The sequence below is a fragment of the Alterinioella nitratireducens genome (assembly GCF_013155465.1).
Classification (GTDB): domain Bacteria; phylum Pseudomonadota; class Alphaproteobacteria; order Rhodobacterales; family Rhodobacteraceae; genus Alterinioella; species Alterinioella nitratireducens.
In genome coordinates this window covers 55742-96484 of the sequence record NZ_JABJVX010000012.1, presented here as the reverse complement: position 1 = coordinate 96484, position 40743 = coordinate 55742, and the positions used below count along the sequence as shown (strand labels likewise).

Sequence of the window (40743 nt, the reverse complement as noted above, 5' to 3'; positions counted from 1 at the left end):
CAAAAGTACGCACTCGATCACAAGTCCAGAAGATCAGAATTTCCTTGCAAACCGAGCGGCATCCACAAAAGAAGGTTCGTGAAGGCCGGCGCGAGGCCGAGGCCGCCTTTGGCAATGGCGAGGGCTATCTCGAAAAGATGATCCAGCGCGCGCGCCATGTCGAGGTGCAGATCCTCGGCGATACGCAGGGCCATATCTATCACCTCTATGAACGCGACTGCTCGGTCCAGCGGCGCAACCAGAAGGTCGTGGAACGCGCGCCCGCGCCCTACCTGTCAGAGGCGCAGCGCGAGGAAATCTGCCTGCTTGGCAAGAAGATCTGCGAGCATGTGAATTACGAATGCGCGGGCACGGTCGAGTTCCTGATGGATATGGAGACCGGCAAGTTCTACTTCATCGAGGTCAACCCGCGCGTGCAGGTCGAACATACCGTGACCGAGGAGGTCACCGGCATCGACATCGTGCGCGCGCAGATCCTGATCGCGGAGGGCAAATCCCTGGTCGAGGCGACGGGCGTGGCCAGCCAGTATGACGTCAAGCTGGACGGGCACGCGGTGCAATGCCGGATCACGACCGAAGACCCGATGAACAATTTCATCCCCGATTATGGCCGCATCACCGCCTATCGCGTCGCGACCGGCCATGGCATCCGCCTGGATGGCGGCACCGCCTATTCGGGCGCGGTGATCACGCGGTATTACGACTCGCTCCTGGAAAAGGTCACGGCATGGGCGCCCACGCCCGAGGCCGCGATTGCGCGCATCGACCGGGCATTGCGCGAGTTCCGCATTCGCGGCGTCTCCACCAATATCGCCTTTGTCGAGAACCTTCTGAAGCACCCGACCTTCCTCAACTACCAGTATCATACCAAGTTCATCGACGAGACGCCGGAGCTGTTCGAGTTCAAGGCGCGGCGCGACCGGGCAACCCGCATCCTGACCTATATCGCCGATATCACCGTCAACGGGCATCCCGAGACGCAGGGCCGCGCGCAACCCAAGGCGGATCTGAAACCGCCCCGCGCGCCCGCGCCCCGGGCCGATCCCGCCCCCGGCACACGGCAACTCCTGGAGGAGAAGGGCCCGCAGGCGGTGGCCGACTGGCTGGCGGCGCAAAAGCCGGTGCTCATCACCGACACGACCATGCGCGACGGGCATCAGTCGCTCCTGGCGACCCGGATGCGGTCCATCGACATGATCCGTGCGACGCCCGCCTATGCTGCCAACCTGCCCCAGCTTTTCAGCGTCGAATGCTGGGGGGGCGCGACCTTCGACGTGGCCTATCGGTTCTTGCAGGAATGTCCCTGGCAGCGCCTGCGCGACATTCGCGCGGCACTGCCCAATGTGATGACGCAGATGCTGCTGAGGGGCTCGAACGGGGTTGGCTATACGAACTACCCCGACAACGTGGTGCAGAGCTTCGTCGCACAGGCCGCGGAAACCGGCGTCGATGTCTTCCGCGTCTTCGACAGCTTGAACTGGGTCGAGAATATGCGCGTCGCCATGGATGCCGTTTGCGAGTCGGGCAAGATCTGCGAAGGCACGATCTGCTACACCGGCGATATCCTCAATGCCGAGCGGGCCAAATATGACCTGAAATACTACATCGCCATGGGACAGGAGTTGAAGGCGGCCGGCGCGCATATCCTCGGGCTGAAAGACATGGCGGGCCTGCTGAAACCCGCCGCCGCCCGCGTGCTGATCAAGGCGCTCAAGGAGGAGGTCGGGCTTCCAGTCCATTTCCACACCCATGACACGGCGGGCATTGCCTGCGCCACGATCCTTGCGGCCTCGGATGCCGGGGTAGATGCGGTCGATTGCGCGATGGACAGTTTCAGCGGCAATACCAGCCAGGCCACGCTAGGCACCGTGGTCGAGGCACTGAAACATACCGACCGCGATACCGGCCTCGATATCGGTGCGATCCGCGAGATCAGTGATTATTTCGAGGCCGTGCGCGCGCAATATACGGCATTCGAATCCGGCCTTCAGGCCCCCGCTTCCGAGGTCTACCTGCACGAGATGCCGGGCGGCCAGTTCACCAATCTCAAGGCGCAGGCGCGCAGCCTGGGGCTGGAGGAGCGCTGGCACGAGGTGGCGCAGATGTATTCGGACGTGAACCGGATGTTCGGCGATATCGTCAAGGTGACGCCGTCTTCCAAGGTGGTGGGCGACATGGCCCTGATGATGGTCAGCCAGGGGTTGACCCGCACCGATGTGGAGGACCCGAAGACCGAGGTCGCCTTCCCCGACTCCGTCATCGACATGATGCGCGGCAATCTCGGCCAGCCCCCCGGCGGCTTCCCCGACACCATCGTCAGGAAGGTGCTCAAGGACGAGACACCCAACCTTGAGCGTCCCGGCAAGCACCTGGAGCCGGTCGATCTTGAGGCCACGCGGAAAGAAGTCGAGGAGAAACTCGGTCATTCCATAGATAACGAGGATCTGAACGGATACCTGATGTATCCCAAGGTCTTCACCGATTACGCCGCCCGCCACGAGGATTACGGCCCCGTGCGCACCCTGCCCACGCTGACCTTCTTCTACGGGATGGAACCGGGCGACGAGATCGAGGCCGAGATCGACCCCGGCGTCAGCCTGGTGATCCAGTTGCAGGCCGTGGGCGAAACCAACGAGGATGGCGAGGCCAAGGTGTTCTTTGAACTCAACGGCCAGCCCCGCGTGATCCGGGTGCCCGACCGCAAGGTGCAGGCAAGTGCCGCCAAACGCGCCAAGGCCGAGCTTGGCAACCCCAACCATATCGGCGCGCCGATGCCGGGGGTTGTTGCGACTGTCGCAGTCAAACCGGGGCAAAGCCTCAAGGCGGGCGATCTGCTTCTGACTATCGAGGCCATGAAGATGGAGACAGGCATCCACGCCGACCGCGATGCGGTGGTGGCGGCGGTCCATGTCAGCCCCGGCGGTCAGATCGACGCAAAGGACTTGCTGGTGGAGCTGGAATAGGATGTTCTCGTATAACCTTGGAGTCGTGGGGCGGATTGCCAGTTTACGTTGGCGTTTTCTTGCGAGCATTTGTTGCAGCAGCATCACATTTGAGAACGAATTGGGGCGAATCTGTTAAGAACAATTGCTGAAAAGTTAAGATCAGCAACAGTCTCTTACAATGTGGTTTTTGGAGGTAAAAATGAAACTCAAGCTATTCTTGGCTGCCAACGCGGCAATTCTCGCCTTTGTGACTGTCGCATCCGCCGATGGGTACACTGCCCCGCAACCGACTCCGGAACCGGTGGTTGTGGAGACGCAAGCTGACCACGACTGGTCAGGCGCCTATGTCGGAGGCACTCTGTCTTATTTCAGCGGTTCAACAGCGTTCTGCGACAATAGTTTCCTAGGTACAGAGTGTAACAATTTGCAAGTTGATACTCCGGAGCCTGAAGCAGAGGGTGGGATGATCGGGGTTACAGCAGGTTACGACTGGCAGTCTGGATCGCTTGTTTACGGCGTTGTGGGCGATCTGATGTTTGGCGACCTGTCTGGAATGGCGCCGTCGAACATCAACTACGGCTGCGGCGCGGGCTGCGAATATGATGTGCAAAGTGTTGCCATGCTTCGCGGACGTCTTGGCTATGCAATGAACGACTTTCTGGTTTACGGGTCAGCGGGCGTCGCCATATCGCGCGTGTCGATCGGCGAAACAGGCGTGTCTTCTTCGGATGATACTGTAACAAATTTCGTCGTGGGCCTCGGCGGGGAATATATGCTGTCCGACAACCTCTCCGCAGGACTGGAGGTGCTGCACTTCATTGAGAGTGACGACTCGGTCATCGATGATGCGTTCTGCGGTGTTGGCAACTGCGGCGGCACGGATTTTTCTGCGACGGCAGTGCGGGCGGCGCTCGTGTACAGATTTTGACCTAATCTGATAGAATCTAGGATAATTGTCGCCGCAAGTACGGAACTGTACTTGCGGCGAATTTCATTCAGAAATGTGATAAGCAATGTAACTATTTTGCATCCGTATCACCATGACGACGGTTGGTTTTATGGACCCCACCCCCGCCTGCGCCATGTCTTTGCCGGTCACCTCCACCGCACGATCAGCGCCAGCATGGGCCGCGTGCCGGTCGCGATATTCAAGAGCCCCTGCCACCAGATGCCGATGTGCCTGGGCGATCCCGATCACGCGCTCTCGGTGGATGAACCCGGCGCCTATGGTATCGTCCTCGTCACCCCCCGCGACGTGATCGTGCATTCCGAGGATTTCACCCTGCCCGCGCAAACCGCGCAGAGCCACTGACCGAAAGGACGTCCCATGGTGACCGCGCTTTATGCCGGGCTCATCGCCCTTCTCTACCTCTTCCTCAGCTACAACGTGGTGCTGGCCCGGCGCAGCCAGCGCGTCTCGGTCGGGGATGGCGGTGACAAGCTGGTGCGCAAGCGGATGCGCACCCATGCCAATTGCGCCGAATACGCGCCCATCGGCCTTATCCTGCTGATGCTGGTCGAGATGCAGGGGATGCCGCTTTGGCTGGTGCATGTCTTCGGGCAGATCTTGCTGGCGGGCCGCCTGTCCCATGCCTATGGCTTCGGCTCCACCCCGCAGATCGTGCCGCTGCGCAAGCTGGGGATGTATCTGACCCTTCTGATGATTATCTCCACCGCCGTGGCCAATATCGGCTACGCGATCCTCTGATCCACCTGCCCGGAGCGCCTTCATGCTTGAGCTTCTCGCCGATCCCGCCGTTTGGGCGTCTTTCCTGACCCTCGTGGTGCTGGAGATCGTCCTGGGCGTCGATAACGTCATCTTCATCTCCATCGCCGCCGCCCGCCTGCCCGAGGATCAACGTGCCCGCGCCCGGATGCTCGGGCTGACCGGGGCGCTGGTCATGCGTATCCTGCTGCTGCTCTCCATCGCCTGGATCATGGGGTTGAGCGCGCCGATCATGACCGTCCTGGGCCAGGAGGTCAGCTGGCGCGACATCATCCTGATCGCGGGTGGCCTCTTCCTGCTCTACAAGGCCGCCACCGAGATCTTCGAAGAGGTGGAGGGCCCGCATGAGGGCGCCGTCGCCTCCGCCGCCAGGGCCGGGTTCTTTATCGTGGTCAGCCAGATCATGCTGCTGGACCTGGTGTTTTCCCTCGACAGCGTGATCACCGCCGTCGGCATTGCCGACCATATCGAGGTGATGATCGCCGCTGTCTCCATCGCCATCCTGGTGATGATGGTCGCCGCCAAGCCCATTGCCGCCTTCGTCGAGGCGCACCCATCGACCAAGATGCTGGCGCTGGCCTTCCTTGTCATGGTCGGCATGGCGCTGGTCGCCGACGGCTTCCAGGTCCATATCGAGCGCGGTTTCATCTATGCCGCGATGGTCTTTGCGGGGGCGGTCGAGGCGCTGAACCTGTGGCGGGCGAAACGGCGCGCTCAGGCGGGCGGGCCGGCCGCGTAAGGGGCCAGCAGACGGGCAAATGTGGCGTGGATCGGGGTGGCAACGCCGTGTTTGGCCCCAAGCCGCACCACATCGCCCGAGAGATACGCGGTCTCGATGGGTTTACCCCGGTTGAGGTCATCCAGCATCGAGGCATGGGTGGTCGGGGGCAGTTTTTCCGACAGCAACCCCCAAGCGGTATCGGCCAGACCCTGCGGCAGGTCGGGCAGCACCGCGCGGCCCACGGCCTCGGTCTCGGCCATCGACTCGCGGATCAACGCGGCACTTTCCGCGCTTTCCCTGAGCGGCCCGATATCCAGCCGCGTCAGCGCGGTGACCGAGGCGAAACTGGCCTGCATCACGAATTTCGCCCAGAGGTCGTGGCGGATGTTCCAGGGCTGCTGCACCATGCAGCCGGCCTCTTCCAAGGCCGCCGCGAACGCATCGCAACGCGGCGATTGCCCGCCATCCGCCTCGCCGAAGCTCAGCATGTCGAAGGGCGCGGAATGGCGGATCACGCCGGGGGCTTCGATATCGCCCGGCAGGCGCGCGACGCCGGGCACGACATGGGGCTTGCCGATGATCCCCGCCAAGCGGTCCGGCGCGCTGACGCCGTTCTGGCAGGTCACCACCATCGTCTCCTCGCGCAGCGTCGGTTTGAGCGAGGCCGCCGCCGCCTCCAGATCACCGTTCTTGACGGTGAAGAGGATCACATCGGCCTGCCCCGCGGCACCCACATCCGCAACCGCGCGCACCCCCGGCAGATGCAGGTCGCCCTTGGGGCTGTGCAGGCGCAACCCGTGCTCCTGCAGCGCCGCCAGATGCGCGCCGCGCGCCACAAGCGTCACCTCATGCCCCGCCGCCGCAAGCCGCGCCCCGAAATAGCCGCCCATGGCCCCGGCCCCCATCACTGTGATCTGCATGTCCCTGCTCCCTTGCGCTGTGTCCTGCCTCGAAAAAACCCCGAGGAGCCGCATATTTCCCCTTGCAGCCCCGCGCGCCCCTGACTAAATACCGGCCTCAAGGACGCGGGCGTAGCTCAGGGGTAGAGCATAACCTTGCCAAGGTTAGGGTCGTGAGTTCGAATCTCATCGCCCGCTCCAATTCGACCGGCACCCACGGTTGACCGCCAAGAGGCCGCCCCGAACCGGGCGGCCTTTGTCGTTTGCGGGGCCTCACTCGGCGCGCAGTTCCGCAAGCCGTTCGGCGGCCTGGGAGTGGCCAAGCTCCTCGGCGCGTTCGAACCACAGGATCGCCAGGTCGGTATCTTGCAGCACGCCATCGCCATCACGCACGATGATCCCCATGTTATAGGCCGAGGTCGCATCGCCCAGGTTGGCCGCCTCGGCCCAGATCTGGGCGGCGCGGGCCTTGTCCTGTTCATGGCCGCGACCGTGGAAATAGCCAAGCCCGACCAGGCGCATTCCGATGGCATTGCCCTGGTCGGCGGCCAGTTGTGCCAGCCGCATCGCCTCGGCGTCATCGACCTCCACCCCCTCGCCGTTCCAATAGGCCCATGCGAGGTTTGACTGCGCCTCGGCCAAGCCTTGCGCGGCGGCCTGGCGGTAAAGCTCATTCGCGCGGGCGTAATCCTGCTCGACCCCGTTGCCGAAATAGTAGCGATTCCCGAGGTTGTTCTGCGCCACCGCATCGCCCGCCTCGGCATCGGCCATCAACTGGTCAAGCTCGCTGAAGCCGCCGATCTCCCGCCCGTCAACGGTGACGGAAAACCCGGCGGTGCCGTCCACCACAACGGTCGATTCCGCGGTCACGGCATAGGTCTCGCCGTCGATGATGACGCTGTTCGACGTGATGATGACGGTATGCTCGTTCAGCACCGCCTCGATCCCCCGCGCGGTCTGGCGCGAACTGATCGAGCCGCTGCCGGTGATGGTCACGGCCAGATCGCCATAGGTCGAGGTTATGACGGATTGCGCCACGGCGGGCGGGGCTGACAGCGTCAGCGCAGCGGCGAAGGCCAGGGCAAGGGGTAAAGAGGGTCTGGTCATTGTAAATCTCCTGTTGAGGCACCGCGCCGCGCGCGCAAGGGGTCCAATCGACCGTGGCGGCACCGGTTCTGGCGATGGAATCACCTAATGGTCCTCAAGGATAGGCCGGGTTCGGGGTTTCACCAAATCGCATCGACGCGAGAGGGGCATTGATGGCTTTTCCCCCGCCCGCCCGCGCCCTATAAGGCGGGCAAACAACCAGCGGAGCCGCCATGCGCAGTGCCACCATCAGCCGCAAGACCGCCGAGACCGAGATCAGCGTTGAAATCGCGCTGGACGGGACCGGGGCCTATGACAACCAGACCGGGGTGGGGTTCTTCGACCACATGCTGGACCAGCTCTCGCGCCATTCCCTCATCGACATGACGGTGCGCTGCACGGGCGACACCCATATCGACGACCACCACAGCGTCGAGGATGTCGGCATCGCGCTTGGCCAGGCGCTGGCAGAGGCGCTCGGCGACAAGCGCGGCATCCGGCGCTATGGCGAATGCCACCTTGCGATGGACGATGCGCAGATCCGCACCGCGCTGGACCTTTCGGGGCGGCCCTACCTGGTCTGGAATGTCGATATGCCGACCGCGAAGATCGGCACATTCGACACCGAATTGGTGCGCGAGTTCTTCCAGGCGCTCTCGACCCATGGCGGCATCACCCTGCATGTCGATCGCTTGCACGGCATCAACAGCCACCATATCGCCGAAGCCGCCTTCAAATCCGTGGCCCGCGCGCTGCGCATGGCGGTGGAGCCCGACCCGCGCAAATCCGACGCGATCCCGTCGACCAAGGGCAGCCTCTAGCCCATGACCACGGTTCTCGTCGATTACGACAGCGGCAATCTGCATTCCGCTGAAAAGGCGTTCCAGCGCATGGCGGCCGAGGGCGGGCATGGTCCCGTTCAGGTGACCTCTGACCCCGACACGGTGGCGCGCGCCTCGCGCATCGTGCTGCCCGGTGACGGCGCGTTTCCCGCCTGCCGCCGGGGCCTTGCCGCGATGGACGGGCTGGAGGAAGCGATCCGTGAAGGGGTGGAGACGCGCGGCGTACCCTTCCTGGGCATCTGCGTCGGCATGCAGATGCTGACCACATGGGGCCGCGAATACGAGGATGTGGCGGGCTTCGACTGGATCCCCGGCGAGGTCACGCGCATCATGCCGGATGACCCCGCGCTGAAGGTGCCGCATATGGGCTGGAACGACCTGGTTCTGGACGGCGCGCACCCGGTTCTGGAGGGCGTCACAACCGGCGATCACGCCTATTTCGTGCATTCCTACGCGATGCAGGTCGCAGACCCGGCGCATTTGCTGGCGCATGTCGCCTATGGCGGGCCGGTCACCGCCATCGTGGCGCAGGGCAATGTGGTGGGCATGCAGTTCCACCCGGAAAAGAGCCAGGGCGCGGGCCTGCGCATGATCGGCAATTTCCTCGGCTGGCGTCCCTGACGTTTCGAATGGCCTGCGGCCATCCGACCGGGTGCGAGGGGGCTGTCTGCCCCCTCGCGCTCCCCCGAGGATATTTTCGGAACAAAGAAGAAGAACAGGAAAGGCCCGCCGTGGTGGCGGGCCTTTGGAGAAGGGGTGAGGCGGTGGGGATTACCAGCACTCGTAGACGGTGACCCAGTTGCCCCAGTAATCGTAGACGGTGACCCATTCGCAGTAATAGGCGGTCTCGATCGTGGTCTGGGCGGCGACGGCCAGGTCCGGCAGGGCGATCCGGGCGTCATCCAGGGCACCCCCGGTGAAGGCATGGGCGGCAGCGGCGGTCAGGGCGAAGGCGGCGGCGGTGAGAACGGTCTTGAACATGGGTTTGGTCCTTATTGCAGTGATGAAAATGGTTGGGTTGGAATTGTCAGGGGTCGGGGCGCGGTTCAGAAGCACTCGTAAACGGTGACCCAGTTGCCCCAGCCGTCCCAGACGGTGACCCACTCGCAGTAGTAGGCAGTTTCGGTCGCGGTCATGATGGCGAGGTCCGGCAGGGCACCCCCGGTGGAGGCATGGGCGGCAGCGGCGATCAGGGCGAAGGCGGCGGCGGTGAGAACGGTCTTGAACATGGGTTTGGTCCTTTTGCAGTGTTTGTTATCGGATAATCTGTGTTTGTTATCTGATAACAACGGTTCTACACAGCATACTTAGTGTCGTCAACACACTTTTATTTCCTCCCGATCAGAATTCTCGCAAGCCCTTGTTCTGAAATGATTCATTTTTCAGGTAACGCGGGCGCCGCTGGCACAAAGCCACGAAAAAGGGCCCATGCGCATGGCACGGGCCCTCGATCAGGCTGTTATCGGCGTGGCGGGCGGCTTATTGCCGGGTCCAGGTGCCGGCGTTGCGGCAAACAAAAAAGGCGCAGCCGGACACTGAGAGCGTGTCGCCATTGAGCTGCAGGCGCGAGTTGTATGTAGTGCCGTTAGCAGGATCGTAAATTCTACCACGATATTCACCCCCACCCTGCGGCTCGGTCTCCCAGATAATCTGGCGGCCCACGTCGGGCGACGACATCTCGTTGCCGCTGGCATCATAGGCCGTGGTCAGCGTGCCGCAAAGCTGTCCGCCGCATGGGGCCACAACGATGAGACCGCTATTGCCGTTCTCGTTAGGCGCGGTGCGCCACGTCCCCTCAAGCGGATCCGCCGCGGCCATGCCCGCCAGTCCGATCAACAGGGCAGCGCCCAGAAGTGCCTTCTTCATGTGAAATCCTCCCATTTCATTGCTTCGAATGTGCAAGGGCGCAGGCGCTCTGGCAAGGCTGACGTGAGGTTCCCTTGGCAAGCGGCGAATGTTTCGGCAAAAGGGCGCCAGTTTTCCCCACCCCGAAAGGCCGCGCCGATGATCCTCTACCCCGCCATCGACCTCAAGGACGGCCAGGCCGTGCGCCTGCTGCGCGGGGACATGGAGAACTCGACCGTATTCTCCGACAGCCCCGCCACCCAGGCGCGCGCATTCCAGGAGGCTGGCTGCCAGTGGCTGCATCTCGTGGACCTCAACGGGGCCTTCGCAGGGGAACCCGTCAACGGTGCGGCGGTCGAGGCGATCCTGGCAGAAACCTCCGTGCCTGCGCAACTTGGCGGCGGCATCCGCGACATGGCGACCATCGAGATGTGGATCGGGAAAGGCATCGCCCGCGTGATCCTGGGCACGGTCGCGGTGGAGAACCCTGACCTGGTGCGGGACGCCGCCCGCGCCTTCCCCGGCAAGGTCGCCGTGGGGCTCGATGCGCGCGAGGGCCGCGTCGCCACGCGCGGATGGGCGGAAGAGACCGACATCATGGTCACCGACCTTGCGCGCAGCTTCGAGGATGCAGGCGTCGCGGCGGTCATCTACACCGACATCAATCGCGACGGGGCCATGCAGGGGCCGAATATCGAGGCCACCGCCGACCTCGCCCGCGCCGTGCATATCCCGGTGATCGCCTCGGGCGGCGTCTCCTCGCTGGCCGATCTGGAGGCTTTGCGCGACACCGGCGTCATCGCGGGCGCGATCTCGGGCCGGGCGCTCTATGACGGGGCGCTGGATCTTGCGGCGGCGCTGAAGGCGCTGGTTTAACCGGCAGCGGCTTCGGCGAAATTTTCCAGCGCCTCTTCCATCCGCTCCAGATACTCCGCGTCGTCGTCGATATCGAGATCGTCGAGCATCTCCTCCGGCTCCTGCCAGAAGATCACGGTCTCGTCGCCGTCACGGTAGACCAGGATCCGCAAGGGCAGGAACAGCCCGGCGCGGATATCCTCCTGCATCGCTTGCGTGCCAAGCTGCGGGTTGCCGAAGATCAGCAGTTCGGCATCGTCCAGTTCCATCCCCACGCCCTCGGCGGCGCCGGAATGATCGACACGGGCGACGACCATCGCGCCCGCCGCGCGCACTGCCTGTTCCAGGCGGTCCATCACGGTGGCGACGTCGTCATTGCTGCTGCGGTGTTCGAAATCTGCATAAGCCGGAAGCGCCAGCACGGCGGTCAGGGCGGCGGCTGTCAGGGTGCGGATCATGGCGAAACCTTCCTTTCATGGTCAGTCCCCGACCAACCCCGCACGCGACCCATCTGTTCCCTCCGCGCCATTTGCATTCCCCCGGCACTCTGCCTAAGAGGTGGGCAAGGCCCCCAGATACGAAGCCCCCGCCATGCTGAAAACCCGCATCATCCCCTGCCTCGACGTGGCCGACGGGCGCGTCGTCAAGGGCGTCAATTTCGTCGATCTGATCGACGCGGGCGACCCGGTGGATGCGGCGCGCGCCTATGACGCGGCGGGCGCGGATGAGCTGTGCTTTCTCGACATCCACGCCACGCATGAAAACCGGGGCACCATGTATGACCTTGCCACGCGCACGGCGGAGCAATGCTTCATGCCGCTGACCATCGGCGGAGGGGTTCGCACGGTGGACGACGTGCGCAACCTGCTTCTGGCCGGGGCCGACAAGGTCAGCTTCAACTCCGCTGCCGTGGCCGACCCCGACGTGATCGCGCGCGCCGCCGACCGCTTTGGCAGCCAGTGCATCGTGGTGGCCATCGACGCCAAGACCGTCGCCCCCGGCAAATGGGAGATCTTCACCCATGGCGGGCGCAAACCGACGGGGCTCGACGCGGTCGAATTTGCCCGCACGGTCACCGAAAAGGGCGCGGGCGAGATCTTGTTGACCTCGATGGATCGCGACGGCACGCGGGCGGGCTTCAACCTTCCCCTGACCCGCGCCATTTCCGACGCGGTGCCGGTGCCGGTGATCGCAAGCGGAGGGGTGGGCAATCTCGACCACCTGCTCGAAGGCGTCACCATCGGCGGGGCCAGCGCCGTCCTGGCCGCCTCGATCTTCCATTTCGGCGATTACACCATCGCCGAGGCCAAGGCCCATATGGCCGCGGCCGGTATCCCGATGAGGATGACATGAGCACACTCGACCGCCTCGCCGCCACGATTGACGCCCGCAAGGGGGCCGATCCCGAGACCTCCTGGACCGCGAAGCTGCTGGCGAAAGGCCCTGAGAAATGCGCCGAGAAATTCGGCGAGGAGGCGGTGGAGGCGATCATCGAGGCGGTCAAGGGCAACCGCGACGCGCTGGTGTCCGAGGCGGCGGATGTGCTCTATCACCTGGCCGTCATGCTGGCCGCGCGCGATGTGTCGCTGACGGAGGTGCTGGCGGAACTCGACCGGCGCGAAGGGCAGTCGGGCATCGAGGAAAAGGCAGGCCGTTAAGGCCTCTCCACCGGCCAGGCCCGCACGCCGCCGACGGCAAACCCCTTGAGCCGGTGCGGCGGATCCCCTGCGAACTGATCCGGCGGCAAGTGAAAGCCAAGGATCGAGGGCCGGTCCGGTCGCACACGCCCCGTGACCGTCAACCGCCCGACCACGAAGCGCGCGAGGTGAAAGCGCGCGGTCAGGTCATGCGGCACGGGGCTGTCGTTGAAACTCACGCTGAGGGGCGGAAAGCCGGTCTCCCTGATCGCGACGGTTTCGATCTCGAACCGCACGGCCCCTTCCCCTGCAACCGGCAGCAAAAGATGCGGCTCGGGACTGGGGCCGCACCAGCGCAAGCCATCCGGGGGGGCGGATGCGGGAAACCAGTCCATCGCGCGGTCGCCGCTGTCCTGGGACCACTCGACGCCCTGCCCCAGGGGCATCAGGTCCGGCAGATCCAGGCCGCGGCGGTTGTCCGATCGTTGCAGGAACGCCGCATCCGCGAGGCGCTCGGCGGCACGCTCCTGGCTTGGCATGAAATGCCCGTTGCGCCTGGCGATCCCGATCAGCCTCTCGGTTTCCGCATCGGCGCTGCCCGCGAGAAGCGCGTCCAATGTGGCCTGCTGCAGGTCGGATCGCGGGCGCAGGTAATCAAGATAGCGCCGTCCGGCGGCCCATTTATGCACCGTCACGGCCCGCGTCGAGCCGAAGACATATCCGCGCTCGGCCAGTTGCAAGACGAAATCGCGATCTACAGGATGAAGCGCTTCGTGCCGCCCACGCCACCGTATCCGCCCGCCCTTGTCGATCCGATGCGAGAAGGCCGATGGCGGGGTGTAGTGGCGGTGCGCGAACGGAATCGCATCCTCGAACAGACCGAAGACGCTGGCCGGGAACTCGGCCCAATCGCCGCGCATGATCAGCCCCGAGGCGACGGCATCCAGCTCGGGCCGGTCTCGATAGGCGGCCAGCAGCCGGGACAGGTGATCCGGCGCCCAGATGTCATCATGCCCGCAATAGGCCGCAATCGGGGCCCGCGCCGCATCCAACCCCGCATTGTTGGGGCCGAACTGGCTGCCATACCGGGTATCGAGGTTGAAAAAGCGCAGCCGGTCGTCGGCGATCCGATCAAGATGCGCGGCGGTGTCGTCGGTCAGCGCGTCACCGATCACCAGCAGCTCGAAATTGCCATGGGTCTGCGCCAGGACCGAGCGGACCGAAGGAAGGATATGCCGCCCCCGGTTCCAGGTCGCCATGATGACCGTGATATCGGGCGGGGGTGTCATGGGCAGACCGAATTGCGCGGGCCGCAAGACCGCCGGACCAGGGTCGCGGCAATGCGGCGGGGGGCGATCAGGATCGGGGTCGGGGTCGGCAAGGGCAGTCCTGACTCATCACAAAGGCAGCCGCGACAATCGCGGCGACGGCCACCGTAAGAGATAGGCGCCGAAGTTGGCAATCCCGCCGCGACGAGGGGGGCCAAGGCCGCGCGCGCGCGCGCGCCCCGCGTCTGTACGGGGGGTGCATCGGGGGGTGTACGGGGGGCACCCCCCCCCGTTTTCACAGTTTCGACGAGATGATCCCGGTCGCGAAGCCGCCCATGCGCAGCTCTCCGAAGAGGCGCTGATACTCGATCTTGGGGCAGCGGTTCTGGATCACCTGCACCCCCGCCGCCTCGGCTTTTTCGGCGGCCTCCGCGTGCGTGACGCCGACCTGCATCCAGATCGTCTTGAGCCCCGGAAGATGCGCCAGCGCCTCTTCGACGATCCCCGGCACTGCCTCGGCGCTGCGGAAGATGTCGACCACATCGACCGGCTCATCCAGATTGGACAGCGACGCCACCGCGGGCGCGCCGAACATCTCGCGCCCGACCTGGCCCGGATTGACCGGCAGGATGCGATAGCCCCTGAGCGACAGGTATCGCGCCACGTAATGCGACGGGCGCACCGGATTCGGCGACACGCCGACACAGGCAAAGCTGCGGCTTTCCGCGAAGATCTTCCTCAACAGCTCATCGGATGGATTTTGCGTCATGCCCCTGATCAACATGCATAAAAAAGCGCCCGCTGATGTCTAGCATAGCGGGCGCAAGTACGGAACGAGGGACAGTGATGGGCGTAACCAGTGTTCCGAACTGGCCGCCATACGTGATAATTAGGCAACGTGCGGCAGGTTTCAACGGGGCGACACGATTTTGTGATTGCCAGGCCCGTCAGGCCAGGATTCCGGGCCAGTGCTGATTGGCCTGCGCGATGTTGCCGGGAATATCCCGCTGCCACATCTCGCGCACCTGCAACGAGTAGTTCAGGTAGAGGCGCCCATCCACGATCGTCCAGGCCTCGGGCACACTCGAAGCGATATAGCCGCGCGACATGGCGAAAGCGCAGTAGCCGCCATATTGCGGGGCGTAGACCTCGGGATCGGCCAGGAACGTGGCACGGGTCTCGGCGGAGGTGAAGTGCCAGGTCGCCCCGTTCCAGGTGGCGGCGTGATCGGCGGATCCGATGCGATGCGTGGCCTCGGTGAAATAGACCACCGGATCCCCCCCGCGAATCGCAATCCCGGCCTCGGAAAAGACCGGCGCGGTCGAGGCCAGGGCGGGCAATGCCAGAGCCGTGGCAGGGGCGGCGGCCAACAGGCCAAGGGTGTGACGGCGGGTCAGCATGGGCGGAGCTCCTTTCGCGGCTGCTCTGCCACCATCTTGTCATCACGCCCGCATAATGAAAGCCCGCCTGACGCGGCTGTGATGCGCCGTCAGCCCCGGATCAGTCGAAAATATCCTCGACGAAATCGAACGCCTCTTCCAGCGCGCGGGACCAGAGCGGCTTGCGCCGTTTGCGGCGGCGGCGCGGGCGGTCGTCCCAATCGTCGTCATCGTCATCGTCATGGCGATACCGCGCAACCGGCTGCGGGCTGCGCTTGACGGGCTTGGCTGTCGCCTTGCGCTCCTGCACCGGCATCGCCTTCATCTCGTGCAGCGGCGCGCCGCAGCGCCCGCAGGCCAGCTCATGGCCGTGGCGCGCGGTCGGTTTCAGAAGTGTCCGGCTGCCGCAATAGCAGCAGGTGGCGATCTTGGTGGTCATGGGTGTCCCTTACTGTCTCGTCACAGCATATAGGGAGACGGCGGCGGCATTCGAGACGTTGAGCGAGCCAAATTCGCCCGCATAGGGAATACGCACAAGGTGATGGCAGAGCTCGCGGCTGCGCTGGCGCAGGCCGGGGCCTTCAGCGCCGAGGACCAGCGCGACCGGCTGGCCGGTGAGGTCGGCGGCCAGCGCGTCGATGGTCTCCTCGCCCTCGCCATCGAGCCCCAGGATCGTATACCCCATGTCGCGCAGCGCCAGCATGGCATCGCCCAGGTTCTTGACGCGCAGGTAGGGCTGACGCTCCAACGCGCCCGAGGCGGTCTTGGCCAGCGCGCCGGTCTCGGGCGCGGAATGTCGGTGCGGGGCGATGACGGCGCACGCGCCGAAGACCTCGGCCGAACGCAGGATCGCACCCACGTTATGCGGGTCGGTGACGCGGTCGAGCAGCAAGAGGCGCGGCGCACCCTGCCCCGGCTCGCAGAGATCCTTGAGCGCGCCCCAATCCAGCGGCTTGACCTCCAGCGCGGCCCCCTGATGCACCGATCCCGGGTCCAGTGGCACCGGGAACTTGCGCGCATCGGCGATCTCGGGCTCCAGCCCCGCCCCGGCGATGGCACCCGACAGCCGGTCGGCGGCGTTCCGTGTCACCACCAGCCGCAGCTTGACGCGGGCCGGGTTCAGCAGCGCATCGCGCACCGCGTGCAACCCGAACAGCCAGATCGTCTCGGCCGCCGACGCCTTCTTGGCGCGCTCCTTCTCGATCACCCATGTCGGTTTCTTCTGCGCCATCGCCCGGGCCCTTTCACATCTATCGCGCTGGCCTAGCGCGGCGGTGCCCGTCAGGTAAAGCCGAAATCGGCGGTGCATTTCCTGCGATTTTCATATTGACCCTGCCCGCGCTCGATTATATCCCCGCGTCTCGTGGGCGACAGGCCGCAAGGTGTGGCAGGGGACTGTAACTCCCTCGCGGAGACGCACGCCTGGTTCGATTCCAGGGTCGCCCACCACTACACCCCCCTCTGCGATGATCCAGAAACAATCGTGTCCCGTGATTCTTCGCGCGGACCGGCAGCGGGGTCGCGGGGCCTTCCCCCGGGTCAAGGCGAGCGCCGGAAACACCCCCTGCCGGGACAGTCCGGCCTACCGAAGATCATCCCGAAAAACGCCGCGTTATTAGATACTCGCCATGCGGAGTGCAGTTTCTTCACCTCGCGGCGTGCTGACTTTTTGCATACGTCTGCAAAAATCTCTTGCCAGAGGGCCACCCTCCCGCCTACCCTTGTTGCAGACGTATGCAAAACGCCTCACGGGGGACATTCATGGCCGAAATCCAACTGCGCAACATTTCCAAGCGGTGGGGATCCTTCGTTGGCGTCGACAATTTCGACCTGACCATCGCGGATCAGGAGTTCCTGGTGCTGCTCGGCCCCTCGGGCTGCGGCAAGACCACGACGATGCGCATGATCGCGGGGCTGGAGGAGGCCACCGAGGGCGACATCCTGATCGGCGGCAACCGGGTCAACGATCTCGACCCCAAGGATCGCGACGTCGCCATGGTGTTCCAGAGCTACGGCCTCTACCCGAACATGAATGTCTACGACAACATCAAGTTCCCGCTGAAGGTGCGCAAGGCCGACCCCGCCACCCATGACGACCGTGTCATGAAGGCCGCCGAGATGGTGGAGCTCACCGATTTCCTGCACCGCAAGCCCGCCGAATTGTCGGGCGGCCAGCGTCAGCGCGTGGCGCTTGCGCGCGCCATCGTGCGCAAACCCTCCGTCTTCCTGATGGACGAGCCGCTGTCGAATCTCGACGCCAAGCTGCGCGTCTCGACGCGGGCGCAGATCAAGAACCTCAGCCATGAATTGAAGGTCACCACTGTCTACGTGACCCATGACCAGATCGAGGCGATGACGCTGGCCGACCGGGTCGTGGTGATGAAGGCGGGCGTGGTGCAGCAGGTCGGCACGCCCACCGAGATCTACGACAATCCCGCCAACACCTTTGTCGCCAGCTTCATCGGCAGCCCCGCCATGAACCTGATGGACGGCGATATGCAGGACGGCGTGTTCACCGGCAAGAATGTGCGCATCGAAGGGTTGACCGGACCCGATGGCCCCATCACGCTCGGCTTCCGGGCCGAGGATGCCAGCGTCGCGTCGGGCCGCGAGGGCGAGGTTTCCGCGCCGCTCTACACCATCGAGCTTCTGGGCGATGCGACCATGCTGGCGGCGCGCGCGGGCGGGCAGATGGTCTCGGTCAAGGCGCATAAGGAATATCGCGCCGAGATCGGCGATCCTGTCTCGTTCTCGATCCCGGCCAGCATCTGCCATCTGTTCGACCGCGAGACCGGGGCCAGGCTACAAGCAGGCTGACCCCTTGACCCAAGTTTCACGAAAGGGCGTGGCAGACAGACAAAGCCGCGTCCGACCATCCAACGGGAGAAGACCGATATGAAACTGAAGACCTTTCTCATGGCCGGTGCCATGTCCGCCGTGGCCAGCGTTGCCATGGCCGAATGCGCCTTTGAAAACGAGGTCGAGCTGCGCTCGCTCTCGGCCGGGTTCGAAGCCTGGAATGCCGTCACGGATGCCTGGGCCGAATGCGGCAACGTGCAGGCCGAGCTGAACCAGGAATTCCGCACGCTTCAGCCGCAGGCCTTCGCCGCCGACCCCTCGCTCTACCAGATCGGCGGCGTCTCGAACGGCACCATCACGCCGCTTCTGAACGAAGGCACCATCCGTCCGCTGGATGACCTTGTCGAGATGTATGGCCAGAACCTGCGCCCGAACCAGCTGATCCGCATCAACGGCGAGATCATGGCCATCGCGATGATGGTGAACACGCAGCACCTGATGTATCGCTCGGACATCTTCGAGGAACTTGGCATCGAGGTGCCGACCACCTGGGACGAAGTGCTTGAGGCGGCCGCGGTGATCCAGGAGGCGGGCGTTGTCGACTACCCGCTTGGCGCCACGATGAAGACCGGCTGGAACCTGGGCGAGGACTTCATCAACATGTTCCTCGGCTATGGCGGTGAGTTCTGGAATGCCGACGGCACCCCGAACGTCAATTCCGAGGCCGGCATGAACGCGCTGGAAACCATGATGGCGATGACCGAATTCATGGATCCCGAATACCTCGTCTCCGATTCCACCTATGTGCAGCAGCAGTTCCAGCAGGGCCGCATCGCGATGGCGAACCTCTGGGCCTCGCGCGGCTCGGCGATGGACCTCGAGGGCGAAAGCCAGGTCGTGGGCCTGGTCGATGCCGCCGCAGCGCCGATGGCGGTCGAAGGCGCCGCGCCCGCGACCACCCTGTGGTGGGACGGAGTCGTGATCGCGTCGAACATCTCGGACGAGGAAGCCGAAGCCGCCTTCCGCGTGGTGATGGAAGGGCTGGACCGCGAGATGGTCGAGGCAAACAACGACGCCGCGATCTGGCTGATCGAAGGCTATGAGCCGGGCCGCCTGGCCCTGGGGGCGATTGCCACCGCAAGCGCAACCCCGCCGCCCCCGGCCTACCCCTCCACCAGCCAGATGGGCCTGATGCACACCGCGCTTGGCAACGAACTGGCCGCCTTCTTCACCGGCGACGCCAGTGCCGAGGAAGCGCTGGAAGCGGTCGAGGCGGCCTACACCACCGCCGCACAGGAAGCGGGCGTGCTGGAGTAATCCAGGGCCTTCTTGAACAGAAAGGGACAGGGCGTCCGCGCCCTGCCCCACCCATCCCCCACACCACGACCTGCCCGGGAGAGTCCCCATGAAATTCAAGACATTCGCCGCCTTCGTCGGCCCCTCTGTCTTCCTCATGCTGCTCTTCATCGCGGCCCCCCTCGTCACCGTTTTCGTGGGCGCGTTCCAACTGACGCAGCCTGTGGTCGAAATGGTCGAGGAGGAGACCTGCACACCGGGCTTCGTCACCCAGACCTGCACCACCACCACCGTCACCCGCCCCGTGCTGGACGAGTTCGGAGAGGTCGTGACCACGACCGAATGGGTCGGCTGGACCAACTTCACCCGCGTGCTGGACCCCGAAGCCGCGGGCGCCGCGATCCGGGCGATGGATTGGGGCCAGTTGATGCAGGTGGATTTCTACGCCGCGCTGCGCTTTACGCTGATGTTCACGCTGGTGACGCTGCCGCTTGTGCTTGGCACCGGGCTGGCGATCGCGCTGGCGGTCAACAATGCCGCGCGGTCGATCCGCGGCCCCGTCATCTTCATCTCGCTGCTGCCCTTCATCGTGACACCCGTGATCGGCGCGCTGTCGATCCGCTGGCTCTTCATCGGCGACGGTATCCTGACCTCGGCGCTGGAGGTCTGGCTTGACCGCGACATCGCCATGTTCGCGCAGGCCTGGACGATCGAATTGATGATGCTGTTCTACCGCGTCTGGCACGTCGCGCCCTTCGCCTTCGTGATCTTCTACGCGGGCCTTCAGACCGTGAACCAGGACACGCTGGAAAGCGCTATCATCGACGGCGCCTCGCGGTGGGAGCGGCTGCGCTATGTGATTATCCCGCATCTGATGCCGCTGATCATCTTCATCGCGCTGATCCATCTGATGGACACCTATCGCGTCTTCGAGGAGATCGTCGGCTTCACCAGCCAGGCACATGTGATCAGCCTGCAATGGCTTACCTATGATTTCCTGCAACCCGACGATGCCGGCAACCGCGCCTTCGGACGCGCCTCTGCCTCGGCCATGCTGACCATGGTGGGCATCGTCTTCCTTCTCATCCCGCTGCTGCGCCGCACCTGGCGCGACCACAAGGGAGGCTCCCACTGATGAGCGATACACCCCGCGCCATGCGCCAATCGCTGTCCCTGCGCCTGGGATCTGCCGGTTTCCTCGCCCTTTGGTGCCTTCTGGCCGCCTTCCCGATCTTCTGGATCGGCGTGATGAGCTTCAAGTCACCGGTCGATGCCTTTGACGCCAATCCGCTCAACGTCATCTTTGGCCCGGTCACCCGCGATGGCGGCGATGGCCTGTCGATCATCGACATCGTCTTGGGGCTGGTCTACCTGTTCTTCGCCGTCAAGCTGGCGCTTGGCTGGCTGCCGAAGATGGTCGCGCAACATTCGCCGGGGGGGCAGGTCTGGGCCGGGTGGATCATTGGCGCGCTGGCCTATGCCATCAGTTTCGTGGTCGGCCTTTTCGTGATCCTGCCGCTGATCCTGAACGGGCTGAACGCCATCCTGGGGCCGCTTGGCAACCCGCTTATTGGCCTGACCACGATCCATTACTGGTCGGTCTGGGTCGACAACGCCTTCTACGAGAACTTCATCAACTCGCTGATCGTGACCGTCGGTGTCGTCACCGTCTCGCTGACCGTGGGCACGCTGGCGGGCTATGGCCTCGCGCGCTCGGGCTCGAACCTCGCCTTCTGGATCCTGATCATCGCGCTGATCTTCCGTGCCCTGCCGCATTCGGTGCTGGTCGCGGGCTACCTGCCGGTCTTCGTGAACTCGGCCGAGATCCTGCGCCCCATCCTCGGGGAAAACGCGCCCACGCTCTACGGTCAGCCGCTGGCCGTGATCGCGGTGCTGGTCTCGATCAACCAGCCCTTCACGATCTGGATGCTGCGGTCCTTCTTCCAGAACATCCCGAATGAGCTGGACGAGGCCGCGCGCGTCGATGGCTGCACCCATTTCCAGGCCTTCCGCTGGGTCATCATGCCGGTCATGTGGCCAGGCGTGATCACCACGGGCCTGTTCAGCTTCCTGCTGGCCTATAACGACTTCCTTGTGACCTCGCTGCTCCTGGACCAGTCCAACCAGACCATGGTTCCGGCCATCGCGGGCTATTTCAACCGCGAGACCACCACCACCGACCAGGTCGAGGCCGTCGCCGCCGCCGTGTCGATCACCGCGCCGCTGTTCCTGCTGGTCATGATCTTCCAGCGCCAGATCGTCAGCGGGCTGACCGCGGGGGCGGTGAAGGGATGAGCGCACATGCAAGGCGCGGGGGCCTGGCACGCCACCCCGCGCTGAACAGGATGCCAAGGGATGACCTCTGAGCGGCCCGACCGCTCGAACACCCCCTAAGGACATTCTGAAAGGAAAGACAGATGAAAGGCTCACGCCCCGAACAGGCCGTGCTCAGCCGGGACACGGATATGAGCAAGACCAATGAAACCCGCGCCGTCATCGAAGGCATGGTGGACGGCCTCAACGATCACCGGATCGCCGATATCGGCGAGTTCTTTTCCGAAAGCTTCCGCTGGATGGGCAACCGGGGCTGCGGCACCAAGACCGGGTTGAGGGAGTTTCAGGACAATTGGCAAAAGCCCTTCCAGGCCGCGTTCTCGGACAAGGTCTGCGTCGATGAGGCGCGGCTCTACATGGGCGAATGGGCGGCGGCCTTCGGACGGCAGGAGGCGACGCATTCCGGACCCTTCATGGGCCTGGCGGCCACGGGCCAGCGCGTCGAGATCCGCTACATGGATTTCTGGAAGGTCGAGAACGGCAAGATCACCGACAACTGGGTTATGGTCGATTTCCCGCATGTCCTGGCGCAATTGGGCGTCGATGTCTTTGACGGCGAGGGTTGGGAAGCCTTCGACCGGGGCGAGAAAACACCGCCGCAGCCGACTGCGGCAGAATGAAGGAAGTGATCAATGACGATTGAATATCTCAAACGCGGCAAGTCTGACGCCGACCGGGCCGAGGATGATGCGAAGACGGCGGCGATTGTCTCGGGCACGCTCAAGGATATCGAGGCGCGCGGCGACGCGGCGGTGCGCGAGTTGGCCAATAAGTTCGACAAGTATGACCGCGAGACCTACCGGTTGAGCGACGACGAGATCGCCGCGATCATCGCCAAGGTCAGCGACCGCGAGATGGCCGATATCCGCTTCGCGCAGGAGCAGGTGCGCAATTTCGCGCAGGCGCAGCGCGACTCGATGCTGGATATCGAGGTCGAGACCCTGCCCGGCGTCATCCTCGGCCACAAGAACATCCCCGTGCAATCGGTGGGCTGCTACGTGCCGGGCGGCAAGTTCCCGATGGTGGCCTCCGCGCATATGTCGGTGGCCACGGCGTCCGTCGCGGGCGTGCCGCGCATTGTTGCCTGCACGCCGCCTTTCAACGGCGAGCCCAACCCGGCGGTGATCGCCGCCATGCATCTGGGCGGCGCGCATGAGATCTACGTGCTCGGCGGCATCCAGGCCGTGGGTGCCATGGCGATCGGCACCGAGAGCATCGACCCGGTGCATCTCCTGGTCGGCCCCGGCAATGCCTTCGTGGCCGAGGCCAAGCGCCAGCTGTTCGGCCGCGTCGGCATCGACCTCTTCGCGGGCCCGACCGAAACCATGGTTATCGCGGATGACACTGCCGCCGATGCCGAGCTGTGCGCCACCGACCTCCTGGGTCAGGCCGAGCATGGTTATAACAGCCCTTGTGTCCTTCTCACCAATTCGCGCAGCCTCGCCGAAGGCACGCTGAAAGAAATCGACCGCATCCTGGAGATCCTGCCGACCGCCGGCACCGCCCGTGTCAGCTGGGAGGAGTATGGCGAAGTGATCGTCTGCGATACTTATGAAGAAATGCTGAAGGTGGCCGACGATATCGCGTCGGAACATGTGCAGGTGATGACCGACCGCGACGACTGGTTCCTGGAGCACATGACCTGCTACGGCGCGCTGTTCCTGGGCGCGCGCACCAACGTCGCCAATGGCGACAAGGTGATCGGCACCAACCACACCCTGCCGACCAAGAAGGCGGGCCGCTACACCGGCGGGCTCTGGGTCGGCAAGTTCCTGAAAACGCACAGCTACCAGAAGATCACCACGGACGAGGCCGCGACCATGATCGGCGAATACGGGAGCCGCCTGTGCATGCTGGAGGGCTTCGTCGGCCATGCCGAGCAATGCAATATCCGCGTGCGCCGCTATGGCGGGGTGAACGTCCCCTACGGCGAGGGCGCGCCGCATCGCGAAGCGGCGGAGTAAGGCCCCGCCCATTTGCCTGATGCGCGACGGGCTGACTTTCTTAGAAGAAAGTCGGGTGATCCTTCGAAGGATCGCCCCTCCGCCGGACCGGCCCCGCGACGGGGTCGCGCCCGCAAGGGTCAGAGCCGCTTGGCCACTTCCTCCAGCATCACCTCGGTCGCGCCGCCACCGATGGATTGCACCCGCGCGTCGCGGGCCATGCGTTCGATGGTCGTGCCGCGCATGTAGCCGGTGCCGCCATGGAACTGCACGCAATCATACATGACCTCGTTGACCAGTTCCCCGCAGAGCGCCTTGAGCATCGAGACCTCCTTGACCACCTCCTCGCCCGCCGCATCGCGGGCCGCCGTGGCATAGACGAAGGCCCGCGCAGCGGCGACGCGGGCCGAGAGCATCGCCAGCCGCTGCCGGATCGCCTGTTTCGACCACAGGGGCGCGCCGAAAGCCGCCCGCGTCTTCACGTAATCCAGCGTCAGGTCCAGTGCCGCCTGTGCCTCGCCCATCGTCATCGCCGCCAGCACGATGCGTTCATTCTGGAAATTCCGCATGATCGCGTAGAACCCCTGCCCCTCCGCGCCCAGAAGGTTTTCGGCAGGCACCCGGCAGTCCTGGAACGACAGCTCGGCCGTGTCCGAGGATCGCCAGCCGGTCTTGTCCAGCACACGGGCGACGGACAGGCCAGGCGTGTCCTTCTCGACCAGGATCATGCTGACCGAGCGGCTGGCCGGGCCGCCGGTCTCGGTCTTGACCGCGACGCAATAAAGATCGGCGTGAACCCCGTTGGTGATGAACATCTTGGACCCGTTCAGCACGAAATCCCCGCCCTCGCGCCGCGCCGTGGTGCGGATGCCCTTCACGTCCGAGCCCGCATCCGGTTCCGTCACCGCGACCGCGACGATCTTGCGGCCCGCGACAACATCGGCCATATGCGCCGCGCGCTGCTCCGGGCTGCCCGCGTTGAACAGGTGCACCGAGGCCATGTCGGTATGCACCAGCGCCGTGATCGCGAAACCCGCATAGGTCGATCGGCCCAGTTCCTCGGCCAGGACCACCGTCGCGCGGGTGTCCATCGCGCTGCCGCCATATTCCTCCGGATAGCGGATGCCCAGAAAGCCAAGCTCTCCCATCTCGCGCAGGATCTCACGGGGGACGCAGCCGTCCTTCTCCCATTGATCGGCGGCAGGGTGGACTTTCTCGGCGACGAAGCGGCGGATCTGGTCGCGCAGCATCTCGTGCTCGTCGTCCAGGAACAGGGGATAGACCATGGCGCGAGCCTCCTTCTCATCTGTCGGCCAGTGTTCTTCGCCATCGCGCGGATGTCGAGCGGTCAAATGCCCCCCTTGACCTTGTCCGGCTGGCATTGCTCACTCGCCCGCGAACGGAGGGGCGATGGCGACAGAGATGGACAGGGTGATCCGCTGCGGGCGGGTCGTGACACCGGACGGGATCATCGACGGCGATGTCGGGATCAGGGACGGCAAGATCGCCGCCATCGGGGGTCGGATCGAGGGCGCTGAGGTGATCGACGCGGGCGGGCACTGGGTGATGCCCGGCGGCGTCGATGTTCATGCCCATATCGAACAGATGTCGGGCATGGGCGTGATGAACGCCGATACGTTCGAGACCGCCACAAGATCCGCGGCCATGGGCGGCACGACCTCCGTGATCTCCTTCGCCGCGCAGGCCAGGGGCGAGCCACTGGCGCAGACCGTGGCGGCCTACCAGGCACGCGCCCGCAGGGGCGCGATGATCGACTACGCCTTTCATATCACGGTGACCGATCCCGCCGTCGCGGGATTTCGCGACGATCTGGCGGCACTGATCAACGCGGGGCATCGCTCGCTCAAACTGTTCACGACCTACAACATCAAGCTGGAGGATGATCAGATCCTCGCCGTCATGTCCGAGGCCCGCGCGCATGGGGCGCTGGTCTGCGTCCATGCCGAAACCGATGCCATCCTGTCCCACGCCAGGGAAAGCCTGATCGCGGCGGGACGGACCCGGCCACGCGATCACGCCGCCTCGCATCCCCGCCTGGCCGAGATCGACGCGGTCGAACGCATGTGCCGCTTCGCCGCCTACCTGGATCAGCCGGTGATGCTGTTCCATATCTCGACCACTGAGGGGGCCGCCGCCATGCGCAAGGCGCGCGCCGAGGGGGCCCCGGTCTGGGCCGAGACCTGCCCGCATTACCTGCTGATGACCGAGGATGTGCTGGACCGTCCGGGGCTGGAAGGGGCGAAATGGATGTGTTCGCCGCCGCAACGCCAGGAGGCCGATCAGCGTGCCTTGTGGCAGGCGCTGGCGCAAGGCGATCTGCAACTCGTCTCCTCCGATCACGCGCCCTACCGCTATGATCAAACCGGCAAGCTCTCGGCAGGGCCGGACGCAAGGTTTCACCAGATCGCCAACGGGTTGCCGGGGCTGGAAACGCGCCTGCCGCTGATGTTCGACGCGATGATGCGCGAGGGCGGCCTGGGGCCGGAGATGTTCGCGCGGCTGATCGCCACGGCCCCGGCGCAGACCTATGGGCTGACCGGCAAGGGCGCGATTTCGGCGGGGATGGATGCCGATATCGTGATCTGGGACGCGGGGAAGAGCGTGACCTACGGCGCGGACGACCTGCATGACAATGTCGGCTATAACCCGTGGGAGGGCCGGACCGTCACAGGCTGGCCAGTTCAGGTGATGCTGCGCGGCAAGACCCTTTGCAAGGGCGGCGCGTTCCACGGCACCCCCGGCGCGGGCCGCTGGATCGACCGGCCCCACCTGGCCACCCGGCCCACGCAATACGAGGAGGAGACATGACCCGACCCGACGCGCCCAATGAACTGGCGATCACCTTCCTCTACTACCGCGACCTGCCCGCCGCGATGGCATTCTACGAGGACGTGCTCGGCCTGCGCCTGACCATCGACCAGGGGTTTTGCAAGATCTACCGCATCTGCCCCGGCGCCCATGTCGGGTTGGTGGATGAGACCAGGGGCATGAACAAATGGACCGCTGAGAAGCCGGTGCAACTCTGCATCCGGGTGGCGGATGTCGATGCCTGGTATGGCTATGCCAAGGCGCAGGCGCTCGACGGGCTGTCGGACCTGTTCGAGAACGACCAGATCGGCATCCGGGCCTTCGTCTTCAACGACCCCGAGGGCTACCAGATCGAGATACAATCGACGACACGGGCGGGCGCATGACCGGATCGCTGATCGTCATCAACCCGAATTCCTCGGAAACCGTGACCCAAGGCATCGACGCGGCGGTCGAGCCCCTGCGCCGCTTCGGGGTGCCGATCCGCTGCCTGACCCTGGCCGAAGGGCCACCCGGCATCGAAAGCCAGCGCCAGGCCGACCTGACCATCGCACCGATGCTGGCCCTTGCCGCCGCCCAGACCGACGCGGCGGGCTTTGTCATCGCCTGTTTCGGCGATCCCGGCCTCCATGCGCTGCGCGACCAGACCGCCCTGCCCGTCCTCGGCATCCAGGAGGCGGCGGTGATGACCGCGCTTACTCTCGGCCAGCGTTTCGGCGTGATCGCGATCCTGCCCGGCTCGATCCCGCGCCACCTGCGCGCCTTCGGATCGATGGGGGTTCTGGACCGGCTGGCGGGTGACCGCGCGCTCGGCCTCGGGGTGGGCGACCTCGCCGATCCGGGCAAGAGCCTCGCCGCGATGATCGCCACCGGCAAGCGCCTGCGCGACGAGGATGGCGCGGATGTCCTGATCATGGGCTGCGCCGGAATGGCCCAGTACCGCGCCACGCTGGAGGCGGAGACCGGCCTGGCGGTGGTCGAACCTTGCCAGGCGGCAGCGGCAACGGCCCTTGGCCGGATCGCGTTGCGGCAGAGCCACCGGCGGGTTGAGACCTGAGCAGCGGCTGGTCGGGACTGTGTGACGCGAAACGGCGGCCAGCACGCTGCAACCGGCCAACACGGGCTGAACCCGAGGTCATTTCTCTCAGGATTTTCCATCCAATCTCCACCGTCCACTGATTTAGATACTCAAGATTTGAACTTGAGTATGGCAACGACCCATCGCTCTTATTGAACGAATGCCTGACCTGCAGGCCTAGGTCTCACCTGGGCAAAGTCGATGACAGCAATCGGCCCAAACCTGCCTTACACCGACCGGTCAAGATGCTGCGGCCGCAGCCCACATTGCGGACATTCGTGCGTGCCGCAGCATTCTCGGAGTATCGACGACCGCTATGCGGGACAAAGCTGCCCTACGCTGTGCCCTCATCAATGACCGCTTTCTTGCGGAACCTTCCAGCCGCGGCCGCGACTACTCGTTGTTTCTGAGCGCCTCGGCGGTCGTTTTCAGTCCGTCATCCATCGCGCGGTAGAAAGCCGCGTAGCTGGCGACGCGCTCTCGCGCACCGGTCTCGGACAAGGGTATTTCGTTTAGGGAGTCTTCGATATCAGCAGCGGCGAGGCGCGCGCGTGCGGCTGACGCCTCCACCATGTTTACAAACGCATTATCGACAACCTGAAAGTAGTCTTGCCGGTCGCCCGGTTTGGCGACACGTTTGATCAGTTGCTGGCTTTCGAGCATGCGAACGCTGGAACTGATACTGCCTCGACTGACTTGCAGGGCCGTCGCAAGCTGCCCGAACGACACCCGCTCGCCATCGTAAAGCAGCATTGCCAGAACGCGGCCCGCAATACGTGGCAGCCCTTCGGATCTCGCGATCATCCCGATTTTCTCGATAAAGTCTGCGCGGGCAGTTTCCACGGATTTCACAGGTTTGGCCTTCGTCACGTCGCGTCTCCAGGGATGGCGAGTTTATAAAAGGCTAGCGTCCCACCACTTAGCTGTCTAGTATGTTCAGAAATAACTGAACGGCTTGCTGATAATGGCGCAGAATGCTTTTTCGACCAGGGGCATCACCAAAGTTTACGGCGAGGGACGCTCCGCCGTGCATGCATTGCGCGGCGTCGATCTGGATATTCCGGAGGGAGAGATCGTTGTGCTGCTTGGGCCATCGGGCAGCGGCAAATCCACCTTGCTCAATATCATTGGCGGGTTGGACCGTGCGACGGCAGGCGATGCCTTCTTTCAGGACCAGAACCTGTCAGAGATGACGGACAGGCAATTGACCCTCTACCGCCGCGATCACGTGGGGTTCGTCTTTCAGTTCTACAACTTGATGCCCAGCCTCACAGCCCGCGAAAACGTGGAGCTTGTGACCGAAATTGCGCGCGACCCGATGGAGCCCGACGCGGCACTGGCCATGGTCGGCCTGCGCGAACGGGTCGATCACTTTCCCGCGCAACTTTCGGGCGGCGAACAGCAGCGCGTGGCGATTGCGCGTGCGGTGGCCAAGAACCCCACGGTGCTGTTCTGTGATGAGCCGACGGGGGCTTTGGACAGCACCACCGGGCGGGCCGTTCTGAACGTGCTCAAGGACGTGAACGAAAAGCTGGGGGCAACGGTGTTGATCGTGACCCACGCGGCGTCTCAGGCGGCGATGGCGGATCGTGTGATCCACTTTGCCGACGGGGGCATCCGCGAAGTGGTGGTCAACGACACCAAGCTCACCCCTGAAGGGATCGAATGGTGAGCCCGCTCGATCATAAAATTCTGCGCGATCTGTGGCGCATGAAGGGGCAGGCTCTCGCCATCGGCATGGTGATCGCCGTGGGCGTCGGCATGTTGGTGATGATGACGGGATTGGTCACATCGCTCAATGAAACCCGCGCCGCCTATTATGAACGCTACCGTCTGGCCGAGGTCTTCGCCCCGGTCACCCGAGCGCCCGACCGCATGGTGACGCGACTGGCCGCGATAGATGGCGTCAGTGCGGTAGAGCCGCGCGTCGTGGGTGCGGCACTGATCGACGTGGCGGATTTTGATCTGCCGGTGCAGGCGCAGGCAGTGTCCCTGCCCGATCTGCGCAATCCCCGTCTGAACGATGTGTTCCTGACCGACGGGCGCATGATCGACAGCGATCACACCGACGAGATACTGTTGCTGGAGGCCTTTGCCCAGGCCCATGACCTTCGCCCCGGCGACCGGATTGACGCCACAATGAACGGCGCGCGACGCAGCTTTCAGGTCGTGGGTCTCGCTCAAGCGCCAGAGTTTCTCTACACCACCGCGCCGGGTGAACTGATCCCCGATGATGCCCGCTTCGGCGTAATCTGGATGAGCCGCTCGGCGCTTGCGGCGGCCTACGACATGGAGGGTGCCTTTAACGAAGCGCTCCTGTCCCTGTCACGCGGCGCAAATGAGGCGGCGGTCATGGATGCCGTCGACCGCATCCTCGACCCTTATGGCGGGACCGGGGCCTATCCGTTGGCCGATCAAGCCTCGAACCAGCTTGTCAGCGAGGAAATCAGTGGGCTGGAGGCGGCGGCGGCGGGCGTGCCGCCCATCTTCCTCGCCGTTGCGGCCTTTCTCCTCTACATCGTGATCAACCGCATGGTGCAGTCCGAACGCGAGGAAATCGGGCTGATGAAAGCTTTTGGGTACACCAACACCGAGGTCGGCGCGCATTACTTCAAGCTCGTCCTTGCCATCGCCATCGGTGGCGCGCTTGCGGGGTGCCTCCTGGGGATCGCGGGCGGACGCGCCCTGATACAGGTCTATGTCGCCTATTTCAAATTTCCCTTTCTTGTCTTCCAGCTTGATCCGGCGTCCTTTGTCACTGGCGTGAGCGTCAGTATCCTCTCGGCTTCTGCCGGGGGTCTGCTGGTTCTGCGCAGTGTCTTCGCCTTGACGCCCGCCTCCGCCATGCGCGCACCGGCCCCTGCCGATTACAGCCGCACCGGGGCCATCGGACACACTCTGAACCGCTTTCTTGATCAACCCTCCCGCATGGTGCTGCGCCGGATCACCCGCCAGCCTGCACGCATGGCAGGTGCGATGATCGGGATCGCCTGTGGCATGGCGCTGAGCGTGTCGATGATCACGATCTATGCGGGCTTTGACCGCACGATCGACCTGACCTTCAACGTCATCGACCGAAGCGACATTGCCGTCAGCTTCACGCATGCCGCGTCGGAGGAGACGATATTCAATCTGCGTCGGATGGAGGGTGTGACATATGTCGAACCCGTGCGCCATGTGCCTGTGGTGTTGCGCAACGGCCTTGCGACCCATCGCGGCGTTGTCGCTGGATTGTCCCCGGACACTCGCCTCAGCCGGGCGCTGGGCAGCGATCTGGTGGACATTCCCTTGCAAAACGGCGGTATCGTGCTGTCCACCGCGTTGGCGGTCAAACTGAACATCCGGCCCGGTGATGTTCTCACCGCCGAGGTGCGCGAAGGCCGCCAGCCCGTGCTGCAAATCCCGGTCACTGCCATCGCCGAAAGCCTGTTGGGTTCCCCGGCCTATATGGACCTTGCCACGCTCAATCGCGCCCTGCGCGAACCAAACCGCGTCTCCGGGGCCTACCTGTCGATAGACGAGGCATACGCGACGGAGATTTACGCAGCCTTGCAAGACATGCCCACCGTTGCTGGCGTCAGCCTCAAGAGCCAGGCAGAAGTCGCGTTCCAGACCCTGATGAACACAGGCGCAGGCGCGATCCGCTACGTGATGGGGGCGATCGCCTTCGTGATCACCTTCGGCATCGTCAACAATGCCGCCCGCATTGCCTATGCCGAGCGCTCCCGCGATCTGGCGAGCCTGCGAGTCATCGGCTTCACCAGGGGCGAGGCTGCCTTCGTGTTGCTGGGCGAGTTGGCCATCGTCACGCTGGTGGCTCTGCCGGTTGGCAGTGTGCTGGGCTATTATCTGTCCTTCGGCATTGCCGCCGGATTTTCGAGTGAGCTTTATCAGATTCCCGCGGTCTTTGACCCCGCGAGCTACGGCTTTGCCGCAATGGTCGTGCTTGGGGCGGCTGTCGCCTCCGGCTGGCTGGTGAAACGAGATGTCGACCGAGCAGAACTCGTCTCGGCCCTGAAAACGAGGGAGTAGCCGTCATGGCCAAAGCAAGAAAACGATCCCGCCTGATCCTGACCACGGCAACTGTGCTGTTGATCATTGGCGCGCTGACCGTCGCTTTCTGGCCCCGTCCGACGATGGTGGACATGGGTGAAGTCACACGGGGCACCATGCAGCTGACCATCGACGAAGAAGGCCGCACCCGGGTGCGCGATGCCTACGTCGTCTCCACTCCGGTCGCAGGCCAGTTGCAGAGGGTCAGCGTCCAGCCCGGTGATCCGGTTGTGCGCGGTGAGACCGTCGTCGCACACATGCGCCCGACGAACCCCGCAGCCCTCGATGTGCGCACGCGCGAACGGGCACAGGCCATTGTGACAGCCGCCGAAGCCGCACTTCGTGTGGCGCGCGCCGAACTGAATGCGGCGCTCGCCAATCGCGACCTGGCCGAGACCGAGTTGGAACGAACGGAACAACTGGTCGAACGCGGCATTCTGAGCCAAGCCGCACTGGACCGCGCCAGCCAGACGGCCCGCGTGGCACAGGCGAATGTCGATACGGCAGAGGCCGCGATTTCGGTGCGCGAAGCAGAGATCACCAATGCCCAGGCCCAATTGATCGGCTTCGACGACCCCCGGCTGGCCGCCGCAATCGGAACAGCCGACGATGATATTCCGCTCTTTGCACCGGCAGACGGCCACATCCTGCGCGTGATGCAGGAAAGCGAAACCTCGCTCCCCGCAGGCGCGCCCATCATGGAAATCGGAAACATCGAAAACGATCTGGAGGTCGTGGTCGAACTTCTCTCGACGGATGCCGTGCAGGTCGCAGTTGGCGATCCAGTGATCATCGCCGATTGGGGCGGCCCGACCGAATTGACCGGCGAAGTGATCCGTGTCGATCCGTTCGGCATCACGCAATTCTCGGCCCTTGGCGTCGAAGAACAACGTGTGAATACCGTCATCGCTTTTGCCAGCCCATCGGAAGACTATGCGGGCCTGGGGCACGGGTTCCGCGTGGAATCGCAGATTATTGTCTGGGAGAGCGAAGACACCCTTATCGTCCCGGCCAGCGCCCTGTTTCGCAGCCGGAACGCCTGGACTGTCTTTGTCGTGGTTGATGGCGTGGCCCGACTCCGCACCATTGAGATAGGTCCCAACAACGGTGTTGAAGCCCAGGTCACCAGTGGATTGGCCGAAAACGACAGAGTGATCCTCTATCCGTCTTCCGGCCTCTCCGAAGGCATGAGCGTCGCGGAAAGGGTCGTGAACTGAGTCGCGGGATTTGACTGCCTGACCGTGTTCTATCGCCGGTTTGTATGACTTGTGGAAAGGCGATGCGTTGTCAGGAGCATCTGAAGCTGACAATCGGAGTTGCAGTTGGAGTTCCCCCGGTTTTGTGGCCGGTAATTGGCTTGGGGATTCCAGCCCTTCAGCAGCGGTCCCTTCGTAAATGATGGGTGACTTATATGAACCGCCCCGGTTTTCCCGGAGGCTGATTACTCCGTTTTCTAAACATAACGGTGGACCAGTTCAGACGGGGCACTCAAGTTGGCATGGTCCACCACAGCGGCAGGGGCTCGCAATACCTGTCCATTGGTTATACCGAGCGATTGGCGGAAGCCGGCATCGAACCCTCGGTGGGCAGCGTCGGCGACAGCTGCGTCAACGCCTTGGCCGAGCCGATCAACGGCTTGTACAAGGCCGAGGTCATTCACCGCCGGGGGCCTTGGCGCAACTTCGAGGCCGTGGAATACGCGACGCTCGAATGGGTGGACTGGTTCAACAACCGCCGTCTCCTCGAGCCGATCGGGAACATCCCGCCCGCAGAAGCCGAGGCCAACTTCTACGCCGCTCTGGAAACTGAACCCATGGCCGCGCAGCTAACCGAAATCAGCCTCCGGCAAACCCGGCGCGGTTCAGGGGCAACAGGTGGTAACCGTCAGACTCGGAACACTAGCTTGGCGTAAGCTAGGTTAGCGAACTCAAAATTATCGGCAGGAAAGGGTGCCGGTACTGTAGCCTGGCAACTATCATTATAGTTGAGAATACGGTAGAGCCTATGGTGAGCCTAAGAAATCGGGATTTCCACTAAGTCTTTGATTTAATGGTGCCCGGGGGCGGAATCGAACCACCGACACGAGGATTTTCAATCCACTGCTCTACCCCTGAGCTACCCGGGCACGGGGACGGCAAATCCTTGCCGTGGGTGGGGGCGTTCTAGGGGGTTCGGGCGGGGCTGTCCATAGGGTTCTTGGAAAAATCTGCGGGCTGCTACCCGCGCTCGATTTCGGTCAGGACAGGCATTCGCGGCCAGCCAATGATCTACCGGGCAACCCTCTGATTGCCCGGAGAATTTCCTGCCAGTCAACCCGCCTTCTGCGGGCGCATGTCGGCCGCATTGATGCCCGCGACCTCGACCGGTTTCTTCATCGCGTCGCGGCGGAACGGGTCGCCCAGTTCCTGGTTGATCATCGCCTCGATCAGCGTCGTCTTGCCCGCCTTCTGATCCTTCAGCGCCTGATCCAGGGCCGCCGTCAGCTCCTCCATCGTGTGGGCCTGCACGCCCTGCAGGCCGCAAGCCTTCGCAATACCCGCGTAACTCACCTTCTCATCCAGTTCGGTGCCGACGAAATTGTCGTCGAACCAGAGCGTCGAGTTGCGCTTTTCCGCCCCCCATTGGTAGTTGCGGAAGACCACCTGCGTCACGGCGGGCCATTCCTCGCGCCCGATGGCGGTCAGTTCCGTCACCGCGATACCGAACGCCCCGTCGCCGGAAAACCCCACCACGGGGGTGTCCGGGCAGGCGATCTTGGCCCCGATCACGGAAGGAAGGCCGTAGCCGCAAGGCCCAAAAAGGCCGGGGGCCAGGTATTTGCGCCCCTCATCAAAGGACGGGTAGGCATTGCCGATGGCGCAGTTGTTGCCGATGTCGCTGCTGATGATCGCCTCCTTCGGCAGGGCCGCCTGGATCGCGCGCCAGGCCATGCGGGGGCTCATCCAGTCGGGCTTGTCGGCGCGGGCGCGTTGGTTCCAGGTGGTGCCTGGGTCGTCCTCCTCGTGATCCATCGAGGAGAGCTGCTGCGCCCAGGCTGACTTGGTCTGCGCGATGGTGGATTTGCGGTCGTCGCGCCCCGCATCGCCTGCGGCATCCGAAAGCTTGTTCAGGATCCCCTCGGCGACCTGTTTCGCGTCACCCACAATGCCCACGGTCACTGTCTTGGTCAGGCCGATCCGGTCGGGGTTGATATCGACCTGGATCACCTTCGCGTCTGTCGGCCAGTAGTCCATGCCATAGCCCGGCAGGGTCGAGAACGGGTTGAGGCGGGTGCCGAGGCAGAGCACCACATCCGCCTGTTTGATCAGCTCCATCGCGGCCTTGGACCCGTTATAGCCGAGCGGCCCGGCAAAGAGGGGGTGCGAGCCGGGGAAGGCGTCATTGTGCTGGTAGCCGACGCAGACCGGGGCATCGAGGCGCTCGGCCAAAGCCCGGCTCGCCGGGATCGCGCCGCCAAGCACCACGCCCGCGCCGTTCAGGATGACGGGGAATGTCGCCTCCGACAGCAGATCGGCGGCGGCCTGCACGGCATCCGCCCCACCCGAGGGGCGCTCGAACTCGACGATGGCGGGCAACTCGATGTCGATCACCTGGGTCCAGAAATCGCGCGGCACGTTGATCTGGGCAGGCGCCGAGGCGCGTTTGGCCTGAAGGATCACCCGGTTCAGCACCTCGGCCATGCGCGCGGGATCGCGCACCTCTTCCTGGTAGGCGACGCAATCGGCGAAGAGGCGCATCTGCTCCATCTCCTGAAAGCCGCCCTGCCCCATCGTCTTGTTCGCGGCCTGCGGCGTGACCAGCAGCAGCGGCGTGTGGTTCCAATAGGCGGTTTTCACGGCGGTGACGAAATTGGTGATGCCCGGCCCGTTCTGCGCGATCATCATGCTCATCTTGCCGGAGGCGCGGGTGTAGCCGTCGGCCATGAACCCGCCCGAGCCTTCATGCGCGCAATCCCAGAACCGGATCCCGGCCTGTCCGAAGATGTCCGAGATCGGCATCATGGCCGAGCCGATAATGCCGAACGCATCCTCGATCCCGTGCATCTGGAGGGTTTTTACAAAGGCTTCTTCGGTGGTCATCTTCATGGGGCGGGACTCCGGCGGGCAGGAAATCGGGGGGTGAGATTTGTGGCGACACTAGCGGGTTGCGGGGGGCCATCGTTAGGGCCAGTTCGGGCGGCCCGATAGGACCAAACCGGCGTGTTTGGGGGGCTTTGCCCCGTCGCCCCCTGGGCGACTCCCCAGGATATTTCCGGAACAAAGAAGCGGGCGGTGGCGCGTTAACCTTGATGGGGCGTTAAGCGGGGCTGGCGCGGATTTCCTCGGCGATGAGGCGGATGCCCTCGGGGATCCGGTCCTCGTGGATCGAGCTGTAGGCCAGGCGGTAATGGCGCGAGGGACCGTGGTCGGGCCCGAAGAACCCGCGGCCCGGTTCGATCACGACCCCGCGCCGGTCGAGGCGGCGGGCAAGGTCTTCGGTGTCGATCCCGGGCGGCGCGATCATCCAGAAGCTCGACCCGCCCTGCCCCGCGATCTCGGCGATGCTCAGCCCCTCGGCGGCAATGGCCTGGTCCATCACCGCGCGGCGGCGCTGATAGGCCTGGCGCATCCGGTTGATCTGCGCGTCGTAATGGCCGAGCGACAGGAAATAGGCGACGGTGCGCTGGATGTGGCCGGGCGGATGGCGCAGCACCAGGCCGCGCAGGCCGCGCGCCTCGCGGATGAACTCCTCCGAGGCCACGACATAGCCAAGGCGCAGGCCGGGAAAGAGCGATTTCGAGAACGAGCCGATATGGATGACGCAGCCGCCCTGGTCCATGGATTTGAGCGAGGGCGACGGGGCCGCCTGGAAGGACAGCTCGAACTCATACTCGTCCTCGACGATGACGAAGCCGCGCGCTTCGGCCAGGCGCAGCAGCTCCTTCCGGCGCTCCAGCGGCATGGTCACATTGGTCGGGCAATGGTGCGAGACGGTGGCGAAGACCACGTCGGTATCGGGCGGCAGCCGGCCCGGCGGCAGGCCCTCAGGCCCGACATCTATCGCGACGGTGCGGCAGCGGGTCTGGCTGAGGATCTCGCGCAGGCCGGGATAGGCGGGGTTCTCCATCGCCGCGACCCGGCGCTGCGTCAGCAGGATCTGTGCCGTCATCCACAGCGCGTTCTGCGCACCCAATGTGATCAGGATCTGATCCTTGCGCGCGGCGATCCCCCGGCGCGGCAGGATATGGCGCTGGATGTATTCCAGCAGCCGCTCATCGTCCTGTTCGTAGTAATCGGCGGTGAGGACGGAAAAATCCTTCTGCCCCAGGGCCTGGAGCGCGCATTGACGCCAGGTCTGATGCGAGAAAAGGCGCGGGTCGGCCTGGCCGTAGATGAAGGGATAGGGGTAGTCCTTCCAATTGGACGGCCGGATCGGCCAACCGGGGCTGACGAACCGCCGCCCGATGGCGCGGGACCAGTCGATGCCGCCTTTCTCGGACCTTGCGGGGGGATCGAAGCTGGCTGGAACCGGCGCGGTTTTCGAGACGAAATAGCCCGAGCGCCCGCGCGAATTCAGGTAATCATCGGCCAGCAATTCGGTATAGGCATTGGTGACGGTGATGCGGCTGATCTGCAGGTGGCGGGCCAGTTTCCGGCTGGAGGGAAGCTTTTCTCCCGGGCGGAAGCGGCCTGATAAAATTCCTTCTGCAACAAGGCGCTGGACCTTCTGTTGCAGGGTTCCTTCGACGTCGGGATCGAGGTAGAAACTGTCCACCGGTATGGGCATGACTGGACTTATGACCCCGCGTGAATTGGACTGCATTCAGCCTTGCCTGCCGGCCCCGCAATTGTCAATATTCTGGCGTTATCGGCACGCCCCCTCTGGCCCTATCTGAAGCCCTGTGAAACCGTCAGACTCCCTGTCAATATGCCTGTTCATCCAGGAGAGAGACTCATGAACACCCCTTTCAGCCCCAATGATCTGACCGCCGTGATCGAGGCCGACCGCGCCCATCTGTGGCACCATTTGATGCAGCACAAGCCCTTGGAAACCAATGACCCGAGGATCATCGTCGAGGGCAAGGGGATGCGGGTCTGGGATGCGACCGGCAAGGAGCATCTCGATGCCGTCTCGGGCGCGGTCTGGACCGTCAATGTGGGCTACGGGCGCGAGCGCATCGCCAAGGCGGTCTATGACCAGCTGGTCAAGATGAACTATTTCGCCAATTCGGCGGGCTCCATTCCGGGCTCGATCTTTGCCGAGATGCTGATCGAGAAGATGCCGGGGATGAGCCGGGTCTATTATACCAATTCCGGTTCGGAGGCGAATGAGAAGGCGTTCAAGATGGTCCGCCAGATCGCGCATAAGCGCCATGGCGGCAAGAAGCACAAGATCCTCTACCGCGACCGCGACTATCACGGGTCCACCCTGGCGGCGATGTCGGCAGGCGGCCAGGATGAACGCAATGCGCAATACGGTCCCTTCGCGCCCGGCTTCGTGCGCGTGCCGCATTGCATGGAATACCGCGCGCAATGGGACCTGTCGGGTGAGGAATACGGGGCGAAAGCCGCTGATGCCATTGAAGAAACCATCCTGCGCGAGGGCCCCGATACGGTTGGTGCGCTCTGCCTTGAGCCGGTGACGGCGGGCGGCGGTGTCATCACGCCGCCCGAGGGCTACTGGCCCCGCGTGCAGGAGATCTGCCGCAAATACGATGTGCTTCTGCATATCGACGAGGTGGTCTGCGGCGTCGGGCGCACCGGCACCTGGTTCGGCTATCAGCATTACGGGGTGGAGCCCGATTTCGTCACCATGGCCAAGGGCGTTGCCTCGGGCTACGCCGCGATTGCCTGCATGGTGACGACGGAAGAGGTGTTTGCCATGTTCAAGGACGATGCCTCCGATCCGCTGAACTATTTCCGCGACATCTCGACCTTCGGTGGCTGCACGGCGGGGCCTGCGGCGGCGATCGAGAACATGAAGATCATCGAGGAGGAAGGCCTCCTGGAGAACACCACGCGCATGGGCGAGCGGATGCTGGACAACCTGCACGCGCTGGCGGAAAAGCACGCCGTGATTGGCGATGTGCGGGGCAAGGGGTTGTTTCTGGGCGCGGAACTGGTCAGCGACCGGACGTCCAAGGAGCCCTGCGCCGAGAAGGACGTGCAGGCCGTGGTGGCCGATTGCATGGCGCAAGGCGTCATCATCGGGGCGACCAACCGGTCGGTGCCCGGCTTCAACAACACGCTGTGCTTCAGCCCGGCCCTGATCGCGACGGCGGATGATATCGACGAAATCACGCAAGCCGTGGACAAGGCGTTAACCAAGGTCTTCGGCTAGGTGCGGGTGATCTCGATCTGAATTCGGGGGGGAACGCCCTCAAGCTGCGTGTACACCCCCCGTACACCCCCCTATGCCCCCCCGTACAGACGCGGGGCGACAACCGGTCCAATCGCGCTGCGTCGTTCCTGTTGGATGCCGGGTTAGGGGGCGTTGCCCCCGGTCGCCCTGCGGGCGCCCTCCCCCAGGATATTTTCAGAACAAAGAAGAGGGGGGGGGCGCGTTAACCTTAACGGGGGGCTACGCCTTGCCCTTCCATGGCACCAGCACGCGTTCGGCCCAGCGCATCAGCATGTCGATGCCGTAGCCGATGATGCCAATGAGGATGATGCCCATGATCACGATATCGGTGAGCTGGAATTTCGATGCGGCCACGATCATCTGGCCCGCGCCCTGTTCGGCGGCGACAAGCTCGGCGGCGACCACGGTGCCCCAGCAGACCCCCATCGCCACACGCGCGCCGGTGAAAATCTCCGGCAAGCTGTTGGGGATGATGACATGGCGCATGATCTGCGCCTTGGACGCGCCCAGAGAATAGGCGGCGTGGATCTTGGAAATCGACACGCCCGAGACGCCCGCCCGCGCGGCGATGGTCATGATCCAGAGTGCCGCGAGGAACAAGAGGAAGATCTTGCCGCTTTCGTCGATGCCGAACCAGATGATCACCAGCGGGATCAGCGCCAGAGGCGGCACCGGTCGCATGAATTCGACGATCGGGTCGAACCAGCCGCGGAACCAGTTGGAAAGCCCCATCGCGTAGCCGAGCGGTATGCCGATCAGCGCCCCGAGGGCGAAGCCCGCCAGAACCCGGAAGAGCGAATAGCCCAGATGTTCGGCCAGGGTGAAATCGCGATAGCCTTCTTGCGAGATTTCGATCAGGCGTTCCCAGACATCTTCCGGCGCGGGCAGCCAGATCTCCTCCATCTGCCAGCCGCCATAGGGGGTGAAGCGGATCGTGCCGCGCCGGCTGAGCGTGACGGTTCCGTCATCGGTCACGACTTCGCCAGCCTCGGGCTCGATCAGTTCGCCGTTGATGGCGACGATGCGAAAGCCCTCCTCCTCGGCGCCCTCGTCATTCTCGCCGGTCTGGATCAGGCTGGAGCGGCCGCCATTCAATGCCACGCTGTCGTCGCGGGCAAAGCCGTCGCCGCCGCCATCGCCTTCGGGCAGCTCGGCATCCTCGCCCACGGGCCGGACAATGGCACGCACGGTGGCGTCGTCACGTTCCCCTGCCGCGTTTTCGGCGGTGTAGGTGAAGGAGGTTTCGCCCAGGAACGGCCCCGGCGCGTGGATGGGGGTGATGACCGAACCGGTGAAGGCACCCCAGATCAGGAAAATGGAAATGACCGAGATGACCGAGGCGGCGCGATTGGGGCGCACGGCGCTTTCATCGCCGAAGGTCACGGTCTTGAGCGAGGTGAAATCGCGGCGCGATTCGCGCATCGCGGTGAAGGCCTTGACGGCAAAGAAGGCGGCGACGAAGAGGGCGATATAGATGGCGGCGATCAGCATCAGGCAGCCCCTTCCGTGCGGCCCATGATTTCCTCTTCCATGTCCCAGATCATCGACAGGATTTCATCGCGGGTTTCACCGAAGAGGTCGGTTTTCTTGACATCGCGCAGATCGGCATCGACGCCGCGTTCGGCAAAGGGCAGCCGGTATTCCTTGTGGATGCGGCCGGGGCGCGGGGCCATGACCAGCAGGCGTTCGCCCAGGAGCAGCGCCTCCTCGACCGAATGGGTGATGAGGATGATGGTCTTGCCGGTCTCCTTCCAGAGCTTCAGCACCAGCCCTTGCATCTTTTCACGGGTCAGCGCGTCGAGCGCGCCAAGCGGTTCATCCATCAAGATCACATCCGGATCATTGGCCAGGCACCGGGCCAGCGCCA

The 40743-nt window shown here is 64.1% G+C and carries 39 protein-coding genes, 3 tRNA genes and 2 pseudogenes (1 of these 44 running past the window's edge); 26 read left to right on the top strand and 18 right to left on the bottom strand.

The features are described from left to right. Nucleotides 1-71 precede the first annotated feature (71 nt). The 5 genes and pseudogenes from HNS34_RS16725 to HNS34_RS16705 form a co-directional block, all read left to right on the top strand. A pseudogene (locus HNS34_RS16725) lies at nucleotides 72-2963 on the top strand (pyruvate carboxylase); the annotation flags it as partial. 160 nt (nucleotides 2964-3123) lie between these two features. Next, entirely contained in the window at nucleotides 3124-3873 is a 750-nt protein-coding gene (locus tag HNS34_RS16720; protein WP_172321238.1) for an outer membrane protein, read from the top strand. 195 nt (nucleotides 3874-4068) lie between these two features. After that, entirely contained in the window at nucleotides 4069-4257 is a 189-nt protein-coding gene (locus HNS34_RS16715; RefSeq protein WP_172321237.1) for a hypothetical protein, read from the top strand. Between the two features lie 15 nt (nucleotides 4258-4272). Continuing rightward, nucleotides 4273-4653 (top strand): MAPEG family protein, encoded by a 381-nt coding sequence (locus HNS34_RS16710; RefSeq protein WP_172321236.1) that lies wholly within the window; start codon nucleotides 4273-4275, stop codon nucleotides 4651-4653. A 22-nt stretch (nucleotides 4654-4675) separates the two neighbouring features. Then, a complete protein-coding gene (locus HNS34_RS16705) occupies nucleotides 4676-5410 on the top strand; it encodes a TerC family protein (RefSeq protein ID WP_172321235.1) in 735 nt (244 codons plus the stop codon). Here the strand turns inward: HNS34_RS16705 and HNS34_RS16700 are convergent. Next, nucleotides 5386-6312 (bottom strand): ketopantoate reductase family protein, encoded by a 927-nt coding sequence (locus HNS34_RS16700; protein WP_172321234.1) that lies wholly within the window; start codon nucleotides 6310-6312, stop codon nucleotides 5386-5388. The genes HNS34_RS16705 and HNS34_RS16700 overlap by 25 nt on opposite strands. A 105-nt stretch (nucleotides 6313-6417) precedes the next feature. On the opposite strand from HNS34_RS16700, the gene HNS34_RS16695 reads away from it, so the two are divergent. After that, nucleotides 6418-6492 (top strand) — tRNA-Gly (locus HNS34_RS16695). 72 nt (nucleotides 6493-6564) lie between these two features. Here the strand turns inward: HNS34_RS16695 and HNS34_RS16690 are convergent. Then, nucleotides 6565-7398, bottom strand: coding sequence for a tetratricopeptide repeat protein (locus tag HNS34_RS16690; protein WP_172321233.1), 834 nt, complete (start codon nucleotides 7396-7398; stop codon nucleotides 6565-6567). 212 nt (nucleotides 7399-7610) lie between these two features. Here HNS34_RS16690 and hisB point away from each other — a divergent pair, with 212 nt between their 5' ends. Beyond that, nucleotides 7611-8198, top strand: coding sequence for an imidazoleglycerol-phosphate dehydratase HisB (gene hisB / locus HNS34_RS16685; protein ID WP_172321232.1), 588 nt, complete (start codon nucleotides 7611-7613; stop codon nucleotides 8196-8198). A gap of 3 nt (nucleotides 8199-8201) precedes the next feature. Next, on the top strand, nucleotides 8202-8840 hold the full coding sequence (gene hisH / locus HNS34_RS16680) for an imidazole glycerol phosphate synthase subunit HisH (protein WP_172321231.1): 639 nt from the start codon (nucleotides 8202-8204) through the stop codon (nucleotides 8838-8840). A 150-nt stretch (nucleotides 8841-8990) separates the two neighbouring features. Here hisH and HNS34_RS16675 read toward each other — a convergent pair whose 3' ends face one another. The 3 genes from HNS34_RS16675 to HNS34_RS16665 form a co-directional block, all read right to left on the bottom strand. Then, the gene (locus tag HNS34_RS16675) at nucleotides 8991-9200 is read right to left on the bottom strand and encodes a hypothetical protein (protein ID WP_172321230.1); all 210 of its coding nucleotides are present in this window, start codon (nucleotides 9198-9200) and stop codon (nucleotides 8991-8993) included. A gap of 65 nt (nucleotides 9201-9265) precedes the next feature. Then, on the bottom strand, nucleotides 9266-9448 hold the full coding sequence (locus tag HNS34_RS16670; RefSeq protein ID WP_172321229.1) for a hypothetical protein: 183 nt from the start codon (nucleotides 9446-9448) through the stop codon (nucleotides 9266-9268). A 250-nt stretch (nucleotides 9449-9698) separates the two neighbouring features. Further along, entirely contained in the window at nucleotides 9699-10085 is a 387-nt protein-coding gene (locus HNS34_RS16665; RefSeq protein WP_172321228.1) for a DUF2147 domain-containing protein, read from the bottom strand. A gap of 138 nt (nucleotides 10086-10223) precedes the next feature. Here HNS34_RS16665 and hisA point away from each other — a divergent pair, with 138 nt between their 5' ends. After that, nucleotides 10224-10940 (top strand): 1-(5-phosphoribosyl)-5-[(5-phosphoribosylamino)methylideneamino]imidazole-4-carboxamide isomerase, encoded by a 717-nt coding sequence (hisA, locus tag HNS34_RS16660; RefSeq protein ID WP_172321227.1) that lies wholly within the window; start codon nucleotides 10224-10226, stop codon nucleotides 10938-10940. On the opposite strand, the gene HNS34_RS16655 is transcribed toward hisA, so the two are convergent. Continuing rightward, nucleotides 10937-11377, bottom strand: coding sequence for a DUF302 domain-containing protein (locus tag HNS34_RS16655; protein ID WP_172321226.1), 441 nt, complete (start codon nucleotides 11375-11377; stop codon nucleotides 10937-10939). The genes hisA and HNS34_RS16655 overlap by 4 nt on opposite strands. 133 nt (nucleotides 11378-11510) lie before the next feature. Here HNS34_RS16655 and hisF point away from each other — a divergent pair, with 133 nt between their 5' ends. Together hisF and HNS34_RS16645 are read left to right on the top strand one after the other, a co-directional pair. Continuing rightward, a complete protein-coding gene (gene hisF, locus HNS34_RS16650) occupies nucleotides 11511-12272 on the top strand; it encodes an imidazole glycerol phosphate synthase subunit HisF (RefSeq protein ID WP_172321225.1) in 762 nt (253 codons plus the stop codon). Next, nucleotides 12269-12577 carry a phosphoribosyl-ATP diphosphatase gene (locus HNS34_RS16645; protein ID WP_172321224.1) on the top strand — a complete coding sequence of 103 codons (309 nt, stop codon included), beginning with the start codon at nucleotides 12269-12271 and terminating at the stop codon, nucleotides 12575-12577. Before hisF ends, HNS34_RS16645 begins: the two co-directional genes overlap by 4 nt. Here HNS34_RS16645 and HNS34_RS16640 read toward each other — a convergent pair. The 5 genes from HNS34_RS16640 to rlmB form a co-directional block, all read right to left on the bottom strand. Then, nucleotides 12574-13845 (bottom strand): glycosyltransferase family 2 protein, encoded by a 1272-nt coding sequence (locus tag HNS34_RS16640; RefSeq protein WP_172321223.1) that lies wholly within the window; start codon nucleotides 13843-13845, stop codon nucleotides 12574-12576. The two genes, HNS34_RS16645 and HNS34_RS16640, sit on opposite strands and share 4 nt — an antisense overlap. A 274-nt stretch (nucleotides 13846-14119) precedes the next feature. After that, nucleotides 14120-14593, bottom strand: a complete 474-nt coding sequence (locus HNS34_RS16635) for a CoA-binding protein (RefSeq protein WP_172321222.1) — start codon at nucleotides 14591-14593, stop codon at nucleotides 14120-14122. Nucleotides 14594-14771: 178 nt separating this feature from the next. Then, nucleotides 14772-15224 carry a YHS domain-containing (seleno)protein gene (locus HNS34_RS16630; RefSeq protein ID WP_172321221.1) on the bottom strand — a complete coding sequence of 151 codons (453 nt, stop codon included), beginning with the start codon at nucleotides 15222-15224 and terminating at the stop codon, nucleotides 14772-14774. 100 nt (nucleotides 15225-15324) lie between these two features. Further along, nucleotides 15325-15642 (bottom strand): hypothetical protein, encoded by a 318-nt coding sequence (locus HNS34_RS16625; protein ID WP_172321220.1) that lies wholly within the window; start codon nucleotides 15640-15642, stop codon nucleotides 15325-15327. A 9-nt stretch (nucleotides 15643-15651) separates the two neighbouring features. Further along, the gene (gene rlmB, locus HNS34_RS16620; protein WP_172321219.1) at nucleotides 15652-16434 is read right to left on the bottom strand and encodes a 23S rRNA (guanosine(2251)-2'-O)-methyltransferase RlmB; all 783 of its coding nucleotides are present in this window, start codon (nucleotides 16432-16434) and stop codon (nucleotides 15652-15654) included. A gap of 134 nt (nucleotides 16435-16568) precedes the next feature. Between rlmB and HNS34_RS16615 the strand changes: the two genes are divergently transcribed. The 7 genes from HNS34_RS16615 (at nucleotide 16569) to hisD (ending at nucleotide 23596) form a co-directional block, all read left to right on the top strand. Then, a tRNA-Tyr gene (locus HNS34_RS16615) sits at nucleotides 16569-16652 on the top strand. A gap of 312 nt (nucleotides 16653-16964) precedes the next feature. Then, nucleotides 16965-18020: an ABC transporter ATP-binding protein gene (locus HNS34_RS16610; protein ID WP_172321218.1), complete on the top strand. Its 1056-nt coding sequence runs from the start codon at nucleotides 16965-16967 to the stop codon at nucleotides 18018-18020. A 78-nt stretch (nucleotides 18021-18098) separates the two neighbouring features. Next, nucleotides 18099-19319, top strand: coding sequence for an ABC transporter substrate-binding protein (locus tag HNS34_RS16605; protein WP_172321217.1), 1221 nt, complete (start codon nucleotides 18099-18101; stop codon nucleotides 19317-19319). 88 nt (nucleotides 19320-19407) lie between these two features. Beyond that, on the top strand, nucleotides 19408-20433 hold the full coding sequence (locus tag HNS34_RS16600) for a carbohydrate ABC transporter permease (RefSeq protein WP_172321216.1): 1026 nt from the start codon (nucleotides 19408-19410) through the stop codon (nucleotides 20431-20433). Continuing rightward, complete coding sequence (locus tag HNS34_RS16595; protein ID WP_172321215.1) at nucleotides 20433-21593, top strand: carbohydrate ABC transporter permease; 1161 nt, start codon at nucleotides 20433-20435, stop codon at nucleotides 21591-21593. Before HNS34_RS16600 ends, HNS34_RS16595 begins: the two co-directional genes overlap by 1 nt. A gap of 122 nt (nucleotides 21594-21715) precedes the next feature. Then, nucleotides 21716-22252 carry an ester cyclase gene (locus HNS34_RS16590; RefSeq protein ID WP_172321214.1) on the top strand — a complete coding sequence of 179 codons (537 nt, stop codon included), beginning with the start codon at nucleotides 21716-21718 and terminating at the stop codon, nucleotides 22250-22252. Between the two features lie 12 nt (nucleotides 22253-22264). Then, complete coding sequence (hisD, locus tag HNS34_RS16585) at nucleotides 22265-23596, top strand: histidinol dehydrogenase (protein ID WP_172321213.1); 1332 nt, start codon at nucleotides 22265-22267, stop codon at nucleotides 23594-23596. Between the two features lie 119 nt (nucleotides 23597-23715). On the opposite strand, the gene HNS34_RS16580 is transcribed toward hisD, so the two are convergent. Continuing rightward, a complete protein-coding gene (locus tag HNS34_RS16580) occupies nucleotides 23716-24861 on the bottom strand; it encodes an acyl-CoA dehydrogenase family protein (RefSeq protein ID WP_172321212.1) in 1146 nt (381 codons plus the stop codon). A 124-nt stretch (nucleotides 24862-24985) separates the two neighbouring features. Here HNS34_RS16580 and hydA point away from each other — a divergent pair, with 124 nt between their 5' ends. Genes hydA through HNS34_RS16565 form a run of 3 tightly spaced genes read left to right on the top strand, consistent with a single transcriptional unit; the run spans nucleotide 24986 to nucleotide 27461 of the window. Continuing rightward, on the top strand, nucleotides 24986-26404 hold the full coding sequence (gene hydA, locus HNS34_RS16575; RefSeq protein WP_172321211.1) for a dihydropyrimidinase: 1419 nt from the start codon (nucleotides 24986-24988) through the stop codon (nucleotides 26402-26404). Further along, the gene (locus tag HNS34_RS16570; RefSeq protein WP_172321210.1) at nucleotides 26401-26790 is read left to right on the top strand and encodes a VOC family protein; all 390 of its coding nucleotides are present in this window, start codon (nucleotides 26401-26403) and stop codon (nucleotides 26788-26790) included. Before hydA ends, HNS34_RS16570 begins: the two co-directional genes overlap by 4 nt. Beyond that, on the top strand, nucleotides 26787-27461 hold the full coding sequence (locus tag HNS34_RS16565) for an aspartate/glutamate racemase family protein (protein ID WP_172321209.1): 675 nt from the start codon (nucleotides 26787-26789) through the stop codon (nucleotides 27459-27461). The genes HNS34_RS16570 and HNS34_RS16565 overlap by 4 nt, the downstream gene beginning before the upstream one ends. A 414-nt stretch (nucleotides 27462-27875) precedes the next feature. Here the strand turns inward: HNS34_RS16565 and HNS34_RS16560 are convergent, their stop codons facing one another. Continuing rightward, entirely contained in the window at nucleotides 27876-28352 is a 477-nt protein-coding gene (locus HNS34_RS16560; protein ID WP_172321208.1) for a GbsR/MarR family transcriptional regulator, read from the bottom strand. Nucleotides 28353-28446: 94 nt separating this feature from the next. Here HNS34_RS16560 and HNS34_RS16555 point away from each other — a divergent pair, with 94 nt between their 5' ends. The 4 genes and pseudogenes from HNS34_RS16555 to HNS34_RS16540 form a co-directional block, all read left to right on the top strand. Continuing rightward, entirely contained in the window at nucleotides 28447-29154 is a 708-nt protein-coding gene (locus HNS34_RS16555; RefSeq protein WP_172321244.1) for an ABC transporter ATP-binding protein, read from the top strand. Further along, the gene (locus tag HNS34_RS16550) at nucleotides 29148-31514 is read left to right on the top strand and encodes an ABC transporter permease (RefSeq protein ID WP_172321207.1); all 2367 of its coding nucleotides are present in this window, start codon (nucleotides 29148-29150) and stop codon (nucleotides 31512-31514) included. The genes HNS34_RS16555 and HNS34_RS16550 overlap by 7 nt, the downstream gene beginning before the upstream one ends. A gap of 5 nt (nucleotides 31515-31519) precedes the next feature. Next, nucleotides 31520-32752 carry an efflux RND transporter periplasmic adaptor subunit gene (locus HNS34_RS16545; protein ID WP_172321206.1) on the top strand — a complete coding sequence of 411 codons (1233 nt, stop codon included), beginning with the start codon at nucleotides 31520-31522 and terminating at the stop codon, nucleotides 32750-32752. Nucleotides 32753-33030: 278 nt separating this feature from the next. Continuing rightward, nucleotides 33031-33447 (top strand): annotated as a pseudogene (locus tag HNS34_RS16540) (integrase core domain-containing protein); the annotation flags it as partial. Nucleotides 33448-33585: 138 nt separating this feature from the next. On the opposite strand, the gene HNS34_RS16535 reads toward HNS34_RS16540, so the two are convergent. From HNS34_RS16535 to pdxR, 3 genes are all read right to left on the bottom strand, one after another. Next, a tRNA-Phe gene (locus HNS34_RS16535) sits at nucleotides 33586-33660 on the bottom strand. A gap of 184 nt (nucleotides 33661-33844) precedes the next feature. Then, nucleotides 33845-35620 carry a sulfoacetaldehyde acetyltransferase gene (gene xsc, locus HNS34_RS16530; protein WP_172321205.1) on the bottom strand — a complete coding sequence of 592 codons (1776 nt, stop codon included), beginning with the start codon at nucleotides 35618-35620 and terminating at the stop codon, nucleotides 33845-33847. A gap of 211 nt (nucleotides 35621-35831) precedes the next feature. Then, entirely contained in the window at nucleotides 35832-37301 is a 1470-nt protein-coding gene (gene pdxR / locus HNS34_RS16525; RefSeq protein ID WP_172321204.1) for a MocR-like pyridoxine biosynthesis transcription factor PdxR, read from the bottom strand. Between the two features lie 168 nt (nucleotides 37302-37469). Here pdxR and HNS34_RS16520 point away from each other — a divergent pair, with 168 nt between their 5' ends. Then, nucleotides 37470-38855 carry an aminotransferase family protein gene (locus tag HNS34_RS16520; RefSeq protein ID WP_172321203.1) on the top strand — a complete coding sequence of 462 codons (1386 nt, stop codon included), beginning with the start codon at nucleotides 37470-37472 and terminating at the stop codon, nucleotides 38853-38855. A gap of 240 nt (nucleotides 38856-39095) precedes the next feature. Here HNS34_RS16520 and HNS34_RS16515 read toward each other — a convergent pair whose 3' ends face one another. Both HNS34_RS16515 and HNS34_RS16510 read right to left on the bottom strand, forming a co-directional pair. Then, complete coding sequence (locus HNS34_RS16515) at nucleotides 39096-40367, bottom strand: ABC transporter permease (protein WP_172321202.1); 1272 nt, start codon at nucleotides 40365-40367, stop codon at nucleotides 39096-39098. Then, nucleotides 40367-40743, bottom strand: partial view of a taurine ABC transporter ATP-binding protein gene (locus HNS34_RS16510; RefSeq protein ID WP_172321201.1) — the end only. The gene runs 430 nt beyond the window's last position; only the last 377 of its 807 coding nucleotides appear in the window; its start codon lies beyond the right edge, outside the window; its stop codon occupies nucleotides 40367-40369. The genes HNS34_RS16515 and HNS34_RS16510 overlap by 1 nt, the downstream gene beginning before the upstream one ends.

What these genes read in the sequence shown, in the direction of transcription:
- HNS34_RS16720 (WP_172321238.1), top strand. Translation starts at nt 3,124, where the DNA reads ATGTGGTTTTTGGAGGTAAAAATGAAACTCAAGCTATTCTTGGCTGCC.
- HNS34_RS16715 (WP_172321237.1), top strand. Translation starts at nt 4,069, where the DNA reads ATGGGCCGCGTGCCGGTCGCGATATTCAAGAGCCCCTGCCACCAGATG.
- HNS34_RS16710 (WP_172321236.1), top strand. Translation starts at nt 4,273, where the DNA reads ATGGTGACCGCGCTTTATGCCGGGCTCATCGCCCTTCTCTACCTCTTC.
- HNS34_RS16705 (WP_172321235.1), top strand. Translation starts at nt 4,676, where the DNA reads ATGCTTGAGCTTCTCGCCGATCCCGCCGTTTGGGCGTCTTTCCTGACC.
- HNS34_RS16700 (WP_172321234.1), bottom strand. Translation starts at nt 6,312, where the DNA reads ATGCAGATCACAGTGATGGGGGCCGGGGCCATGGGCGGCTATTTCGGG.
- HNS34_RS16690 (WP_172321233.1), bottom strand. Translation starts at nt 7,398, where the DNA reads ATGACCAGACCCTCTTTACCCCTTGCCCTGGCCTTCGCCGCTGCGCTG.
- hisB (WP_172321232.1), top strand. Translation starts at nt 7,611, where the DNA reads ATGCGCAGTGCCACCATCAGCCGCAAGACCGCCGAGACCGAGATCAGC.
- hisH (WP_172321231.1), top strand. Translation starts at nt 8,202, where the DNA reads ATGACCACGGTTCTCGTCGATTACGACAGCGGCAATCTGCATTCCGCT.
- HNS34_RS16675 (WP_172321230.1), bottom strand. Translation starts at nt 9,200, where the DNA reads ATGTTCAAGACCGTTCTCACCGCCGCCGCCTTCGCCCTGACCGCCGCT.
- HNS34_RS16670 (WP_172321229.1), bottom strand. Translation starts at nt 9,448, where the DNA reads ATGTTCAAGACCGTTCTCACCGCCGCCGCCTTCGCCCTGATCGCCGCT.
- HNS34_RS16665 (WP_172321228.1), bottom strand. Translation starts at nt 10,085, where the DNA reads ATGAAGAAGGCACTTCTGGGCGCTGCCCTGTTGATCGGACTGGCGGGC.
- hisA (WP_172321227.1), top strand. Translation starts at nt 10,224, where the DNA reads ATGATCCTCTACCCCGCCATCGACCTCAAGGACGGCCAGGCCGTGCGC.
- HNS34_RS16655 (WP_172321226.1), bottom strand. Translation starts at nt 11,377, where the DNA reads ATGATCCGCACCCTGACAGCCGCCGCCCTGACCGCCGTGCTGGCGCTT.
- hisF (WP_172321225.1), top strand. Translation starts at nt 11,511, where the DNA reads ATGCTGAAAACCCGCATCATCCCCTGCCTCGACGTGGCCGACGGGCGC.
- HNS34_RS16645 (WP_172321224.1), top strand. Translation starts at nt 12,269, where the DNA reads ATGAGCACACTCGACCGCCTCGCCGCCACGATTGACGCCCGCAAGGGG.
- HNS34_RS16640 (WP_172321223.1), bottom strand. Translation starts at nt 13,845, where the DNA reads ATGACACCCCCGCCCGATATCACGGTCATCATGGCGACCTGGAACCGG.
- HNS34_RS16635 (WP_172321222.1), bottom strand. Translation starts at nt 14,593, where the DNA reads ATGACGCAAAATCCATCCGATGAGCTGTTGAGGAAGATCTTCGCGGAA.
- HNS34_RS16630 (WP_172321221.1), bottom strand. Translation starts at nt 15,224, where the DNA reads ATGCTGACCCGCCGTCACACCCTTGGCCTGTTGGCCGCCGCCCCTGCC.
- HNS34_RS16625 (WP_172321220.1), bottom strand. Translation starts at nt 15,642, where the DNA reads ATGACCACCAAGATCGCCACCTGCTGCTATTGCGGCAGCCGGACACTT.
- rlmB (WP_172321219.1), bottom strand. Translation starts at nt 16,434, where the DNA reads ATGGCGCAGAAGAAACCGACATGGGTGATCGAGAAGGAGCGCGCCAAG.
- HNS34_RS16610 (WP_172321218.1), top strand. Translation starts at nt 16,965, where the DNA reads ATGGCCGAAATCCAACTGCGCAACATTTCCAAGCGGTGGGGATCCTTC.
- HNS34_RS16605 (WP_172321217.1), top strand. Translation starts at nt 18,099, where the DNA reads ATGAAACTGAAGACCTTTCTCATGGCCGGTGCCATGTCCGCCGTGGCC.
- HNS34_RS16600 (WP_172321216.1), top strand. Translation starts at nt 19,408, where the DNA reads ATGAAATTCAAGACATTCGCCGCCTTCGTCGGCCCCTCTGTCTTCCTC.
- HNS34_RS16595 (WP_172321215.1), top strand. Translation starts at nt 20,433, where the DNA reads ATGAGCGATACACCCCGCGCCATGCGCCAATCGCTGTCCCTGCGCCTG.
- HNS34_RS16590 (WP_172321214.1), top strand. Translation starts at nt 21,716, where the DNA reads ATGAAAGGCTCACGCCCCGAACAGGCCGTGCTCAGCCGGGACACGGAT.
- hisD (WP_172321213.1), top strand. Translation starts at nt 22,265, where the DNA reads ATGACGATTGAATATCTCAAACGCGGCAAGTCTGACGCCGACCGGGCC.
- HNS34_RS16580 (WP_172321212.1), bottom strand. Translation starts at nt 24,861, where the DNA reads ATGGTCTATCCCCTGTTCCTGGACGACGAGCACGAGATGCTGCGCGAC.
- hydA (WP_172321211.1), top strand. Translation starts at nt 24,986, where the DNA reads ATGGCGACAGAGATGGACAGGGTGATCCGCTGCGGGCGGGTCGTGACA.
- HNS34_RS16570 (WP_172321210.1), top strand. Translation starts at nt 26,401, where the DNA reads ATGACCCGACCCGACGCGCCCAATGAACTGGCGATCACCTTCCTCTAC.
- HNS34_RS16565 (WP_172321209.1), top strand. Translation starts at nt 26,787, where the DNA reads ATGACCGGATCGCTGATCGTCATCAACCCGAATTCCTCGGAAACCGTG.
- HNS34_RS16555 (WP_172321244.1), top strand. Translation starts at nt 28,447, where the DNA reads ATGGCGCAGAATGCTTTTTCGACCAGGGGCATCACCAAAGTTTACGGC.
- HNS34_RS16550 (WP_172321207.1), top strand. Translation starts at nt 29,148, where the DNA reads ATGGTGAGCCCGCTCGATCATAAAATTCTGCGCGATCTGTGGCGCATG.
- HNS34_RS16545 (WP_172321206.1), top strand. Translation starts at nt 31,520, where the DNA reads ATGGCCAAAGCAAGAAAACGATCCCGCCTGATCCTGACCACGGCAACT.
- xsc (WP_172321205.1), bottom strand. Translation starts at nt 35,620, where the DNA reads ATGAAGATGACCACCGAAGAAGCCTTTGTAAAAACCCTCCAGATGCAC.
- pdxR (WP_172321204.1), bottom strand. Translation starts at nt 37,301, where the DNA reads ATGCCCATACCGGTGGACAGTTTCTACCTCGATCCCGACGTCGAAGGA.
- HNS34_RS16520 (WP_172321203.1), top strand. Translation starts at nt 37,470, where the DNA reads ATGAACACCCCTTTCAGCCCCAATGATCTGACCGCCGTGATCGAGGCC.
- HNS34_RS16515 (WP_172321202.1), bottom strand. Translation starts at nt 40,367, where the DNA reads ATGCTGATCGCCGCCATCTATATCGCCCTCTTCGTCGCCGCCTTCTTT.